This window comes from Cryobacterium tagatosivorans, assembly GCF_004402215.1.
Taxonomy (GTDB): Bacteria; Actinomycetota; Actinomycetes; order Actinomycetales; family Microbacteriaceae; genus Cryobacterium; species Cryobacterium tagatosivorans.
The window spans coordinates 1-57671 of record NZ_SOEZ01000044.1; the positions used below are offsets into that span (position 1 = coordinate 1).

Here is a 57671-nt window from a genome sequence, read left to right on the forward strand (position 1 = left end):
GCCACCCGCTACGACAAACTTGCCCTGACCTACCGCGGAGGAGTCGTCCTCCGCGCCATCACCATCTGGTTACACGAATTAGGAGACACGCCCTAGGCGGAGAGTGACGCGCTAGTCGGCGCGAGGCCGAGGCCGCGGTCACGAACGGACGCGGAAGCCGCAGAAAACAGAAATCGCTCCTGAGAATCCTCAGGAGCGATTTCTTTTTTTGTTTCGGCCGGACCGTTTCGTGAAGAGTTTCGCGAACGGCCCTTTCTGTCGGGCTGACAGGATTTGAACCTGCGACCCCCTGACCCCCAGGTAGCCCCAATCATCGAAATCATTGATTTTCCGGGCCGCACAGGTGCGCAGAACGACTCAAATCATGTCATGCACTGCATGGTTTGCATGATTCTGGTCCCCTTTTGGTCCCCCAAGAATTGGGCTTAGACCGCTTCTGACAACCCGCCGTGTTCAGACCCTCAAAGCCCGTAGGTCGTCTATAAATCATCACTCGAAGTGACGTCAATGGAAGGCGATCGCTCCAACCGTTCTATCAGCATTCGCCGTGCTGCTTCCGCGGCAACGATCGCTTCATCTAGCGATCGGATCGAGGTTTTCAATGACACCGCCCGCGCATCGTTCTGTGTGCCGACCTCATCCATCGCAAGGTCGAGCCCATCCATCGCAAGGTCGAGCCCATCAAAGATAATCCCGAGAGAGTCGTCCCCTTCTATATTCGGGGCTGCTGAAATCCAAGTTCGTTCATGATCACTTGCGACAATTGCGGACTCGCTGAGCAAGGCACGAATTGCCCGCACACTGGATTCGTCTATTGCTATGGCCGCGTTGAGGAGCTGACTTGTCGGTCCCGCGAACTCGTCTCGATTTCTGAAGCTGCGTAGCCTCGTCCAGGTAGGTCGTTCTGGGTCAAGTTTCTCCAAGGCACGGAGGATGGGCTCAAAGCTCGACATCGGCCGGCTGTCACCAGGAAGGCCGGCACGGTGTTTCCACAGTTTGAGGATCTCCGTCGAGCATTGTGAGCGCAGTTCGAGTGCTCGCTCCCCCGTGGCAGCTTCCGCCTCGTTCATGAGGCTGGCGATGAAATGCCCCATCCATCTACCCAGCGTGTCTGTGTCGTTTAGATCGGCGACGAGTAAGTTACCTAGTTTGAAGTGGTCCGCGGGCATCGAACCATCCGAGATGCTGTTTGTAGAGGAAGATCTTGAAGTAGTCATCGAGGTACCCAATCTCATTGCTGGAATAGTCGTCGTTCCGTCCCGAGTAGTCGTAAGTCGCTCTGTCAATACTGACCTCAACGATTAGATCCATTCCAAAAACTTGCAACGCTTCGTTGAGTGCGGAGAGCTCAAGCTCAACACGATCGCCCTTTGATCCGAGCCCACGCCCATTCTTTTCACGACTTTGGTGGTTCCACGAGGTCACCACCAGGAAAGGAAGTTGGTCGCCCTCTTGGCGTATCCAGTTGCGTTGGTCTTGATCGGGAGCCATCTGGATGGCGGTCTGAAACTCGGCGGATGGCCGAGGCGGCGGGTAGCTTATGCCGCCCGAGAACGCGTCCGATCGGTCCAAACTGAGCTCTCGAGAGTCATCGTTCATCCAGCCCCGCAAAACATACCCGTCGTAGTCGAAGTCGAGGTCGTCGTCTGCAGGTGGTGTCCGGAAATCCATGTGACTTGCCGCGGTCTGCATCGCCCCTAAGAGCGCGTTAGCGCGCTCGGGTTGCACCAAGGCGCTGCGAATCCGGAGGCTCTGCGAACGGTCGCGTTCGTTTCGTTCCGACGTTTCCCAGATCCTCACCGCCCCTGTATTGGCGAGCCCTAGGAATTGCGTGAAGTCACTGGCTTGAACCGACCAGCGCCAGGTGTCCTTGTCGAAGGTCTTTGGCGTCAGCATTCTCTGGTCGGCAGGCGCTGGATCACGCCGGTCCGAGAGCCAGCGCCCGTCCGTGCGCGTGAGGTCGTGTTGGTGCCGCCACTGGGTGAAGTCATCGTGGTCACTTTCGGGATCCTTATATGCCGGAACCGAAGTGGCGAGTTCGCCGGCGACGCGCATGAGTGCGTGGAACGTGAGGTGCGAGTCGAGAGTATGAATGCGCGGAAAATCAGAGTAGTGGGAGAGAGTCTCTCCTTGCCGAAAGACTCCTATGGTCCAGCGTGCGTCCTCTTCGTGTATCCCCTTGAAACGTTTACCCCATGTGTTTAGAATCCGCGAGGAGACCCGGCTTTGAACGTCCCACGGGTCGGCTCCGAAGCACCTGGCGAGTGGATCTACCCAGTCACTTCTGAAGTCGTAGTCAAACTCGTAGCCCGTTTCGGGATGTTCGAATTTGGATCGCCCGTAGTGCTCACGGTTTGAGTAGTCAACTTCTTTAGGCATAAGCGGTGAGCATGTCCGGCTCGCGAGGATCTCGGCAGAATCCTGTGCCACAAGGGTGTTTGCGCTTCGAGCGAGCACCGAAAGTACCGATTCAATGTGACGCACCATGAGTTGGTGGTGGTGCTCGGTTGAAGCTAGTTCTGAAAGCAGCGGGAGGAACTTTTCCACAACGTGGAGCCGATCTTTTGCCATTCGATCGAGCGCGATTAAGAGCCAGAGGATTGCGTCGTCGCGGTAGAAAACCAATCGCTCGTCAGTGAACGCTGGTGCGGACCCCGACAACGCTAAATCTTTGAGCTGCAGGAGTTCAGCCAGGCACCCCAATTGGCCGAGTATTCGGACAGAATGCGCTGCCCGCCACCGAATTGCTTCATCGGCGTCGCCCAGCGCCGCCCATACGAGACCGGCTACGCTTCCAGCAGTCTCGGTGGGTGGCTCAAGGATGGTGTTCCACTCGTGGTCGGGAGCATCCTCATTCACCAGGTACTGCGTACCGGCCTCAATCTGATCGAAAAGAGTCTGTGCCTGCGAGTGATTAAGCCGCGCGGTGAGGTTCATTAGAAGGCTGTAACTCGCACGGGAATCGAGGAACTCGCTGCTTGCACCAAATGATTCAAAGGCGCTAAGCGTCAATTCATCGCGAGTGACACCCGATACGTTTTCGATGTCAAGCCATGGCAGACTTCCCAGTCGGGCAACTGCTATTGCTTCACTGAATCGGGATGCCAGGCCTTTCGCCAGGTTTGCAAGAGCATCCTTCATCCCGGCCGGCAGGCCGCTGAGCTGAGCTACATGCTCAAATAGTTTCCGGTAGTCGTAGAGGGATAGCTCGGGGTCCTCAGCAAATGTTCGGACGACCTGTGCCCACTCGCGTTGTGGTCTGTCAAATGCAATCGAGAAAATGGTGTCAATTCCGAGATAGCGACTTCCCTTCACCATCGAATGAGCGGCACGTAATCCATCGGAATGAGCAAGGTTCAGGGTCTTCAGCTTCCTCAGAAGCTTCGCTCGCTCGCTGTTCAATTTTGAGTCCGGCGTCAACCAGTCTGGAGATAGAAATCCTTCGCCCGGGTCCGTCTCTTCAGGTTCCGTGCTTGTGGCCGGCGGAAGTCCACTCATTCGTCGGAGTTCGTCCGCGACTTGATGGAGTAGTTCTGCTGCCCCCGGCTCTTGGGCGACCGCCGCTTCGATCAGGGCGCGCTGGCCAACAGTTCGATCGCTAAGAACGGAAAGCGCCACCGCCGCTTTCAAACTGTGGAGTAACGCGCCGTTGGTTGGGTCGATGAGTGCTGCAATAGATTGACCGAAGTCTCCGAAGCGTCGATCTCGCCAGCGGGAAGCGATCGCGAGTGCTGACCGGGGGCTCAGATTGGCGAGTGCTTCTATTACTGGCGGCATGTAGTACCCGTCTCCCAAGTAGGGGGAAAAGGCCTCTGCCATACGGGCAAGTCGGAATGCGCGCTCATCATCCGGGTCATTGTTTGAGGCCTGGTTGGCCACGACGAGGGTGCATTCCCAGCGCGCGTGTGCCTCGTCACCCATCTTTTCGGCGATGTCGAGGGCTTCACTGAAGTAATGGTGCGCTTCGTTGGCGTCGACTGAGCGAAGTGCTCGCGAGAGGTCCAGTAAGTTGTCGACTCGGAACTCTGCATCCTCTGGACTTTGAGTGCTCTTGCTCGCCACGGCCCGGGCAATGGAGAAGAGTGTCGCGTCCCAGTCCGACTTTGCCGACAGGAGCCGGATCAGTTCGTTACCGGTAGTTGTCCAGATCTCCTCTGCGATGCTCGTCATCCACGTCATCAAAGCTTTGTCACTTGACGTGGTGGGGGCTGCGCTAACAATTGCCGCGCAGATCTTCGCGGCCATGTTGAGATGAAGGTTCGGGCTGAAATCCGCACGCCGGTTGCCTTTGGGCAGGGATTTCGTGAGGTCTCGTAACTCGGCTTCGGGTTGCGCTGCGGGATCGCACACTACTCGCGCCCATGCTCTAAGCCACGGCAAGAGAGGAACGATGTTCTCGCGGAATTCGCGACCATCTTGAGTAGACATATGTGTTTTGCCGCTGAGCTCCTCCAGTACTTCGGGAGAAGCGATCTGCTCGACCGACAGCTCTTTTCCTGTGACGAATCCGCGAAGCGCCCATGCACGAAGGACCGGGTCGGCGCCCGCGATAGGTTGCTGGGCGAGTGAGCGTGATGGCCGTTCCGGGAGATATTGGTCGAGAATTGCCGTTGCTCGCTCTTTCGTCATCGCTCCAGAACGAAGGGCGGCGATTACTGCGCCGCTGATCGCAGTTATTTCGTTCTCGTCGTGATCCCAGCTGTTGACAAAGTCGATTTTCTTCTTGTGCCGATTGAGCATGGAGGCAATCCCTTGTGATGCCTTCGTATCGAGTTGCACGTAGTGCCGCATGGACTGGCTCGCGATTGCGAGCTGAAGATACTTGTTTGATTTAGATGCAGCGAGGAGGGCATTTACCCTTGGGATGTCGCCGCGCTGGATCATTCGACGGGCAACGAGTTGCCCTACTTTGAACGTCGTGTGTGGGGAACGCAGACGTCCAATGAATCTCGCACAGGCTTCCGCACCCTCGGTGACCAACCGCCCTGTGGCGATTTCGGCAAAGTCTTCAAACTTGATCGGCTCTTTTTCGGACTCGACATTGGTTCTGTTCGCCCACCCGACCAGCCATTCCTCTGCGCTTCGTAGGCGATTACGTGAATCATCTTGGGTGGATGGGTTGAACGCCAGTAGAGTCCCTTCGTATACCAAGTTGGATCCCGGCCAACCCTGTCGAAGTGACCGGCTCGCGATGATTTCCTCGCTCGTCGTAGGGTCAAGAAACTCCCCTGCGAGATCTGTGTTTGCTCGGATCATCTCGATATGGCGGGATCGGCCGGCGGCCAATCCTCCTGCTTTGAACGCGAGAGTGGCCGCATCAAAATGATTCCCTGCCCGTAGGGAAGCTTTCAATGCGAATTGAACTCGATGCTCTTCTATCTCGCGGCGTTCGATGTTATTCGTCGAAGGCAACGCCTCGGTCGAGAGCGCCAGCGCTACAAGCTCCTGAAGTTCGCCCGATTCCCACAAGAGCTGCGGCAGCGAACCGGCCGCATAGGCATCTCGCTCGGCGAGAGTACGTAGCTTCTGCGCCAGAGCCCCTATCGCAGTTCCACTGGCGCGAAAATTGGATCGAAACCAGGACTCTGTCGGCTCGTCTCGAAATTGAACTGCGTCGCCTTGCACAAGCAGTGGTCTACCCAGGTCGCTTACGAAGCTCTCCACGAACTGCTTAGAAGTGTCCGTAATCTCACCGATAATATTTAGCGGGATTCGAGGACGGAGTGTAGCTAACACCTGAGAAATAGATTTGATTCTCGGTGCGTCTATCCCGTGATCGTTGAGTGTCTTGGCGAATTTCTTCCTAAGAAGATCATCGAACGCCGTGTCGGGCGACTGGTAGCCCTCGCCCAGCAGAGACAAGCACGTCGCCACATCGTTTGCCTGATCGAGAACCTCGTCTTGGACACGAGGGTTTCCTGATGTCCGTCGATGGAATTCACGCGCCTCAAGTTCGGACACAAGGCCGTATCGGAGCTCGATCCGCTCACGAGATTCCTTCGCGTCCAGAGGGGGCATCGGAATCTCTGTAGTACCTGCTGGCGCTTCTAGGTAGTGGATTCTCTCAGTTCGACAAAACGCGACTAATCGAACGTTTTCCGGGTAGTCCTCCCGAAGCAGGTCCGCAATGAACGCTCTGCTTCCGTCAATCTCTTCGGCTGCCATCGCAGCGTTATCGGCAGCATCTATGGCGATGATTAGAAGGCCTGACCCGACCGCTAGCGCCGCGTGGCGAACGCGCGACATGAAGGCGCGGGCGTATGCCGCAGCATCGCTATGCACCCCGACCAGTAGGGGGCTGCACAGGCTTCGCGTTGCAAGTTCGTTTGCAATCTGCACGAGTCCCTGACGATGCGCATGACGGTATCCAGTGGCGCGCCTATACGACCCCAATCCGTAACAGTCGTATGCGACAACGGTCGACCCACTCGGCAGATATTGCACCATTGATTGCGTGAAAACGGACTTGCCTACTCCCCCAGGAGCGTGGACGATCACGGGGCGCGTCGCAATAGCAATTTCCTGGGCGATATCCGCATAGCAGTCACGATCGATCAAATGATTCGGCGCAACGAACTGCGGCGGTGCGGGGTAATACTGGTCTTCAGGCGAGCCCAGCTCAGCCAGCACCACAGCCCGCGTGATGGGCGAAAGATCGAGACTCGTTGCTCGACGGGCAACGGCTTCCTTTAGCCTTGTCGCTGCGTCGGGGTCTGGTTCCGGCAGCAATTCGCCGACGGCCGTCCCAAATTGACGCATTAGGGGTAAAAGCGACGGTGCGCGAAGGTCAATGCTAAAACGCTGACAGAACTCAGCCTCATCGCCTGCGTTATTCAATTTCAGGTAGCGCCGCAGTTGGGCAACTGATCTCGTGTCACGTGGTGTCGCAGCTGTAGCTATGTCGATCAGCGCATTCGTGACCTTCGTGTCCACCACACGATTGGACACAAAGACGAACGTAGCCGATTCATGCAACGGGGAATCGCGTGTCTTCAGGTCGGTGTACTTCGCCGCAAACTTCTCCAGTGTCGTCGCCAGCCCTGACATCGTCCACGGCAATTCGGTCTGCGTCGTGGAGTGTTTCAACTGCCGGTATACAACGCGACCTCCCGCTTCGAGGCTTTCCGCACTGTAATATTCAGCGACGTCGATAATTTCGTCGCCTGTCCCTGGGCCGTCGCCTAGCTCCGTTTGCGAAGCTCCCTCGATCGTCAGCGCAACCATCTCGGTTCCAGGTATCAGGAGCTCCAAGGAGCGGCGCGCCGCCCAGTAGTAATGGAACAGATCACCGTCGCGGCTGTAGCGGACGAGGTCAGTAGCGGCCAATACAGTTCCTTCCCCGCGATGTAAGCGCGATGTTGATTGACTTGCGATTCTTTCAGGCAAGGGCGCGTGAGCCAAGAGCGGTCGCGTACCGGAGCAGTGTCGGGTCGGTTTCCCGTGCACACCGGTGCACGATCACCACTCCACGCTGCGCAACGACACCACCTACGAAGTGCCTCCAACGTCCATCTCGAGTTCCTTGATAGCAAAGCTGATGAACTGTCGGAAGAGACGTTCGATGCCAGCCGGGTCCGATGGAATAGAACGATAATCACTTGCCGCTTCAAGGAGGTTCTTCATGTCCACGGGATCAGTAATCAAGTCGAAGTTTGGTATGTATTGGACGCGATCGCGAGTCGGATCGCGCGTAAATGTATAGGCAGTCAGGAAAGATTTTGGGTTGATCTTCGTTTCTGATGGCAATCGAGAGATCAGTTTGGCCACAACGTCATCTAGATGATGCAAAAGGCTGGTGTTATCGATCTGCGAATAGTAAGGAAGCCATCCACGTCGTGTCTCCTCCGATATGCAGCCCGTGATTCGAAAATTTAGCCACCACTCGGCGCGAATCCGAATGCGTTCGATGTCGGCACGGCTCTCCTGCGCTGCTCGCCTAAGCATCGTGATTGGCCGTGCGAGGTTGTTAATGAGTCTGGAGTGTCGTGATTTGTGAACGGTGACCTTTCCCCGCTCGAAGGTGTAGCCCAAGTACTCAAATGGTTGCTTCCGAAGGATGCCGGTTGATGACTTATCTTTACTTTCCTTCGGGTGGGCTTTGAGCCCAACCATTCGAAGTTCAGAATGGACAAGTTCGGTGATGGAGCCGCGCTTACCGTAAGGGCTCAGGATTAAGATGTCGTCCACATATCTGAAGTACGCGATACCGGGCAGTGCACTTACCGCCTCATCAAAGGAGTGAAGCACGATCTCACCAAGTACATTAGCGATGACTGTTCCTGCCGGCACGCCCTTCGTGGGGCGAGCCGGCACAGCAGTCACATGGCCGTCGGGAAGTGTCGGAGTTTGGGCAGCATCTAGCGTTAGCTGAACTACGTCGGCCGAAATGCCGTATCTTTCTAGAGCCTTCGAGATCGCTTGGTGAGAAATACTGGGGTAAAACGACATGATGTCAAGCCGAATGAAGTCGCGGTACAGGCCTGACTTCACGGCCCCTCGAATGTTAGAGACAAGCTGCTGCGGGCGCGGAAACTCGATGCTAGGAATCGACTCTCGAAGGTGCTCGGCAAGCGTTGCCAGGATCAGACGGTCGCGGAGCGTGGGGATGGATATCACCCTGGGGAACTTGGCTGCACCTTTGAGCCTTAGGACCTCCTTGTAGGGAGAGAACACGTACGTGCCGTCGAGGATTCTCGATTCAGCTATTGCCACCAACCGGTCAAGTTGCTCGGGTTTGAGGTGCAATGCCGAGATTCCATCTCGACCACGAGTACGAGTCCCTTCTATTCGCTGTTCGTAGTTCCGTTGGAGAGCTCCAGCGCGCAGCGCGAGCTCGAAACTTGAAGCTTCTGGAAGTACTTCGGGGTTGTTTTCGCTCAAGCGATGGCCCAAATGGACACCGCAACCGTAACAAGGGATACGACTATTAGGAGTATCGGTAAGAGGACTGGCTTGGCTGTTGCCGCAACGAGGTTGACGGGAAATGGGTGAACACCCCTAAGAGCCTGTGCAACTTTGTGATCCATGGGCGAATGATTCTCTGACGTATCCATGATCGAGTTGTACTCCGTTTGTAGGGCTCGGAGCTGGCGCCCGGTGATCCGTGCTCGTGACTGGACAAGAGTTTCGGTTTTCACAGAGAAGGTTTGGAGTGATCTGTAGTTGCCGAACATGGCTTTCGCCCTCGCGGAGTAGTCAAGAAATGTCACGACGAGCGAAACGACAAGTGCTAGCACGGCAAGTATGACCAGCAGCACTGCGATGACTGGTGCTTGTTTCTCTGGGAATGCCAAGAAAACTATCGATACAGAAACGAGCGCAGTGGACAAACAGAATTGAGCGGCGTTCCACCATTGACCGACTTTCCTGAGTCGTTTCTCTGCGTTGAGTCGCGCCAGATAGCTGGCGAAAGAGCGCTTTGCTAGCGCCTCGATCGGTTCTTTGTACCGCACGCATCTCCTCGGCGCTATAGGTGGACCCGGGCGTCAGACCGAGATTCACTCGATCGAGGGTAATGATGACCGCCCGGAGGCATACGCCGAAGGATTGGTTACTTCCGCCACGAGGGCTTCGCCCGGATCCATTCGCATGCTACCAGTTGAGTTCAACGAGCTAGGGCTTGCGATCGAAGGGCTTGCGATCGACCGGCCATACTTCCCATCGGTTGGCGCGCCCGCGTCGAACCTCGCCGTCCGTCGATTGAACCTGAATGTCAGTGAGCAGTTCGACAACCATCAGCGAGGGAAAGCCCTGATCGGACAACCGCCAGGGAATTAGGTTGCGCCGGCGGCGAATCGTTCTGGCGGCGATCTCGTGTCAAGATCGCAAAGCAATTGTCAGTGCTGGACTCAGTGTGCATGACCAGAAAACAACATGTCCCACCCCTCGGGGTGCTTCACGGTGATCTCTCACCGCGAAGGAGCCTCCCGATGTCTGCACTCTCTGAATTCGGCCGTGATGAACGCATCGCCCGCATAGCCCTCTCGATCATTGCGACGCCGAACGACCCCTTGACCGGTCAGCTCCTGCGACATGTTGGTGTCACCGAGGCGCTGCGCCTTGCTTACTCGGAAGACGATGTCTCCGGTATGGACCGTATTGAGTCGCGTTTGAAAACCACAAAGCCCCGATGCAATTTACCGTTTCATCAGGGCTTTTCTGTCGGGCTGACAGGATTTGAACCTGCGACCCACCTGGAGAATCCTCACCTTTTCCGGGCTTCACCGGTTGTCTCGGAAAACTCGCTGATTCCCTTGTGTTTACAGGGAACCAAGCGGTTCGCTGCCTCCGAGTGTACCCGAGTGGGTCCGGTCCGCAAGGATTGATTTAGGTGGGAAAAAGTTGGCCTTCAACGACTCAATTTTCTGACAATCAGGCGGTCGAGCGCGTAGACGACGAATACGCAAATGTGTTACGTTTCTTTCGAATAGGGAGTGATTATGAGCACCACGTTGAACCAGCAGACGTACGTCGGCGACGACGCCGCCGGAGTAGCCAAAGTCCACGATTTCCTCGCGGCGCATGAAGCTGCCGGGCGAGAAACTCCAACTCCGCAGTACTTTCTGGCCGGAGCCACACCCGGCGATCAGGTTCAGATCCCCGAAGAGATCCACCAGATCCTTCTCCAAGTAATCGAGTCGATGAAGCGCGGACTGGCCGTGAGCATCGCACCCCAGTCAAAGACGTTGACGACCCAGCAGGCCGCTGACCTCCTGGGCATCAGCCGCCCGACCCTCGTCAAGCTCCTGGACGATGGCAGGATTCCTTTCGAACGCGTCGGAACGCATCGTCGAGTACTTCTGGTTGACGTTATGGATTACCGAGAGCGCCGTCGCGACGAGCAGTACGACGCGCTTGAGGAGATGCGCTCGTCGCTGGACGACGAAACTCCAGTGGACGAAGTGCTTCAGGAAGTGCGCGAGACCCGGCGTGCCCGTGCCGCCAAGCGGCGCGAGGAAGCTGCGGCACTGCCAGACTGAGCCGGTGTTCATCGCCCTCCTCGATAGCTGCGTCCTATGGCCCAGTACACTTCGGGACTTCTTGCTCTCCCTGGCGATAGAACAGTTGTACCGGCCAGCGTGGAGCGGCGAGATCCTGGCCGAGGTCGAAGACAACGAAGCGGCAAAGCTCACAAGTAGGCCTCCCCACCTCGCTCCGGGCGACGCACGGGATCGCGCCACGCACCTCGTCTCGGCGATGCGCACCGCATTCCCCGATGCAGAAAACGTCGGCTGGGAACCTTTGGAGGGCACCTTTGGGCTCCCCGACCCTGACGACGAGCATGTACTCGCGGCGGCGGTCCTCGCCAACGCCGGCGCAATTATTACGGAGAACTGGAAAGACTTCCCGCTTCATCTGGTGCCACCCCCAATCCAGATTCTCAGTGCGCGCGAGTTTGCACGTGACACGGTGGCGCTGAGCCCTTCCTCGGCACTTGGCGCTGTGCGCACGCTAGCCGTGAGATCGGGCCGCTATGGACCGAAGCGGACCGAGGATGAGATCCTCGACATTCTTGAGCACCGGTATCACCTGACAGAAGCCGTCGAGATGATGAAACAGGCCCGAACACTCACCTGAACATCAAGATCGGAGTCCCGCGAGGACGAGATTGCGGATCCGTTCGACGGCCTCATCTGCGTCCGGGCCGCCCGCGCGCCTGACATCCCAGGCTGCGATTACTGGATCCACGGCCGCCATGTTCGTGCGTTGCGCCCAGAAGGCTGCGGTCGCCCAGATGGTGTGATCGGCGGGAACAGCGAACTGGAGCGTGGCGCGCTCGCCACTCGTTTGCGCGAAGCCGAGCTTGTCGAGGGCGATACCTGACTTGGCATAGACGACCGCTCGCGCAGGGACCCGCCACGGCGCCAATTCATCAGCAGCGGAATCCCCCGAGCTCACGACGTGTACGCCAGCGGATGTGCCGGCGGCCACAACCGCTTTCGACTGCTCCGGGACGGAGTCAAGTCCGTACCAGTAAGTGGTGACGCCGCCCGGGCCCGGGTACTCAGCCATGAACATGTCCCAGGGCGCTGAGCGATCTGTCGCTCTCCAGCCAGCGGCTGATCTCACAATCAGGCCATCGAGCGCGCTGTTTGATTTGGACACCGCGGACTGCGTCACGCCGGTCTCCCTCGCCAGCTCGATCTGGGACCGGGGCTCCCCGTCGAGGATGCACGCACGCATGATCGCCCAGCGGCCCCACGGGTTCCGGCGACGGCCGGGCACCGCCACTGACGCATGGCTTTTCCGGGCCGCGTCGCGCGAGTGAATCTCCTCGCCGTTCCAGATGAGGCGTCGATCCGCGACGGATGCGACACCCAACCTCGGGTTCCCCTTCGCAGCGTCAATCAGGCCGCGGCTCGCGATCGGCACAACGACAAGCAAACGTTCGCGGGCGCTCCCGAGAAGTTGCAGAGCGTCCCTCTCGTAGATCGTCTTCTGCCGCACCTTCACTCGCACAACCGATCATGCTGACGAAGCTCGAGTGGCGGGCCGCGTCATAGCCCGCGAGAACGGCGAGGGCGATCGCCGCGCACACCCCGACGACGAGCATGACGGCAGTGGTGAGTGCGATCCCGGCGACCGGCCCGCCCGCGGCGGCGCCCACCGCATAGCCGATGCCCGCGGCGACCTTCACGAGGATCGGGCCTGGCAGCGCGTTCGCGACAGGTACGATTTGGCCGTAGAAGTCGAGAGGATCGACAAGCCCGGGCGCGACGAAGAACCCGTCTGCGACCGCGACATACGCCTCGCCGCCGCCGAACGACGAGACGGTGGAGAGGGCCGCGAGGAGCACAAAGCCGTCGGTCGCGGGCAGCAGAAGCATCGCGGCTCCACCCGAGACGACGGCGAGAAGCGCGAGCAGTCCAGCACCACCGAGTGCGCGGCGGGGCGAGGCGGTGTTCGTCTCGTCGTGATCATCCGCTTCCGACCGAAGCACCATAACTCGCTGGATGATCGTCATGGCCGCCACAGCCGCGATCGCGAGCAGGATGACCGCTACCGCGGAGAGTCGCGGCAGCTCGACGGCTTCGACCCCGAGCAGGTCGGCGACAAGGCGGGCCGTGACATCGAGACCCGTCGTGAGGAATACGGCGGCTGCAATGACAACCCCGCCGACATGCCACACGCCGCCGGAACGCAGCACCCGGGGTGCGTAATGGGCGAGCAGGAACAGTATGAAGGCCGTCACGCCGAGCGACAGTCCCTCGACGACGCGGATGCCGTCTGAGCCGAGGGAGGCGAAGAACGCGAGCAGCGCGACCGTGAGCACCGTGCCCGGGAGGGCGACCGCGATCGCGGAGACGAGTGCCGTGAACGGCCCGCGCACGCGCACACCCGACAGCGCCGCAAGCTTCACGGGGGAGCCCCGGGAGTGATGTTCGCGATCACCGTGTCGCTCCATGACGGGGATGAGCGCGCTGCCGCCGCCGAAACCCACCACTCCGACCTTGAGCATCGCGAGCACTTGACGGTGCCGCGACGACGACGGAATCACGAGGCGTCCGACGCGCGGTGCGACGGATGAGGACGCCCGAGCGGAGCCTGCTCCGCGATCAGCGCGGGCACTCATTCGAGACGGAGCTCGTCCTCCACGTTCGGCTCCGGAGCCGGGTCGTGGAAGGTGATCTCGACCTCGCGAAGCCCGTCGAGGCGGAACGGGGCATCGTAGAGCGAGCTCACAGGGGACGGCGAGTTGTGCCCGACCTGGGTGCTCAGCCCGCCGAACCCTCCGAGCAGGGTCTCGATCTCGCGGGCGACCACGGCGTGCCCGTCCACGAGCAGACGGACGCGTGCGCGCCCTCGCTCAAGGCGCTCGAAGTCCGCCTCGACCCGGCAGCGACGCGCCGGCAAGGGATCGGGAGCCGCTAGGATCGTGTGTTCGTAGACGCGGTTGTAGTCGAGATGGAGCCGCCCCTCGCGAACGAAGAAGACGAACCCCGCCGGTCGGCGACCGTAGGCGAGAATCACCCCGTCATGATCCGCCGCTCCGTCCAGCTCCGCGCCGATCGTGAAGCTCCGATCGGAGAAGTTCGGGCCCGTGATCGGTGAGAAGACTCGGGTTCCAGAGCGGAGTCGGAAGCGCGCACGGGAGGCGGCGGGTTCGCGCTCGAGTGCCCGCCTTTGGCGGCGGTCATCGAGGGGGAGGACTCCGAAGCGGCGGCTCTCCTCCCACCAGGCGTCCTCGAGCCGCGCTACGACGTCCGGATTCTGCTCGGCGACGTCGGAGGCCTCGGCGAAGTCTTCGTCGAGGCGGAAGAGCTGCCACTTCTCCCCGCGATACGGCGCGTCGGTCTCGTGGCTCGTGAGGGCCTTCCACCCGTCCATCCACATGGCGCGGTTGCCCGCCATCTCAAAGTACTGCCGCGGGCGGCGAGTGGGAGCGTCGACGGCGTCGAGTGTGTACGACATCGACGTCCCGTGGATCGGCTGCTGGTCAACGCCATCATACGACGGCTTCGGTTCCACCCCGCACGCCTCGAGCAGCGTGGGAACCACGTCGATCGCGTGATGGAACTGGTCGCGGATCTGACCCGCCGGGCCGGGGCGTCCGGGCAGCCGCAGGATCATAGGCGTGCGTACACCGCCGGCGTAGGTGTCCTTCTTGTAGAAACGCAGTGGGGTGTTACCTGCCTGCGCCCATCCCGACGGGTACACCCCGTGGGTTAGGGGTCCACCGAGGTCGTCGTACGCCTGAAGGTTGTTCTCGAGGCTGTCCGGGACCCCGAGCATGTAACGGTACTCGTTGATCGTCCCGTCAGGGCCTCCCTGGCCGGTCGCCCCGTTGTCCGACAGCAGCACGACCACGGTGTTGTCCCAGCTCCCAATCTCTTCGAGGAACTCGACTACTCGTCCGAGAGCTCGGTCGGCGTGAGTCATGTATCCGGCGAAGACCTCGTTCATCCGGGCGTAGAGGCGCCGTGCGTCGTCGTCGAGTTCGGCCCACGGTCGGACGTCGGGGTTGTTCTCGGGAAGCACGGTTCCGTCGGGTACGACGCCCATCTCACGCTGACGCTCGAAGACGCGCTGACGCTCGACGTCCCATCCTTCGTCGAAGCGGCCCGCGTACCGGTCGATCTCGTCGCGAGGTGCCTGGTGGGGTGCGTGCCCTGCGCCGAAGGCGAGGTACAGCATGAAGGGCCGCTCAGGAGCCGCGGAAACATGATCACCGAGGTACTGGATGGCTCGATCCGCCAGGTCGTCCGAGAGGTGGTAACTCTCGCGCCTCGGCGGATCGACGACGTGGTTGTCCTCCCACAGCTGGGGCTCGAAGTGGTCCTCTTCCCCCCAGAGGAAGCCGTAATACCGGTCGAAGCCGCGGCCGAGTGGCCAGTGCTCGAACGGGCCTGCGGCGGTCATATCTGCGGAGGGTGTGAGGTGCCACTTGCCTACGGCATAGGTGCCGTATCCGTCGTCCTTCAACATCCGCGCCAGAGTGGCTGCCTCCGCGCGCATGTGCCCGCGGTATGCGTCGTAGCCGGTGTCGAACCCGGCAATGAAGCCCATCCCGACGGAGTGATGGTTGCGGCCGGTCAGGAGGCTCGCCCGGGTGGGCGAGCAGAGCGGGGTCACGTGGAAGTTGCTGTAGCGCACGCCCTCTGCAGCGATCGCGTCGATCGTCGGCGTCTCGATCGAAGACCCGTAGCAGCCGAGCTGTCCGAAACCGACGTCGTCGAGGACGACGACGACGACGTTGGGCGCACCCGGACGTCCGCCGTGCGACCGCCACGCCGGGGTTGATTCTCGGTAGGTCTCACCGGTCTGCTGGGTCATTGTCTTTCCTCCATACGGTCGGAGCGCGGGTGCGCGGGGCCTCTCGTTCGGTCGCGTTCGACCTCTGTGAACCACGTCTCGAGCACTCGGCGCATGGCGGCGGCGCGTTCGGGATACGAGGCGGCCACATCGTGCCGCTCTTCGGGATCGAGGTCGAGGTTGTAAAGCTGGGGGTCCGACGGGGTCGGCCAACGGAGTCGCGGACGCTCGCTGGACACTTCGTGCGGAGCGGAGTCCGGGTCATACACGTGCTCGAGTTCGAGCCGTCTGTGGGCAGCGACGAGTGCGGCGTCGCGATCGGTGGCGGGCTCCCAGTTGAGCGCCGGCAGCACGAGCTTCCAGGGTCCTGCGCGATGGGCCGCGTTGGTCGCTGCGACTGGCTCGTACAGATTCCACTGCCAGAATCGGTCGATTTCGGCCTCGGGTCGGGCGCCGGTGAGCTCGTCGCTCCGGTCGATCCCATCAAGCGGGAGGCCGGAGCTCTGCGGAACGCCGGTGATCGACAGAATCGTCGGCAGGAGATCGACGAAGTGAACGACACCCTCGTGGCGGGACCCGGCCTGGACCGCCGCCGGCCAGCGGATCGCGCCCGGAACTCGGATGCCGCCTTCATAGACCGAACGCTTGCTACCACGGAGACCGAGGTTGGGGCGCGTGAGGTCTGTGCCAACACCGTCCTCACGCGGGATGTTTGGGTTGACTTCGAAGGCGGGGCCGTTGTCGCTGAGGAAGATGATCAGTGTGTCGTCGGCGAGGTCGAGGTCATCGAGGGCATCGAGGACTCGACCGATCCCGCCATCGAGTTCTTCGACCATCGCGTACAGTCGCGCGAGCGTCGGGCTAGCTCCGCGGTCTAGGTGGCGGCGCACGCGCTCGGCCGGGGCCTGAAGTGGGGCGTGGGGCGCGTTGTAGGCGAGCGTGAGGAAGAACGGCTCGTCGGCGTGGCGGCGGATGAAATCGAGGGCGGCGTCGGTGAGCGCATCGGTTAGGTAGCTGCCGTCGGAGGCGCGAACCTCGAGCCCTTCCTCAAGACGCCATTCCCAGTAGTCCATCCATCCGCCGCTGAACCCGACGAACTCCTGGAACCCTCGTGCGGTTGGGTGGTAGCGCTCGTCAAGGGCGCCGTTATGCCATTTGCCAACCAGCCCGGTGCGCCAACCGGCGTCGACGAAGACGTCGGCGATCGTTCGCTCGTCGAGGGCGAGACGATCCAGCCCAAGCATCTCTTGGGGTGTGACCGCACCCGTTCGGTGTGGGTACCTCCCGGTAAGAAGTCCGGCGCGCGCGGGAGCGCATACGGGCGACGCGGAGTAGCACCGAGTGAGCGTGGCACCCTCCGCCATGATCCGCTCGATAGCGGGCGTCGCCGTTGCGCCACCGTTGTTGATGCCGAGATCACCGTGGCCGAGGTCGTCGGCGACGATGAGGATCACCCGACGAGCGGTGACCTCAGCAAGCGCTGCATGACGTCTCATCCCCGGACCTGGTTCTCGATGCCACGCTCGCGATAGTCGGCGACCACGTCTTCCCAGGGCAGGACGCCGTTTGCCTGCGCCCAGGTCGACCACTCCTCGACGAGCTCGGCGACGAAGCGCGGTCGGGTGGCTACCAGATCGATCGACTCTGCGCGATCGCTCTCGATGTCGTAGAGCTCCCAAGGGCCGTTGTCTTCGCGCACGAGCTTCCACGGCCCGCGGCGGATCGCGGCGTTGCCGATGTGCTCCCAGTACATGGTGCGTTCGTGCGTGGGAACTTCGCCTCGGAGGGTCGGCAGGAGGCTCTCGCCGGCAGCGGTGTCGTCGACTGCTCCGATCGCCGCGAGCATCGTCGGCGCGATGTCGATCACGTGCCCTGGCGTTGCGGTGAGCGCACCCTCGACAATGCCACCAGCGGGCCAAGAAGCGATCATCGAGGAGGCAATGCCGCCTTCGTGGACCCACCGCTTGTACTGGCGGAACGGAGTGTTCGAGAGGTTGGCCCACGACCGGCCATAGCTCGCGTATCCTTCCTCGGGTCCCGGAGCGATCGAGGGGTCGTTGCCGACGCGCACGGTCTTTACGCCCCTCGTCAGCGGCGGACACATCTCGGCGGGAAGTCCGGGTCCGGCCATCAGGTCCCCGAGATCCTCCGCGCACGCGCCGTTGTCGGAGCTGAAGATGACGAGCGTGTCGTCGGCGACGCCAGCCGCCTCTAGGGCGTCAAGAACCGCCCCGATCCCGCGGTCCATCGCTTCGACCTGCGCTGCGTAGACGGCCATCCGCTCGGCCTCCCAAGCCTGGTCGTCCGACGCGCCCCAGGCAGGAACGCGCTCGTCACGGGGCGGCAGTTCCGCCATGTTGTGGATACCGAGTTCGACCTGACGCCGGAAGCGCGCGACACGGAGGTCGTCCCATCCGGCAAGGAAGCGTTCGCGGTACTTTGCGATGTCCTCCTCGCGAGCGTGGAGCGGCCAGTGCGGTGCGGTATAGGCGAGGTACAGGAAGAACGGAGACTCTGCTCCGGCGTTCCGGTCGATGAAGTCCACGGCCCGGCTGGAGAGGTCGTCGGTGATGTAGTAGCCGGGATCGGCCATGGCGTCGGCGCTCACTGTGCTGTCACCGTCAGTGAGCACCGGCTGGTAGTAGCTCCCGCAGCCGCCGAGCATCCCATAGAACTCCCCGAAGCCGCGTCGTAGCGGCCAGGTGTCGTTCGGCTCTGTCCGGTCGGACGATAGATGCCACTTGCCGATGAGGCCGGTGGTGTAGCCCTGCTCGCCGAGTCGATCGGCGATCGTGGGAATCCCGGGCTGAAGCGCCCCCCGGTAGCCGTTGGGCCGATCATCGCGGGTCAGGATGCCGATGCCGACCGAGTGCGGGTGGCGCCCGGTCAAGAGTGCGGCTCGGGACGGGCTGCACCGCGGAGTCACGTAGAACGAGGACATTCGCGTTCCGCGCGCTGCGAGACGGTCGAGATTCGGTGTGTCGATCTCGCCTCCGAAAGCGGCAAGGTCGGAGTAGCCGAGGTCATCGGCGAGGATCATCACGATGTTGGGGCGGGGCATGTCAGGTCTCCGGGTCGGTAGTGGAAGAGCCGTCGACGGACGGCTTGAGGTACGGCTCAAGGAGCGCGGCGAACTGGGCGACCGTGTGGTGTCGGTTGAGGCTGCCTGGTGAGAGCAGCCACTGGATTCGCAGCCCGTCCGACATGGCGATGAGCCAGCGCGCGACGGTCTCGGTCGTGACGCCTGCGGGCAGCCGTGACGGGTCGACGACCCCGCTGAGTCCCGCTGTGGCGTTGCCGACGAGCCGCTCGTAGCGGCTCACCCACCAGTCATGCGAAGGGTGCGTGGCTGCGATCCCTTCGGCGGACAGCACCGCGAAGAGCTGCACGAGAGAGGGACTCCGCTCGTTGGTCTGCAGCGTGTGGAGGAAAGCGGAGATGTAGTCGTTTCCGGCTTCGATCCAGCGATTCTCCGCTTCGTCGTTGCGTCGCTCGCGTTCCTCGAGCACCGCGAGCAGGAGGCTCGCCTTGGACGGGAAGTGGTACAACAGACCTGCCTGGGTGAGCCCTACGTTTTCAGCGATCTCTGCGATGCCTACACTGTTGAATCCGCGCTCGGAGAAGAGTTCGCGAGCTGTGTCGAGAATCTCCCGCCGTCGCGCATCGCCCTTGGCTCGGGTTGCGCGAGGAGTCGTCTCGGGCTGGTCGTCGGTCACGGGCGGTCCTCCACGTCGAGCTTCGGAGTCGATGCCAGCAGGCGCTGGGTGTACGGGTCGCGGGCCGCCTCGAAGATCTCCTGAGTCGTGCCCTGTTCCACGATCTTGCCCTTGTACATGACCGCGACGCGGTGACTGATCTCTCGCACCACCGCGAGGTCGTGAGAGATGAAGAGATAGCCGAGCCCGTGCTCCGCCTGCAGCCGCATGAGGAGATCCAGAATCTCTGCCTGGATTGAGACATCGAGCGCGGACACCGGTTCGTCGAGAACCAGCACCTTTGCCTTGCCCGCGAGGGCCCGCGCGATGCCGATGCGCTGGCGCTGCCCGCCAGAGAAGGCGTAGGGGTATCGGTCGAGGTGCTCGGCGGGGAGGCCGACGGTACGCATGAGCTCGATGCTCCGCTCCCGGATTTTCGATGCCGGCGTTCCGGCGACGCGCAGTGCTTCCTCGATCGACTGTCCCGCGGTGCGTCGCGGGTTGAGCGATGAATAGGGGTCCTGGAAGACGTACTGGACGCCCCGTGTCACATGACGCCGATCGGCAGGCGTCATCGCGGTCACGTCGCGACCTCCGACCCTGATCGTGCCGCCGGCGGAACCGTAGATGCCGACGATCGTCCGGGAGAGGGTCGACTTGCCGCATCCGGATTCGCCGACAAGGGCGACCGTCTCTCCGGGGTGCACCGCGATCGACACACCGTCGACGGCGTAGAAGGGCGCCTTACGGCGGAAAACGGAGCGCTGCCCGGCGTTGACGTCCGTGCGAAGATCACTGACCTCAAGAGCCGGCGGTCCGCTCGGCTCGAAGGGGGCCCGCAGAGGGGAGTCCATCCGCGGCACGGCGTTCATGAGCGAGATCGTGTACTCGTGCTCTGGGGCGGCGAGCACTTTCGCCGTCGGCCCGCGCTCGACGACCTTGCCCTTGTACATCACGAGTACGTCATCGCACATCTCTGCGACGACGCCCATGTCGTGCGTGATGAGGAGGATCGCGATGCCCAGATCGGTCCGCAGCTTCCGCAGCAGTTCCAGGATCTGAGCCTGAATGGTCACGTCGAGCGCCGTCGTCGGCTCGTCGGCGATCAGCACGGAGGGGTTGTTGGCAAGCGCGATCGCGATGACGACGCGCTGGCGCATCCCGCCTGAGTACTGGTGCTGATACCGCTCGAAAGCCTCCTCCGGGTTCGGGATGCCAACCTGAGAGAGGAGCTCGAGAGCGCGCGCTTTCGCCTTCTTGGCGCCCATCCCGTGGATCTGCAGCGACTCGATGATCTGGTCGCCGATCTTGATCACCGGGTTGAGGGCTGCCTGAGGGTCCTGAAAGATCATCGCAACGTCGCGCCCGCGAACTGACCGCATCGCTCTCTCGTCCAGGTTCCGCAGGTCTCGGTCGCCGAGCATGATGCAGCCGCTCTCGACCCTTCCGGGCGCGTGAACCATCCGCATGATCGAGCGGGCGGTGACCGACTTGCCAGACCCGGACTCGCCGACGATCCCGAGGATCCGGCCGGGGTACAGCACGAACGATACGTCGTCCACAGCGCGAACCACTTCGTCTGGCGTCGTGAACGTCGTAACCAGGGCATCGACTTGGAGCACGGGAGCGTGGGTGGGCGCGGTCATGCGCGGTTCACCGCCTTGTTGAGGGAGTCGGAGATGAGGCTGAAGGAGAGCGCGAGAAGGAAGAGCACGACGGTCGGTCCGAGGACGTAGGTCGGGGCCTGGGTAATGTAGCGCATGCCCTGGTTGAGAAGCGAGCCGAGCGACGGCTCAGGGGGCTGAATGCCAAGCCCGATGATGCTCAGTCCGGCTTCGATGAAGATCGCGTGCACGACGAACACTGCGCCGGCGACAAGGATCGGGTCAATCGCGTTTGGCAGGATGTGCCGGGTGATGATCGTGACGCGGCTCACGCCGAGCGTGCGAGCTGCCATGACGTACTCTCGCTGCGCCTGGCTGAGCATCGCTGCCCGCGATAGGCGGCCGAAGGTCGGCAGCGAGCTGACGGTGATCGCGATGACCAGGGCAGACCAGCCCGGACCCATGATCAAAATGATGCACATGCCGAGCACGATGCCCGGGAAGCCGATGATGACGTCGAGTACGCGCTGCAGGACCGTGCCAGCCACCCGGGAGAGAGCGCCGATGAGACCGAGTGTCGTTCCGACGACCATGCCGAGCGGGACGGCGACGGCGACGATTGTAAGGTCGATCCGAAGCCCGAAGAGCGATCGCGTAAGGAGGTCGCGACCAAGCTGGTCGGTGCCGAACGGATGCGCGAGCGAAGGGCCCCGCAGAGACTCGGCGGACTGCACGTCGTAGCCACCCGGGTAGAGCACAGGTGCCAGAAGTGCGAGTGCGACGAGGACGAGCAGGATCACCGAACCGGCGATCCCCCGCGCCGTGCGGAACGCCGTCAGGTAGCGCCGCAGGACGGGGTTCTTGACGCGCGGTCGCCGGTTGGCGGCGAAGGACGGGGTGTCGGCCATGTCAGGACTCCAGACGGATGCGCGGGTCGAGGGACGCCATGACGACCTCCGAGATGAGCTGCGAGAGGACCGCGATCACGACGGCGCCGATGACAAGCGTCTGGATGAGGAAGTAGTCGCGGTTGTTGACGGCCTGCACAGCCAGCTGGCCGAGACCGTTCCGGGCGAAGATCGCCTCGATGATGATCGCTCCGCTGAGGAGCTCCCCGATTCGGAGGCCGATGGAGACGATCGCGGCGTCGAGGCTCGCAGGCAGCACGTGACGGAAAGTAACCCGCGCGGGCGAAGCCCCCTTGGCGACCGCGAGGTCGATGAACTCCTCGCCTCGCGTCGTGAGCATCGAGGTCTGAAGGAGCCTGCCGACGACCGCAGCCTGCGTGAGCGCGAGCGCGGCCGCAGGAAGCAGAAGGTACTGGAGGCCGAGACCGAAGTTCTCGCTGAGCCCGACCTCGCCGCTCACCGGCAGGATCCTGAGCCAGATGCCGAACACGAGGATGAGAACAAGGGCTACTAGGAACGGCGGCGTCGCGAGCATGGCGGTGTTGAACATGTCAAGCGCAAGTCGACTGCCGCGACGGAGACGCGAGCCACCGAGGATGCCGAGCGCGAAGCCCAGCAGGATCATGAAGACCGCGGCGAGCCCAGCGAGCTGAAGGGTGCTCTCGACACGACTCAGGATCAACTCGCCGATCGGACGATTCAGGATGAAAGACACCCCCAGGTCGCCTCGGAACAGTCCGAGTACCCACGAGAGGTACTGCTCGATGAGCGGGCGGTTGAAGCCAGCGGCTTCCCGCACGGCCTCGACCTGCTCCGGTGTCGGGTCCGGTCCAGCCATGACTACGGCAGGGTCGCCGGGCGCGAGGCGCGGGAGGATGAACGCCACGATGGACGCGAGGAAGATCACCAGCAGGATCGAGGGGATCCTGCCCAGCAGGTATCTGATCACCGAGTCGGCTCCGTTGAATAGTCAGGAAGTGGACACGGGCGGCGCGGCTTGGGGACGCGCCGCCCGTGTGCGGCTAGCGCTGGAGGTACGTCGACGAGAAGTCGAAGTAGGAACGCCGGGTGTAGTCGACGTCGACCGCGTCGTTGTTGACGACTGCGATGGTGGGGTACTGGACGAGCGGGAGTGCGAACGCCTCGTCGATGAGGAACTCTGCCATTGCGCGCGTGGCCTCTTCGACGTCTGTTTGATCGACCGCCGACAAGAGGCTGGCGCGGAGTTCGGTGAACTCGTCGGACGAGAAGTGCGAGTTGTTCTCCACACGGATAGACGGCATGCGCTCGATCAGCGTTGCGGCACCAGATCCGTTCTGGCCGTGGAGCGGCATAAACGACGTGCCCAGGTTCGCGTCGACCTGTAGCGGCCCGAAGGTCGCCTGCTCAAGGACCTTCACGGTCGGCTTGAGGCCGACGGCCTCGAGGTTGTTGCGCACGACCTCGGCCGCAGCGACGTTTGCTTCGAGCCCGAAGACGGTGATCTCGAAGGCTGTGCCGGCCGCGCCCGCTTCCTCGAGCATCTCCTGCGCCTTCTCCGGGTCGTACGCATAAGAGTCCTCGAGCGACTCGTCGTAGCCGGGCGTGTCAGGGCTCCAGAACTGAACGCTCGGGAAGGCAAGTCCGCCGAAGACCTGGTCGGCGATCCGCTGACGGTCGATGGCGTACTGGACGGCCTGCCGGACCTGCTGGTTGTCGAAGGGGGCAACGTCGACGGCGACGCCGAGCGGGTAGACGTTGCCAGACGCGGTGGCCAACCCGAAGCCGGGGTCGGACATGATGCCCTGAATGTCGACGCCACTCATCCCGATCGCAACCTGAGCACGTCCACTGCGAACCGAGTTCACCATCGCCGTGCTGTCAGGGATGATCGCGACCTCGATCTCATCGAGGTAGGCGGGGTCGCCCCAGTAGTCATCGAATCGCGCGAGTCGGATCTCCGAACCCGGCGTCCACGATTCGAAGGTGAACGGTCCAGTTCCGACGACCTCCGATCCATCGGGCACGCCGGCCCAAGTCTCCTGGTCGATGATGAATGCCTGCTCGAAGAACTCGAACACGGTCGGAAGCGGCTTGGCGAAAGTGATCGTGAGTTCCGTGTCGCTGATGACGTCGATCGCGGTGAACTGCTTTCCGATGAAGGCAAGCTGCGACGCGGCCTCGGGGGTCACAGCAGTCTCGAAGGAGAACTTCACGTCGTTGGCGGTCATCGGGCGACCGGTGTGGAACGTGACGTCGTCACGCAGGTTGATGTCGATCGACAGCCCGTCCTCCGCGACCTCCCAGTCGGTCGCGAGGAGCGGCTGCGGGACGGCATCCTTGTCGAAGCGGGTGAGCGTCTCGAAGACGTTGACGGCCCAGGGGAAGTTGCCCTGCTGGCCGGCCAGGACGACGTCCATCCGGGCGTCGAGATTCGACGCGACCGTGAGTGTGCCTCCCTCGACGGGCTCGGTAGAACCTCCGCCGGTCACGCCAGCGGCGCATCCGGTCAGTAGGGCGAAGGCGGTAGCCACCGCAACGGTGATGCCGGCGGTGCTGCGACGCCGGGTCGAAGGTGCAGATCTCATCGTGATTCCTCGTCTTTGAGTACTCAGGTGCGGCGCGTCCGGGAGTGGCAGCGCCTGGGGCTCCACCACTGTAGCTAGAAAACCGACCGCTCGCTAGGTTACGACAAGACTCACGTAAAGTGCTCGCGAAGTGGGGCGTATGCCTCATTTGCTAAATCAGATCCAGCACCAGCCAGAACCCAGCAGCCACGATCTGGGAAGGAATAGCTGACCATGCCAAAGGACTACGACGATCAACGAGCCGGGGACCTCATTCCGGTGAAATTCTCCCGACTGACACGAAGGGGCATCCTGCTCGGACTATCCCTCTCACAGCTGGTCGCGCTCGGAATTGGTGTGACCACGCTTGTGTGGGCCTTCTATGCCGGAGGCGGCATGCTCATCGCGTTCTCGGCACCCGGTTGGCTCTGTGCCGCGGCCGTGGTGTGGATCCGGATCGCTGGACGTCCGATCGTCGAATGGATTCCCGTTGCCTTCTGGTGGATGTGGAAATCCACCGGTGGACAGTTGCTCTACCGGCGGCGTGTTGTGAAGCCGCGACCTGCGGGCTCGCTCGCGCTACCCGGCGACATGGCACGACTGCGCGAGTACGACGACCCGATCACCGGCGCCGGAATGGTTCATGACCCGACCGCCAGTACCCTCACGGCCATCGTTGCGGTCTCGCACCCAGCATTCGCGCTCCTCGATCCCGGTGAGCAGGAACGGCGTGTCTCCTCTTGGGGGCGTGTGCTCGCGACCGTGTGCAGATCCGGGCGCCTCTCAATGCTGCAAGTGCTTGAGCGCACCCTCCCGGACTCCGGGACAGGACTCGCTGAATGGTGGGCATCGCACGGCAACGCAGATGGCTCCTGGGCCTCGACGACGTACGCCGAACTCATCGACCGCGCAGGACCCGCTGGAGAACGCCACGCCACCACGCTCTCCCTCTCGCTCGACATGCAGACAGCGGCACGACAGATCCGCACTGCCGGTGGCGGCATCCGTGGCGCTGCGGCTGTTCTTCGCCAGGAGATGTCTACATTGATCGCCGCGCTGCGCTCAGCAGACCTCGTCCCCTCCTCGTGGTTGACGTGCGGCGAGATCTCCGTCATCCTGCGTTCGGCATACGACCCGGCAGTCGCCGCGACGCTTGAACGGCACGGCGAACTCGGCCAGTCGCTCGCGACCGCAGGTCCAGTCGCAGTGAACGAATCCTGGTCTCGGCTACGCACAGACTCGGCCTTCCACGCGGTGTTGTGGATCTCAGAGTGGCCGCGGTCGATGGTCTACCCGGGCTTCTTGGCACCCGTGCTCCTGTCGACCGGGATACAGCGGTCCTTCTCGCTGCTCTGCACACCGATGCGGTCCGACCAGGCAGCACGTGACATCCGGAAAAAGAAGACGGAGTACATCTCAGACGCAGCTCAGCGTCAGCGCATCGGCCAGATAGAGGATGCCTCGCAGACGGCTGAGTTTCAGGATGTTCTCCAGCAGGAAGCTGACCTCACGGCTGGGCACGGCGTCCTGCGCTACACCGGACTCATCTCAGTGTCCGCACGAACCGCTGATGACCTCGACGCCGCCGTCGCCGCGATCGAGCAAGCCGCCATTCAAGCGTCCTGCGAGACGCGACTCCTCGTCGGACAGCAGGCCCACGCATTCACCGCCGCGGCCCTGCCGCTATGCCGCGTGGTGTGACCGTCAAACAGGACACGCATGACCCGATTGGATTCACGTGGCATGCGCGCGTCAGTCGCCGCCCTTCGCCACATTCTTCGCCGTCGCAACGCTCACAACCGCAGCAACTGCGGTGCCGCCGATGATCGCTGCTCCGGTGAGGGTCTTACGACCCGCTTCAACGCCCGCATTCCTTAGCTGCTGCCGGTCACGGAGCGCGTCCCTCCAACGAGTTGCTTCCATTGGGTCACGCATCGGATCGATGCCAAGTGGAGCGTGGAACTCATCGATGCTGGACGCTGTGGCATTTACAGAGTCAACAACGGAACGAGCACCGCGGACGTGCAGAAGCTTGTTTGAATCTGCGATCGCACCCGCAGCGTCCATTCGCTCGATCAGCTTTCGCGTCTTCTCGATGATTAGCGCCCTGCGCTCCTGTTGGGCTGCACCAAGCCCAACGCGGTGTCCATCAATGTCAGCGGGTGCCACATCAAGAACGTGATCGATCTCCAACACAGCGAATTCGTCTTGCAGCTGAAAGCACCGGGCGAGCACCGCGAGCCACACACTCACTTCGAACTCGATCTCCTCGGTCGCGTTGGCTATCTGACCGACCTTCTTCTTTCCCTCGACCTTGTCCGCGAGGGCGTCGAGCGCACGCAAAGCAGATCCTTGCACTTCAGCGATCGTTCCTGACTCGGATTCGACCTTTCCCCAGGCCGTCTCCCTATTGCCACCGTGCTCATTAATCGTCAACGCTTCTTTGATTGCGAGCGCAGCTCGATCCATCTTCGCGAGCACTGAATCTCGCTGTGTGCGGCGCACTTCATCGAGCTTCTCGTCAATCTTCACCAGCAGAGCCTTGAGTTCATTGGCTTCAGCTTGCTTCGCGAATTGCGTCATCAACCCACCAATGCCAGACAGCAACGCTGGATTAGTCAGAAGCGAACCTGGACCACTCTCGACTTGAAGCCACTTATTGATCGCTCCCGGTTCACCCAACATGGCGTGGCTGATGCCCTTGGTCTTGGTCGGCATCAGACCGAGCTCCTTCGCCCGCGCGGCTGACTCCTTGGTGAGCTTTAGATACCGCCCTGAGTTCCCTGCAACGTCGGAAGCAGTACGAATGACTGCCCCGCCAGCGTCGAGAATGCGACCTAGGTTGTCTAACCGGAATGCTTTCGACGTCGAAAACAGACCGACCGACTCAAGGAAGCGCTCGACAGCGTGTTGTTCGCCGAAGACCGCGAGGCCGTCTCCATCGCTCACAAGCTCGATCTCGTCTGTCATCTTTCGCTCCTCGCTACCTGGCAGTTCCTAGGTTATTGCCTTCCTCAGACATCGGCCGGAATACCGACTGCGCACCTAACTGCTATCAAAGCCCGCGCTCGATATCCAAGGAGACACAGCGATGCCCACGTTCTACGATCCCGGCGCTGACGCCCGGGAAGCATCCGAGGCGCTGCGCGGGCTCGCGCACGCAACGCGCACGTTTGAAAGTCCGCAGGATCTGTACGGCGTTCTCGGCGACCTACTGTCCGGCGTGCGGTCACTCAAGCAGGTTCTCGATCAGCTCGCCACCGCCCACATTAAGAATCGCCCTCACGCGTTTGACGACCATGGTGACCACACCATCGGATCCAAGGATGCGCTGGCGGCCGCCGACGAACTTCACCAGGCGGCGACCCTGATCGACCAGGCAGAGGAACGGCTCGACGCCGCGGCGGGTGCGGCGAGTCGCGTTGCTTGGCACGAAGTTCCAGCCAGCGAAGCACCGACAATCGCTCGTTGGATCAATGTCGTCTTCATGCAAGGTCAAGAAGCAGACGAGGTGCTGGAGATGATCGACGCCGACGGTGCTCTCGCTGGGCTCAACCATCTGAAGTACTGGGATTACGGTGACGAGACCACCAGCGCAGCGATGGAGAACGGATACGTCTACGACGCACCGCCGAGCGGCCCGAGTGAGCATGAACTGCACGACGGTGGTTACCACCTCGCCTATAGTCACGCGTTCGCGCACGTCGCGCTCTACCGAATCCACGCGGTGGACACGGTAGATCAACTGCCAGATGACGCTCGAAGTCTCGCTGTTCCGTCGGCACCGAGCCGGGCTCGCGAGTCGAAGCGAGTGTCTTGGTTTGAGCCCGCCAGCATTACCGCGGTCAAGCGGCAGCGGGGTCTGGGACTATGAGCCGCGATGATGCCGAGCGCCTGCACACTTCGGTTCTCGTCGCTCCAGCATCCGAGAAGCGGCGTATACGTAAGCAGCGCAGGCAAGCTGCCGCGAAGTTACAAGCGGAGCAGCAGAGAGCGGAGCAGCAGGCGTCCCGCGCAAAGTACACCGCGGATCTGGCTGAGCGTCGGGCAACCACATACATTTCGCCAGCTGGCGAACCAGGACCAATGCAGATGCGTTCGTCCGGAAGGTTTCGCCTGCCACGGCATCAAGACACGTCCGCAACTCTTGCTGGTGCATACCCATTCCTAGCTGAAGGCGGGCTCGGCTCCGACGGCGTCTTCGTTGGTCAGGATCTCTACTCCGGCGGCTCTTTCGTCTACGACCCATGGGTGCTCTACGCGCGCGGCATCATCACCGCACCGAATCTCGTGCTCGCGGGCATTGTCGGTTCCGGAAAATCCAGCTTGGCCAAGAGCCTTTACACACGATCGATCCCGTTCGGGCGCCGTGTCTACGTCCCCGGTGATCCGAAGGGCGAGCACACAGCGGTCGCAGAAGCTGTGGGCGGTCGGGCGATCGTGCTCGGTCATGGGCTTGCCGCTCGGCTGAATCCACTCGACGAAGGCTATCGACCAGCAGGATTGAGCGATGAAAGCTGGGCGTCCAGGGTCGGCGCACGACGACGCGACCTGATCGGCGCGCTCGCCGAGACGGTCCTCACTCGACCGCTCACGCCTTTGGAGCACACGGCGATTGACACTGCCCTGACCGAGGTCGTGCGCAGCAACGACGTGCCGATCCTTCCCATGGTCGTTGAACACATCCTTGCCCCGACTGGCCAGGCGGATCCGGATGGGCGCCTCGCCGAAGACGGACGTCTCGTTGGGCACGCACTGCGGCGCCTTGTCGCTGGTGACCTCGCCGGACTCTTCGATGGTCCGTCGACAGTGAGTTTCGATCCGACGCTACCGATGATCTCTCTTGACCTATCGAGAGTGACGGAGAATTCGACACTGACCTCGGTCCTCATGACTTGTTCGTCCGCTTGGATGGAATCCGCCCTACTCGACCCGAACGGTGGCCAGCGCTGGTGCATCTACGACGAGGCGTGGCGCCTGATGTCTCATCCGGCGTTGTTGCGCCGGATGGATGCGCACTGGCGGCTCGCTCGCCACTACGGGATTGCGAACATGCTGATCGTTCACAAGCTGTCCGACTTGGAGAACGTCGGTGACCAGGGTTCCGCAATGCGAGCCCTGGCAAGCAGCCTTCTCGCCAACGCAGAGACGCGAATCGTTTACCGGCAGGAATCCGATCAGCTCGGGGCCACTGCTAGAGCGCTCGGTCTGACGGGGACCGAACAGAAGTTGCTGCCGGGGCTTGGCGTGGGCCAAGGACTGTGGCGCATCAAGGATCGCTCTTTCGTCTGCCAGCACCAACTGCACCCTGGGGAGCTGGAACTGTTCGACACCACGAGCCGCATGATGAGCTAAATCACTTCAATTGCCACGTCGGCGGCACATGCGATGCTGGTCCAGTGACCGAGAGAGTAGTCAACTTCGAGCGACTTCGCCGCATGCGCTGTGGCTCGTGTCGCCACGAATGGCGGGTCACTGCGGAATGGCTCGACCGCTTCAACCAGGCCTTTGAAGCTTGCCCGAACTGTGGCACCGATTGCCAAGGGGAGGACCGCCCCAACTTCTGTGCAGAACCGAACGATCCGTCGCACGATGACTCCACCGTACGCAGACTGCATTGGTATCACTCGTCGACCCACGAAACCTGGCCGGACAAGGACTTCGATCCGGCGAAACAGCTGACCGATGTCACCAAGCAGCGTATGGAGGCGATGGGATCACAAAGCGGAGGTGTCGAGCGCTGGGCAAATCGACAGAAAGCCAAGGCGCTCCACGTTGGGACCTACGAGGCGGCGATAGAGAACATGTTCAGGCGCATGGACGATCAGGGAGGCTCTGCTGACCGGTACTTCATGTACCGCGTGCAGCTCAGCCCCAACTGTGTGATCGAGCCGGGTGTGCACCAGGAGCCGACCGACTTTGTCGGCGATGCCCACCTCTCTGAAGTCTGTGCCCCGGGAGTCAATACGCTCCGCTACGTGAACGTGCACGAAGACCCTTCGAGCATTTCGCTCGCTGTCGATCTCAACGCGATCCACGCCGTCCAGAGAATCTCGGTACCCATGCGCGTCGAGGAGAATGATTCATGGACGCTCGACGCCACTGCTCGACTACTGGACGCCGTTTCTCAGCCACCACCGCCACTCCAGCATTGGATGCGCCGGGGCCCGTCAGCGCTCATGTCGGAAGCTCGCAAGCTTGAAGAAGAGATTGCTGCCAGCTTGCCGTTAGTGCTGAGGGAACGATTCAGCGCAGGGTTCGGCGAGGCAGCCTTCGAGTCGAACCCCAACGGGTTCCCCAGGAAGCTGATCGGACTAGCTCGACTCGTCACCGATCCGCGGGCGGTGCTCGACTCCCTTGACACACAGCAATGGCACACGGTCTAGCCTGGGCTCCCCCGGCGAACTGTCAAAGCTAATACGAGAATCCTCGGTCCGGAAGTTGTAGACCCGGCCGTCGACGGTCACCCCCAGCCCGTACCCGGAGTGCGTCGGATATTGAGCAATGGCGCGGGTACCCGCGCACCTCTGTGGCATGAGCAATAGCCCTGCAGAAACGCCGCCCGGATCGCCCATCGCCATCCCGCTCGCAGTCATCACGGTCAGCGAACGCGGCACCATGAACGTCAGCTGCAACAGACACGACTTCCCGCCTCCAAAGCCGGACGCGCCTTGGAGCCGCTCAGGGTTTGGTGATCTTCTTGATGCGATATCCGACCACCGCACTCGGACCGTCCGAGTTGAAGTACACGAGTTCGATGGCTCGGTGTTCACGGACATCGTCCATGCGGCGCGACGAGAACACGCCATCACTGACGTTCAGTCGCCCAGCACGATGCGGCGAGCGCGGCACCGCCCAACGAATCAGCTCATCGAGGTCACCGGGTCCGGATTCATCCCGGGCGAAGACGTCACCCTCGCACTGCCAGTCTCCAGCGCTGAAGGATCCGATGGCGGGAGCGCCCGTGCGGTCATCGATATGAGCCAACTAGTCGATCACCGATCGGAGATCTTGCTCATCGGACGTATCTCCGGCGTCATCGTCACCGAATCTTTGCCGTCATGAGCACCCCACACGGTCAGGGACGTGGTCTCGGCGATGAGTTGACCAACCTCCTGATGATCGCGTTGATCGCAGTCTTCGGGGTCGCCGTCGTCTTGCGAGCTGCGGGTTCCGTTGCGGCATTCCTCTCTGGCTCTGGGCAGCCTCAAGCCGGAATTGCAGGCGGAGCCGCCCTGCTGTTCAATCCGACAAACCCGGCCGAGGCGTTACAGGCACCAGGACTAAACACGATCCTCTACTGGTCAATTGCAATACTGCTGCTCCTCATGCTCGGCAGCGCTATCGGGTGGGCTTGGGTCCGCTGGCGTCGGCACTCGCACCGGGCCGATGCCGACCCGCGGCGGCTCGCGGGAACTGCCAGCAGCCACGAGATCGTAATTAGTGCGTCGGCGAAAGCGCTCCTGCGCCGGGCTGCGACGCTTCGCCCTTCGCTGGATCAACCGAAGCCCGAGCAGGTCGGCTACTTGCTCGGGCGTTCGCACGGCAAACAAGTATGGGCCAGCGTCGAAGACTCGATCCTTCTCATCGGCCCGCCGCGTTCGGGCAAGGGCCTACACATTGTGATCCCAGCGATTCTCGATGCGCCGGGTGCAGTGGTGACGACGTCGACCCGGCCCGACAACCTGACGGCAACGATGCGCGCACGCGAACGGGTCGGTCCGGTCGCTGTCTTTGATCCTCAGCATCTTGCTGAAGGCGTCTCCTCTGGGCTGCGGTGGTCGCCCATTCGGGGGTGTGAGGATCCGCTGACCGCGATGATCCGCGCCACCGGCCTTGCCGCGGCCACCGAGCTATCCGCTGGCGGTGTCGAAGGCGGAGGGTTCTGGGAGGGAAAGACACGCATCGCTCTGCAGTCGCTCCTTCACGCGGCCGCGCTTGATCATCGGAGTCCGGCTGAGCTGTTCCGGTGGACTCTCGACCCATCAGCCGCCGCCGAGGCAGTCGCCATCCTGACAGGCTCATCGCTGGCAGCCACGGGGTGGGCAGATTCGCTGGAGGCAACGCTCGACGCCGACCCGCGCACGCGCGACAGTATCTGGCAGGGTGTTTCGCTCGCACTGTCGGCGCTCGCCGACCCCAGAGTGCTGGATGCTGTCAGCCCGGCAGAAGGCGAGCAGTTCGATCCCGAGAGTTTCATCCGTGACCGTGGCACGCTTTATCTTCTGGCGACCGGCGTTGGGGCCGGGAACAGTGCAGCTCTCGTCGCAGCTCTCGTTGAAGACCTTGTCGAGACCGCCCGCCGAATGGCTGCTCGATCACCCGGCGCACGGCTCGACCCGCCACTGCTGTTTGCGCTCGACGAGATCGGAAACCTTGCGCCGCTACCCTCGCTGCCCACACTCATGGCAGAAGGAGGCGGCACCGGCATCACAACGATGCCCGTGCTCCAATCCCTTGCCCAGGCGCGGGACAAGTGGTCAGAGAACAAGGCCGCAGCGATCTGGGACGCCAGTATCGCGAAGATCATCCTCGGCGGCGCCTCGAACTCACGAGATCTCCAAGACCTCTCCACACTTATCGGCGAACGCGACGAGTTCACCGACTCAGTCACGCTCGGTGACCATGGATCGCGCTCCAACCAGCGTTCCATCCGTCGCGTACCGATCCTGCCGCCCGACCGCATTCGCACGTTGCCGTTTGGCATCGGGGTCATCTTGCTCCGGTCGGCGCCCCCCATCATCACTGACCTCCACCCCTGGCCCAAGCGCTCCGACGGCCAACAGCTCAAAGCAGATCGTGCGGCGGTTGAGTCGCTCTTGGAACGCCCTGCCACGCCATGATCCGCGCTGGGGCGCAGCGCGCACCTGTCTGTTGCAGCAGCCATCACATCCGATGGCCACCCCAACAGATCAAGGAGTCGTCATGTCCATCGACACCCAGCAAGCCATCACAGGATTCATCGCGACCGAGCCCCGTCTGACCTACACCGAGGACGGCACCGCGCGGTTCTACGCTCGGATCGGCATAGAGCATTCGCAGCAGACCCCAGACGGAAGTTTCACACAGCTCGACCCGTCCTTCCACGACATGAGTGCCTTCCGGCGCGCAGCCGAAGAAGGAGTCGCTCGATTCCACAAGGGCGACAAGTTCATCGCCACTGGGCGCGTGCGCGAGTACAGCTACGAGAAGGACGGCCAGACAGTCGCAGCCGAGGAGTTCATCGTCTCCCGCTTCGGTCACGACGTAGCGCGCACCCAATACGAGGTCGATCGCGGACCCCATCGCGACAGCAACATGCGCGAGTCGACCGGTCGTGATGCTTCCCCTTTTGAAGCCCCCGCCCGAGCACGAGCGCAGTCAGATGTCGCTCCTGCGGTCAGCATCTGAGCAGGAGCGGTCATCATGAGTGAGTTCGTTCCCACAGCTGAAGCACACGAAGGGCGCGACGAGGATGACTACGACGAATCGTTCGTCGCTGAACCACCGCATCCGATCAACTGGAATCTCCTCACCGCGAACGATGCGGAGGTTGAGTGGCTGGAGCTGAATCGCTGGGTCGACTGGCTCCGCCGCACTTACGGACTCCCGGCCGCAGTGATCCCGCCGTACTGGCATTGTCACACCGAACTCGTCTGGGAGCTGTCCGCGCTGCATCTGCACTGGCTGTGCGCCTACGACCCCAACCAAAACGGATCCGCACCGCTGGGGTGGCATCGCGACTTTGCGGATGCTCGCCTCCGCCTCCGGGACTGGGTAGCTACTTCCGGGACCCGACTCGATCGTGATCGTCCGACACGGCAAGCCACCTGGCCCGGCGAGGAGCCGCCTACTCCCTCCGAAGAGTCAATGATCACCGACCGGGAAGCCGACTTCGTCGAGTTCGTCGTTGATGACGTTCAGCGACGTCAGGCAGCCGAAGACGAGTTCTATCGTTCGCTCGGAAACCCGCCTCTGGACGAATCATGAGCGACACGGCCGAAGCGACCGCACCAGTCTCGCCATTGCTGGATAGCCGAGAGGTCGCCTCGTACCTGAAGGTCTCCGAGTCGACTTTGTCTCGATGGCGCTCCGCGGAGACCGGACCACCGTTCATCAAGCTCGGCGGTATCGCCCGATACAGACTCGAAGCGATCAACGAGTGGCTGCAGAACTTGGAGCCGCACCATGGCTCGCCCAGCTGAGCCGATGCCTGAGTCCTCACCCCGACCGGTACCGCCGATCGGGGTGAGGATCTCCACCGACATGGAACGACGCTCCTACGGGATTCGAGCGCGGGCACGCTGGACCGATCCGCTCACGAAGCAGCGCGTGATCCGTACCGAGATCGTGAAGGACGAGGCAACCGCACGGGCATTCTTCGAAACGCTCCGGAACTCTTCGGTCAAGGGAATGGACGTCTCCATGACGCTCCTGGAGTTCTTCACCTCGATCGACGATCGATGGGCACGCGGCCTCGATATGACTTCTACCGGCGACAACTACCGGTACGGTCTTCGGCTACGAGTGCTCCCGGCGCTTGGTCACCTGCCCGTCACGCAAATCACCGCTGGAATGATCGATCGCACGATTGATGACTGGGAGAAGCAGTACGGCGCATCGACGATCAAGAACACCATCGCCCCACTCGTGCGGGTGCTCGACGAAGCCGTTCGCGATGGCCTGATCACAATCAATCCCGCCAAACACCGTGCGAAGCGGAGCCTCCACCGAAACGCCTTCCGAATCCAACCCGCCGAGGATGCTGCCCCGCGCGCACACGCGATCCCTGACCTGCAGAAGCTGAACCAGCTCGCCTCCGCCTGCGGCGCCGTCCATCAGTCCTACTCAGACTTCGTGATGCTCGCCGCTCTACTGGCAGCACGCTCTTCAGAAGTCTCCGGACTTCAAGTTGGAGACGTGGACTTCAACAAAAGCCTCGTCATCATCCGAAGGCAGGTCTTCCCCGGAAGAGGCGGCCTCATCACCAAGCCGACCAAGAGCCGCAAGGAACGTCGCGTGCCGATTCTCGACCCTCTCCGACCCATCCTGAAGCGGCTCTCCGCGTTCAAGCAGCCGGAAGCGCCACTACTCGTCGGTCCGCGCGGTGGTTTCCTCACGACGGCCACGGTTCGCGATGCCACCAACTGGGACCAGGTCGTCGCCGACCTCAGCCTTCCCAATCTCACCCGACACGGCCTCCGACACACCGGCGCCACCTGGCTCGCCGACGCTGGGGTCCCCCTCCATGTCCTTCAAGAAATCCTCGGACATGCCTCGATCGAGACCACTCGCGGCTACCTCCACCCCGATGACCGCCACCTCGCATCCGCCGCGGAGCAGGCCAACGCATTCCTCAGCAGAGACGCCCGCCCGAACACTTCAGGACGGCCACGGCAAGGCACCGGACGCGGACTGTGAGCGGATCAGTCGTGGGTTTCCACCGTTCTGGTCCCCTTTTGGTCCCCTTATCCACAGACAGGGCATCGCGACGGATTCTGTCATCCACAGGTCGACCACGCCTACCTGTCCGGGGGGACCAGAGGGGGACCAGAGAAAACGACGTTCAGAAACAACAAATCCCTGATGAAAATTGCTTCTCATCAGGGATTTTCTGTCGGGCTGACAGGATTTGAACCTGCGACCCCCTGACCCCCAGTCAGGTGCGCTACCAAGCTGCGCTACAGCCCGCGACATTGATTTTCAGTTATTTGGGCCGACCGGAGAGGGGTGAACCCCTTAACCCCCAGTCAGGTGCGCTACCAAGCTGCGCTACAGCCCGCCGAATCCGTGTGGGTTTCGGCGAACGAAACCTACAGGAGACAACTCGAATAGCTTACCGCCTTCGGGAGGGTGCCGCGGACGTGATGGGAATCCGCGAGGGGTGTCGACAGGCTCGACCACCGGCGGAGTAGCGTGATCGCATGCAGAGCGACACGGGAGTCAGGGTTGTCTCGGTTGCCGACGTGAGCTGGGACGACGTGCGTACGGTGTTCGGCACGCGGGGCGACCCGGCCGGGTGCTGGTGCCAGTACTTCAAACTGCCAAACGCGGAGTTCGAGTCGGCGACGAAAGAGGACTGCAGCGGGATGCTGCGGCAGCAGGTGAGCGCGAATGACCCGGCACCCGGGGTGATCGCGTACCTGGGCGATGAGCCAGTCGGGTGGTGCGCGGTGGAGCCGCGACCGAATTATCCGCGGCTGCGACGCGCGAAGGTCGTGACGGAAGGCAGTCGGCAGGACCCGGATGACGCATCCGTCTGGGCGGTGACGTGCTTTGTGGTGCGGGTGGGGTTCCGCAAGCGCGGGGTTGGCGGGGCGCTGCTGCGCGGGGCGGTTGACCAGGCGCGGGCGCTGGGGGCACGGGTGGTCGAGGGGTATCCGGTGGATACGGCGGAGCGGGTTGGCGCGCCATCGGCGGAGTTGTATCACGGGACGGTGTCGCTGTTTGTGAAGGCGGGGTTTGCGGTTGTGAGCCGGCCGACGCGGGATCGGGCGGTGGTGGAACTGGTGTTGCGGGGGTAGCGGGGGTAGCGGGGGTAGCGGGAATACACGGGTGGCGACGGACGCAATGCGCCCGCCGCCACTCTGAGCGAACGACCTAGGCGGTCGGAACGGCGGCCATGCTCGTCGCGATGGTGCGCATCGCCGAGGTGTCGGCCAGGGTTGCGACATCGCCAATGTCGCGGCCCTCGGCCACATCCCGGAGCAGCCGGCGCATGATCTTGCCCGACCGGGTCTTCGGCAGCTCCGGCACGACGAGGATCCGCTTCGGCCGGGCGATCGGCCCGATCTCCGCCACGACGTGGGCGCTCAGGCTCGCGATGATGGCATCGCGGTCGACGAGGTCGCCGTCGTTCCGGTCGCGGAGGATCACGAACGCCACGATCGACTGGCCGGTCGTCGGGTCCGAAGCCCCCACGACGGCGGACTCCGCCACGGCGGGGTGGGAGACGAGAGCCGACTCCACCTCCACCGTCGAGATCCGGTGGCCCGAGATGTTCATCACGTCGTCGACCCGGCCCAGCAGCCAGATGTCACCGTGCTCGTCGTACTTCGCCCCGTCCCCGGCGAAGTAGTAGCCCTGCGCCTTGAACCGGTCCCAGTAGACCTCCTGGGCGCGTTCCGGTTCGCCCCAAATGCCGCGCGACATCGCCGGCCACGGCTTGTCGATCACGAGGTAGCCGCCCTCGCCCGCCTCGACCTGCTGGCCGTGGTCGTCGACGATCTGCACCGAGATCCCGGGCAGGGCCACCTGCGCCGAGCCGGGCTTCGTCGCGGTGACCCCGGGCAGCGGCGTGATCATGATCGCGCCGGTTTCGGTCTGCCACCACGTGTCGACGATCGGTGTCGTGCACCGGCCGATGTGGGTGTGATACCACATCCACGCCTCCGGGTTGATCGGCTCCCCCACGCTGCCGAGCAGGCGCACCGACTCGAGGTTGTAGCCCTGGGGAATGTGCTCGCCCCACTTCATGAACGTGCGGATCAGCGTCGGCGCGATGTAGTAGATAGTCACGCCGTACTTCTCAATGATCTCGAAGTGCCGCCCCTCGTGCGGCGTGTTCGGCGTTCCCTCGTACATCACCTGGGTGGCGCGGTTGGCCAGCGGCCCGTAGACGATGTAGCTATGCCCGGTGATCCAGCCGACGTCGGCGCCGCACCAGTAGACATCCGTGTCGGGCTTGAGGTCGAAGACCACCCGGTGCGTGTACGCGACCTGGGTGAGGTACCCGCCCGAGGTGTGCAGGATCCCCTTGGGCTTACCGGTCGTGCCCGAGGTGTACAGGATGAACAGCGGATGCTCCGAGTCGAACGACTCCGGCTCGTGCTCGGGCGACTGGGAGGCGACGAACTCGTCCCACCAGAGGTCGCGCCCCTCCTGCATCGCGACCGGCTCCCCCACCCGCCGCACGACGAGAACCTTCTCCACGGTTTCGGCGCCCTCCAACGCCTCGTCGACATTCGCCTTCATCGGTGCGCCGGCCCCTCGCCGGTATTGCCCGTCTGACGTGATGACGACTCTCGCCTCGGCGTCGTCGACCCTGGCGCGCAGCGCTGCCGGCGAGAAACCGCCGAAGACGACGCTGTGCACGAGGCCCAGACGGGCACAGGCGAGCATGGAGACGACCGCTTCCGGGATCATCGGCAGCTGGATGACGACCCGGTCCCCCGCGACCAGGCCGAGCGAGCTGAGCGCGTTGGCCGCCCGGCTGACCTCGTCCTTGAGCTGGGCGTAGGTGATGTCGCGGGTGTCCCCCGGTTCCCCGACCCAGTGCAGCGCCACCTGCTCGCCGTGCCCCGACTCGACGTGACGGTCGACGCAGTTGTAGGCGACGTTGAGCTTGCCGCCGTGGAACCAGCGCGCGTTCGGCGGGTTCGACCAGTCGAGAACCTCGTCCCAGGGCTGCGTCCAGACGAGGTTCTCGGCCTGGGTGGCCCAGAAGTGCTCGCTGTCGCGGTCGGCGTGCTCGTAGTGCGAGGCGTCGGCGTTGGCCTGGGCCTGGAAGTGCTCGGTCGGCGCGAAGGTGCGCGCCACATCCGGCCCGTCCCGGGTGATCGATTCCCGCGTGATCGATTCGCTGGTCATCAGTGGTTCACCGCCTCCTTCTCGGCGCCGACACCGGTCAGTGACCGGACTTCCATTTCAGCCTGCTTGGCGATGTCGCGCGGGACCTTGTCCAGCACGGTGCCGAGCCAGCCCAGAATGAAGGCGAGCGGGATGGAGACAAGACCGGGGTTGCTCAGCGGGAAGATCGCGAAGTCCGCGCCGGGGATCATCGACGTTTCCGTGCCGGAGACGACGGGCGAGAGCGCGATCAGGATGATGGCCGAGGCCAGTCCGCCGTACATGCTCCACACGGCGCCCTGGGTGCTGAACTTCTTCCAGAACAGCGAGTACAGGATCGTCGGCAGGTTGGCCGAGGCCGCGACGGCGAACGCCAGGGCGACGAGGAAGGCCACATTCTGGCCGTTCGCGCCGATGCCGCCGATGATCGCGACGATGCCGATGATAATCACCGTGCGCCGGGCCACCTTGACCTCGTCCTCCGGACGGGCCTTGCCCTTCTTGAACACGCTCGCGTAGATGTCGTGGGCGAAGGATGCCGCGGCGGTGATGGTGAGGCCGGCCACAACGGCCAGGATCGTGGCGAAGGCAACGGCGGAGATCAGGCCGAGCAGCAGCGGACCGCCGAGCTCGAAGGCCAGCAGCGGAGCGGCCGAGTTGACCCCACCCGGGGAGGCCAGGATCCGGTCGGCACCGATGAGGGCCGCCGCGCCGTAGCCGAGCACGAGGGTGAAGATGTAGAACCCGCCGATGAGCCAGATCGCCCAGACCACCGAGCGGCGGGCTTCTTTGGCCGTCGGAACGGTGTAGAAGCGCATCAGCACGTGCGGCAGTGCCGCGGTGCCGAGCACCAGGGCCAGGGCCAGGGAGATGAAGTCGAGCTTGGTGACGTCGTTCAGGCCGTACTTCAGGCCCGGGTTCAGGATCTCGGGGTTGTTGGCCGTGGACACGGCGGCGTCGAGCAGGCTCGAGAAGTTGAAGCCGTGCAGGGCCAGGACCCAGACGGTCATCACGGCGGCACCGGCGATGAGCAGGACGGCCTTGATGATCTGCACCCAGGTCGTGCCCTTCATTCCGCCGATGAGCACGTAGACGATCATCAGGGCGCCGACCACGACGATCACCACGGACTGGCCGAGCTTGTCGTTGATGCCGAGCAGCAGCGCGACGAGCCCGCCTGCACCGGCCATCTGGGCGAGCAGGTAGAAGAAGCAGACCACCAGGGTGGTGATCGCGGCCGCGATGCGGACCGGACGCTGCTTCAGGCGGAAGGAGAGGACATCCGCCATCGTGTACTTGCCCGTGTTGCGCAGGAGCTCGGCAACCAGCAGCAGCGCGACGAGCCAGGCGACGAGGAAGCCGATCGAGTACATGAAGCCGTCGTAGCCGGTGATGGCGATCGCCCCGACGATGCCGAGGAATGAGGCGGCGGAGAGGTAGTCGCCGGCGATGGCGGTGCCGTTCTGGCCGCCGGTGAAGGAGCGGCCGGCCGCGTAGTAGTCGGCCGCGGTCTTGTTGTTGCGGCTGGCGCGGAGAACGATGATCAGCGTGATGGCGACGAACGCGCCGAAGATGCTGATGTTCAGGATCGGGTTACCGGGGGCTGAGGCCACCTCGGCGGCGAGGTGGATGTTCACTTGGACTCCTTCGTGGCAGCCGCGAGCGGGCCCTCGATCTCGTGGCGGATTTTCGAGGCGATCGGGTCAAGCCGGCGACCGGCGTAGCTGACGTACCAGGTCGTGATCGCGAACGTGCTGACGATCTGAGCCAGGCCGAGCAGCAGGCCGACGTTGACGCTGCCGAAGACCTTGATCGACATGAAGTCGTGGGCGTAGCCCGCGAGCAGCACGTAGGCGAAGTACCAGAGCAGGAAGGCGATGGCCAGGGGAAAGACGAAACTGCGATGACGTTTGCGCAGTTCCTGGAACTCTTCTGATTCCTGCACTTGGTGGAAGGTTTCCGCCGAAACGACGACTTCTTCCTCTTTCAGGGCGACATTGCCCATGATTTTCTCCTCAACATTGATAGAGCGTGCACGCAGACCGCTGGTTCTTGTGCGGTGCCGATTACTCTCCCCTACGGCGGCGCCCGTGCGGCCGTTCCGGACGCGTCCGAGCGACGAGCGGCGGTCAGCCTGCGCCGAACGGTGGGTTCCGCGCCCGTGTGCCCCGGCGCGGCGGTTAGGGTTGGCAGCATGCCCGAGTCGCAGCTGCTCGCCGTGGCCGTCATCGGCGTCCTCGTCATCACCCTGGCGATCGCGCTCGTCGGCGCCGTCGGGTTCCGGCTGCTGCGCTCCTGGCGGGAGCTCGGCACCGACGCCGAACGGGCCACCTACACGACGCTCCACTCCGCATCCCTGGCCGGCAAGCACCTGCGCAGCGGGCTGGAGCCCGTCGGCGCGGCGAAGGCCAGCAAGCATCTGCGCGGCCTGCTCGGCTGCGAGGCGGTGGCGATCACGGATGTCGCCGGCGTGCTCGCCTGGGACGGCGCCGGGGAAGCGCACAGGGACGGCGCCCTCGGGCTGGCCGCGAAGGTGCTCGCCACCGGCCGCACCCAGGTTTTCCGGGATGCCGGCACGCACCAGGCCGAACTGAAGGAGGCCGTGGTGGCCCCGATCCGGGCCGGATCGCGCATCGTGGGCGCGCTCGTCGCCTACGCGCCGCGGGCCAAGCCGGGCCTGGTTCGCGCCACGAGCGAGGTGGCGGACTGGGTCGCGGCGCAGGTCGAACTGGCCGAGCTGGAGTCCTCCCGCACGCTCCTGATGGAGGCCGAGGTGCGCGCCTTGCGGGCGCAGATCAGCCCGCACTTCATCTACAACTCGCTCAACGCCATCGCATCCTTCATCACCACCGACCCGGCCAAGGCGCGCGACCTGGTGCTCGAGTTCGCCGACTTCACCCGGTACTCGTTCCGCCGGCACGGCGATTTCACCACCGTCGCCGAGGAACTGCGCTGCATCGAGCACTACCTCAAGCTCGAACGCGCCCGCTTCGGCGACCGGCTGCAGGTCACCCTGACCATCGCGCCGGAGGTGCTGAGCACCGTGATTCCCTTCCTCAGCCTGCAGCCGCTGGTGGAGAACGCCGTGCGCCACGGGCTCGAGGACAAGGAGGGCATCGGCCGGATCGCGATCACCGCCCAGGACGCCGGGGCCTTCGTGGAGGTCACGATCGAGGACGACGGCGTCGGGATCGAACCGGAGCACCTGCGCGCGGTGCTCGCCGGGCACAGCGACAGTGACCACGTGGGGCTGCGGAACGTCGACTCGCGGCTGCGCCAGGTGTACGGCGACGACCACGGGCTGGTCGTCGACACGGCCCCCGGCGCGGGAACGCTGATCACCATGCGGGTGCCCAAGTCCCAGCCCCGGCCCGACCTCGGCTCCTGACCGATGTGCCCGGCGAACGATATGCCCCGTCACTGGCAGACTGACGGCATGATCACTGTGCTCATCGCCGATGACGAGCCGCCCGCGCTCGACGAGCTTGCCTTCCTGCTCGGCAAGGACGGGCGGGTCGGCACGATTCACCGCGCCTCGTCCGGATCGGAGGCCCTGCGCATCCTCGATCACGAACGCGTGGACGCGCTGTTCCTGGACATTCACATGCCCGGGCTGTCGGGCCTGGACATCGCCCGCGCCGTGTCGCGGGCCGGCAACTCCCCCGCCGTGGTCTTCGTCACCGCGGACGAGGAGCACGCCGTGAAGGCGTTCGACCTGGCCGCCGTCGACTACCTGCTCAAGCCGGTGCGCGCCGAACGGCTGGCCACCTCGGTCGGCCGGGTGATCGAGACGATGGCGATCGCCGAGACCGTCCCCGCCTCGGTGATCACCGTCGACGTCGGCGGCGTGAAGAAGATGATCCGCCGCGACGAGGTTCGCTACGTGCACGCCCAGGGCGACTACGCACGGCTGCACACCGAGGACGCGAGCCACCTCATCCGGGTTCCGCTTGCGGAGCTGGAGAAGCAGTGGGCGGATGCCGGGTTCCTGCGCATCCACCGGTCGTACCTGGTGTCGATGTCGCACGTCACGAAGGCGAACCTGGGCGCGGCGCAGCCGACGATCACCACGAACGGCGCCGAACTGCCGGTGAGCCGGCGGCACCTCCCCGCGCTCCGGGAGAAGCTCGAGGCCACGCGCATCCGGCCCTCCACATGAGCGCCAAGGACGAGGATCGGCTGAGCCCCGCGGACAGTCGAAGCCCCCAGGATCGACCGGGCCCCGCGAATCAGGATCGGCTGAACGCCGAGGATGCCCCCGGGAAGACGCCGCCGCGCCGGGTCAGGGTCACCGCGCCCAGGTCACAGGCCAGCCGGGCGCCGTCGGGCTATCCGGTGGCCCGGGAGGTCGCCGAGCAGTCCGAGGTGGGCCAGGTGTTCGTGCGCTCGCTCATCCGCTCTCAGCTCCGGCTCGCGGTGGTCGTCGCGGTCGGCTTCCTGCTCATCCTGCTGGCGTTTCCGCTGCTTCTGGCCTGGGTGCCCGGCATAGACCGGGCGGCGTTGCTCGGGGTGCCCTTCACCTGGCTGCTGCTCGGCGTCGGCGTCTACCCGCTGATCGGGCTGAGCGCCTGGCTGTACGTGCGCACCGCGTCGCGGAACGAGGCCCGGTACCTCGACCTCGTCGAGGACGAATGAACGCGGGGGTGGGCTACGCGGCCCTGATCGGCGTCTTCGCCGTGACCGCGGTGATCGGTTTCTTCGGGCTCCGGATCTCCCGCACCACCGAGGACTTCTACGTCGCCTCGCGCACGGTCCGGCCGTGGTGGAACGCCTCCGCAATCGGCGGCGAGTACCTCTCCGCGGCCAGTTTCCTCGGCGTCGCCGGGCTGATCCTGATCTCCGGGTCGGATGCCCTCTGGTTCCCGATCGGCTACACGGCCGGCTACCTGATGCTGCTGCTGTTCGTCGCGGCGCCGCTCCGCCGCTCGGGCGCGTACACGGTCCCGGACTTCACCGAGGCGCGGCTGGAGTCGGTGACGGCCCGGCGGGTGACCAGCGTGCTGGTGGTCATGGTCGGCTGGTTCTACATCGTCCCGCAGCTGCACGGCGCCGCGCTGACCATGAGCATCGCCACCGGGCTGCCATCCTGGGTCGGCGCCGTCGCGGTCGCCGTCGTCGTCTGCGTCACCGTGGTGACCGGCGGGATGCGGTCGATCACCTTCGTCCAGGCGTTCCAGTTCTGGCTCAAGCTCACCGCGATCGCCCTGCCCATCGTCTTCATCCTGATCGTGATGGGCAACACGGGGCTGTCGGTGCCGGCCGTCGCCGAGCCGTTCGCCGCCGACCCGGTCGCCTCCCCCGCCGGCGCGTACCGGAACATCTCGCTGGTCATCGCCCTGCTCTTCGGCACGCTGGGCCTGCCGCACGTGCTCGTGCGCTTCTACACGAACCCGGACGGCCCGTCGGCCCGGCGCACCACCCTGATCGTGCTCGGGCTGCTGTCCGTGTTCTACCTGTTCCCCACCCTGTACGGGGTCCTCGGGCGGGCCTTCACCCCCGACATCGCGACCGGCGGCACCCCGGATGCCCTGGTCCTGCTCCTGCCCGGCCGGCTGATCCCCGGGCTGGCCGGCGACGTGCTCACCGCCCTCGTCATCGCCGGGGCCTTCGCCGCGTTCCTCTCGACCACCTCGGGTCTCGTGGTCTCCGTCGCCGGGGTGATCAGCCAGGACGTGCTCGGCGGACGGGTGCGCGGCTTCCGCCTGGCCGCGGTCTTCTCCACCCTCGTGCCGCTCGTCGTTGCCCTGCTGACCGAGTCGATGCAACTGGCCGGCAGCGTCGGCCTGGTCTTCGCCTTCACCGCGTCGACGATCTGCCCGCTGCTGCTGCTCGGCATCTGGTGGCGCGGGCTGACCGACGCGGGCGCCATCGCCGGGATGCTGGCCGGCGCCGCGCTCTGCGGCGGCTCGATCCTGCTCGGCCGGGCGCTCGGGCCCGGCGCCGGGCCGATGGCGGACTTCCTGGCGCAGCCCGCTGCCTGGAGCGTGCCGGCCGCCTTCGCCGTGATGATCGGGGTCTCGCTGCTCACCAGGAACCGGCGGCCCGCCGGCATCACGAAAATCATGACCCGCCTGCACGCGCCCGAGCGCCCGCAGGCGGCCCCCACCCGCTGACTCTCGCGCCCCGGTGCTCTTCGGCGAGAATCGCCGTTTCTGCCGACAGTCGCCAGTGGAACGGGGATTCTCGGCAGAAACGGGGATTCTCGGCGGTCTTGGCCTCGACGAGCTCGACCTCCGGCGCGGGGGCGGGGACGCGAAACGCGCGCGACCCGAAGGGCGCGCGCGTTTCGCGTGGAGAAGAACGTCCTAGCGCTTGCGCTTCTCGCGCACGCGCATGCTGAGGTTGATCGGGCTTCCCTCGAAGCCCCAGATCTCGCGCAGGCGACGCTGGATGTAGCGGCGGTAACCCGGGTCGAGGAACCCGGTGGTGAACACCACGAAGGTCGGCGGACGGCTCGAAGCCTGGGTGCCGAACAGGATGCGGGGCTGCTTGCCGCCACGCACGGGGTGCGGATGCGCTGCGGCGAGCTCGGCGAGGAAGGCATTGAACTTGCCGGTGGGCACGCGGGTGTCCCACGACTCGAGCGCGAGCTCGAGGGCCGGGACGAGCTTCTCCATGTGGCGGCCGGTCTTGGCGGAGATGTTCACCCGCGGGGCCCAGGATACGTGCGCGAGGTCCTGCTCGATCTCCCGCTCGAGGTAGCGGCGACGGTCGTCGTCGATCTGGTCCCACTTGTTGAAGGCGAGCACGAGGGCGCGGCCGGACTCGAGCACGAGGTCGATCACGCGCACGTCCTGCTCGCTGATCACCTCGGTCACGTCGATCAGCACGACGGCGACTTCGGCCTTTTCCAGCGCGGCGCTGGTGCGCAGCGAGGCGTAGAAGTCGGCGCCCTGCGAGAGGTGCACGCGGCGACGGATGCCGGCGGTGTCGACGAAGCGCCACACCTTGCCGCCGAGTTCGACCTGCTCGTCGACCGGGTCGCGGGTCGTGCCGGCGAGGGCGTTGACGACGACGCGCTCTTCGCCGACGACCTTGTTCAGCAGGCTCGACTTGCCCACATTCGGGCGGCCGAGGATGGCGACGCGGCGAGGCCCGCCGACCTCCTGCTTGGCGACGTTGGAGATCTCGGGGAGTTCCTTGAGGATCGCGTCGAGCAGGTCGGCGACGCCGCGACCGTGCAGGGCCGACACCGGCCACGGCTGGCCGAGGCCGAGGGCCCACAGGCTGGCCGCTTCGGGCTCCTGGCGGATGTCGTCGACCTTGTTGGCGATGAGGAAGACCGGCTTGCCGGACTTCCGCAGCATCCGCACGACGGCCTCGTCGGTCGAGGTGGGGCCGACGTTGGAGTCGACGACGAACATCACCAGGTCGCACAGGTCGATCGCGACCTCGGCCTGGGCGGCGACGGAGGCGTCGATGCCGCGGGCGTCGGGCTCCCAGCCGCCGGTGTCGACGAGGCTGAACTTGCGTTCGTTCCACTCGCCCTTGTAGGTGACGCGGTCACGCGTCACACCGGGGGTGTCCTCGACGACGGCTTCACGGCGGCCGAGGATACGGTTGACCAGTGCCGACTTGCCCACGTTCGGGCGGCCGACGATGGCGATGACCGGCAGGGCCGGAAGGTACTGAATTGCGTCGGGGTCTTCCGTCGCGTTCTCGAGGACCTCGAAGTCTTCCTCGTCGAGTTCGTAGTCGTTCAGGCCGCTGCGGAGCGCGGAGGCGCGCTGCGACGCAAGGTCTTCATCGAGGTTGGACAGTCGGGATGCGAGTTCGCTGTCAAGCTCGGGGATCGCGTCGTCAATATTGTTAGTCATGCGAGTTCCTCGCGGTACGTGTGTTGATGACCTCGATGACCGCGTCTACGGTCTGCTCGAAGTCGAGATGGGTGGAATCGACGGTCGTCACACCGTCTGCGGCGCTCATAAAATCGACAACCTGCGAGTCAGCGCGATCCCTCGATCGCAACGCCTCCGCCACGGTATCGGCCGATTCGGTCGGTAATTCCGCAGAGCGCCTACCCATTCTAGCCTCCTCGGATGCCGTGAGCAGGATCCGGACCTCGGCCTCGGGCGCGACGATGGTCGTGATGTCCCGTCCCTCGACAACGATCCCGGGCCGGTTCACGTCCCGGGCGATGCCGCGGAACAGCTCGGTGAGGTGCGTGCGCACCTCGGGGATGCGCGCGACGGCGCTCACCGCGGCCGATACGGCGGGCTCGCGGATGGCGTCGGTCACGTCCATCTCGCCGACCGTGACGGCGGAGGCATCCGGGTCGGTGCCGATGGAATAGTCGAAGTCGGCCAGCTCCGCGATGACCGCGTCGGCGTCGCTCGTGTCGACCTTGCGCTCGAGCACCAGCCAGGCCAGGGCCCGGTAGGCGGCGCCGGTGTCGAGGTAGCCGAAGCCGAGGCGGCGGGCGGCGGCCCGGCTCACGCTGGACTTGCCGCTGCCGGCGGGCCCGTCGATGGCGACAAAGGTGGGGAAGGCGTGACGGCCCATGTAGGTTAACCAGCAATCCGCCAGCCGCGGGCGGCCAGCTCTTCGGTGAGGCGGGAGACGGCCTCAGGGAGAACGGAAATTTCGGCGAGGCCCAGCTGCGCGCCGGGCGAGTGCTCGAGCCGGAGGTCTTCGAGGTTGACCCCGACCTCGCCGATCTCGGCCAGCAGGCGGGCGAGCTGGCCGGGGGTGTCGTCGACCATGACGATCATCGACACGAAGCGGCGGTCCTGGCCGTGCTTGCCGGGCAGCCGGGCCACGCCGGCGTTGCCGCCGGCGAGCTCCTCGGCGAGCTTCCGGCGGGCGCCGGGCGCGGCCGGGTCGGCGAGGGCGTCGATGAACCGGTCGAGGTCGTCGCGGTAGGCGATCAGGATGTCCCGCACCGGCTTCGCGTTCGCGCCAAGGATCTGCACCCACAGCTCCGGGTCGCTGGCCGCGACCCGGGTCACGTCGCGCAGGCCCTGCCCGGCGAGGTTGAGCGAGGAGGCCGCGGCATCCGTGAGCCGGCGGGCCATCAGGGTCGATACGACCTGGGGCACGTGGGAGACCAGCGCGACGCCGCGGTCGTGGTCCTCCGCGGTCATCTCGACGATGGTCGCGCCGAGGTCGAGGATGAGGTCGTCGATCGCGGTGGCCTGCTGGTAGGTGATCGCGTCGTGCCCGGCGACCACCCAGGGCCGCCCGATGAAGAGGTCGGCGCGGCCGGCCAGGGGCCCGCCGCGTTCGCGGCCGGCCAGCGGGTGGGTGCCGATGTAGCGGGAGACGTCGGCGCCGCTCGCGCGGAGGTCCTCGAGCACGGCCAGCTTGACGCTGGCGACATCCGTGACGATGGCGCCCGGGAAGGAGGCCAGTTCGCGCGCGACGATCTCGGCCGTCACGTCCGGCGGCACGCAGACGACGACCAGCTGAGGTGCGTCGCCGGCGGCGGCGGCCCGGCCGGCGCCGTAGTCGACGGCGATGCTGAGGTTGGTCGGCGACGCGTCGGCGAGGATGACCTCGATCCCCCGGTTGCGCAGGCCCAGGCCGATGCTGGTTCCGAGCAGTCCGACGCCGACGATGCGCACGGGCCCGACTAGGCGACTCTCGACCACGTGCCGACTCCTGACTTCGTTATTTGGTGCCGGCGGCGTCCCGGCTGCCGGCCCGCGACACGGTGAGCAACTCGCCGAGTTCAACTTTAGTGAGTTCGCGCACGTCGCCGGCGCGGAGCGTGCCGAGGTGCAGCGGGCCGAACTGGCGGCGGACGAGGTCGACGACCGGGTGGCCGACGGCCTCCAGCATGCGCCGCACGATGCGGTTGCGGCCGGAGTGCAGGGTGAGTTCGACGAGGCTGAAGCCGTCGCCGGGAGGGCTCGCGAGGATCCGGGCCTTGTCGGCCTTGATCGGGCCGTCGTCGAGCTCGATGCCGGTCTGCAGCTGTCCGATCGTCTGCGCGGAGACCCGGCCCTCGACCTTGGCGATGTAGGTCTTCGAGACGCCGAACGACGGGTGCGCGAGCACGTGCGCGAGGTCGCCGTCGTTGGTGAGGATCAGCAGGCCGGAGGTCTGCGCGTCGAGGCGGCCGACGTTGAAGAGGCGTTCCTCGAACTGCTCGGTGAACTCGCGCAGGTCGGGGCGGCCGCTTTCGTCCTGCATCGACGAGACGACGCCGACGGGCTTGTTCAGCATGATGTAGCGGCGGCTGGTGTCCAGCTGCACGGCGACGTTGTCGACGGCGACCTGGTCGGTCTCCGGGTGGATGCGCCGGCCGAGCTCGGTGACGACCCTGCCGTTGACGCGCACCCGGCCGGAGGTGATCAGGTCCTCGGAGACGCGACGGGAGGCGACGCCGGCGGAGGCCATGACCTTCTGCAGGCGGACTCCGTCGGCCGCGGCATCAGGGTTGCCCGCGGCATCCGGGTTGCCCGCGAAGTCAGGGGTTCCCTCGTGGTCGGTTGTCATCTCAAGTCCTCGAATCCTTCTGCGCCGTCGGCGAGCAACGGCGAAATGTGTGGCAACTCGTCGAGCGAGTTGATCCCAAGCTGGGTGAGCAGCAGGTCGGTGGTGCCGTAGTTGATGGCTCCGGTCTCACTGTCGGTGAAGGCCTCGGTGATCAGGCCGCGACCCAGGAGGGTGCGTACGACCGAGTCCACGTTAACCGCCCTGATTGAGGCTACCGCGCCGCGGCTGATTGGTTGCTTATAGGCGATCACGGCCAGGGTCTCCAGCGCGGCCTGGGAGAGGCGGCTGGGGTTCTGGATGAGCACGAAGTCGGCGACGATCGGGTCGTATTCGGCGCGCACGTAGATCCGCCAGCCGCCGGCGACCTCGCGCAGCTCGAAGCCGCGCCGAACCGTGCCGCCAGTGCCTGTGCCGTCGAAGTCGGCGACGAGCCGGGCGACGGCCGCGCTCACCTCCTTCAGCGGGCGGTCGACCGCCGTCGCCAGGTGGATCAGGCCCTGCGGCTCGTCGGCGACCATGAGGATCGCCTCGAGCTGGCGGTCGATCACGGCGGTGTCGGCCTGCGCGGTGTCGGCCTGCGCGGTGTTGGCCTGCGCGGTGTCGGCCTGCGCGGTGTCGGCCTGCGCGGTGTCAGTTGCCTGGGTGTCAGTTGTCATAGTCGGCTCCGAGGTTGGCGAGGGTTTCTTCGGACCAGGACTCCGCGCTCCAGCGCAGGTTGAGCTCGCCCAGCGGCTCGAGCTGGTCGAACGAGATGGCGCCGCGCCGGTACAGCTCGAGCACGGCGAGGAAACGGGCGATCACGACGCCCTTCTGCCCGGCGCCCACGATCAGCTGCCGGAACGAGACGGTCTCCCCCGCCCGGAGGACCGCCACGACGTAGGCGGCCTGTTCCCGGATGCTCACCAGCGGCGCGTGCAGGTGGTCGAGTCCCACGGTGGGCAGTTCGCGCGGGGTGAGGGCCAGCGCCGCGAGGGCGGCGAAGTCGTCGGCGGAGAGGGTCCAGACCAGTTCGGGCGTCTGCTTGCGGTACTTCTCCTCGAGGCGCACCGAGCGCAGGTGCCGGGAGGATTCCTCCTCCATCCGGCCGAGGAACCAGGCCGAGGCGGTCTTGAAGGCGCGGTACTGCAGCAGCCGGGCGAAGAGCAGGTCGCGGGCCTCGAGCAGGGCCACGTCCTCGGCGTCGACGAGTTCGCCCTGGGGCAGGAGCCCGGCGACCTTGAGGTCGAGCAGGGTGGCCGCTACGACGAGGAACTCGGTGGCCTGGTCGAGCTCCTCCGTGGCATCCAGCCCGCGCAGGTAGGAGATGAACTCGTCGGTGACCCGGCTGAGCGAGATGTCGGTGATGTCCAGCTCGTGCTTGCTGATCAGCGAGAGCAGGAGGTCGAACGGGCCCTCGAAGTTGCCGAGGGCAACCGAGAATGCGGGCGCTGCAGCCGGGTTAGGCGGGACGGCCGTTGTCGCCGGGACAATTCGCGACTGCCGAGATTCTTCGTCCACGGGGGTCAAACCGGCCCGTTCGGAACGATGCGCGGGTCGTGCGCCGCTTCGCGGGAGATGTGCCACGCGCGGAACGGCGTACCACCCGCGCAGCTCGAATTCTCCAGCTCGCCGGCCTGTGAAAGAGCCGGGTTAGGCGACGGCGCCACGGACGATCAGTTCCCGCGCGACCTGCATGTAGGCCTTGGCGGCGGGGTGCTCCGGCGCGAAGTCGGTGATCGGCACGCCGGCGACGCTGGCATCCGGGAACTTCACCGTGCGGCCGATGACGGTCTCGAGCACGCGGTCGCCGAACGCGTCGACGACGCGCTCGAGCACCTCGCGGGAGTGCAGGGTGCGCGAGTCGAACATGGTGGCGAGGATGCCGTCGAGCTCGATGGCCGGGTTGAGGCGGTCGCGAACCTTGTCGATGGTCTCGATCAGGAGCGCGACGCCGCGCAGGGCGAAGAACTCGCACTCGAGCGGGATGAGCACGCCGTGGCTGGCGGTGAGCGCGTTGACGGTGAGGATGCCGAGCGAGGGCTGGCAGTCGATCAGGATGACGTCGTAGTCCGCGGACACCTTGCGGAGCACCCGGGCGAGGATCTGCTCGCGCGCGACCTCGTTGACGAGGTGCACCTCGGCGGCGGAGAGGTCGATGTTGGCGGGGATGATGTCGAGACCCTCGACCGCGGTCTGCTGGATCGCGATCGACGGGTCTTTGGACCCGCTGAGCAGCAGGTCGTAGATGGTGGGGACGTCGTGGGTGGGCACGCCGAGGCCGGCGGACAGGGCGCCCTGCGGGTCGAAGTCGATGGCGAGCACGCGGCGGCCGTAGCCGGCGAGGGCCGCGCCCAGGTTGATGGTCGTCGTCGTCTTGCCGACGCCGCCCTTCTGGTTGCAGAGGGAGATGATCCGGGCCGGACCGTGGCTCTTCAGGGGTCGGGGTTCGTCGAAGTCCTGCTTCGGCCTCCCGGTGGGGCCGAGCGGTACTTCGTCGAAACCGGCCAGTCGTGTCCGGTCAGTCTGCGTACTCGCCACTGAAATGTCCTCGATCCGTCCTGCGCCACTCACTTGCTCGATTGTAGCGAGGGAAACGCGCGCAATCGGTCAGGATCGCCGCTTCCCCGCGTCTCCACCCCCGCGAAACCGCAGTTGTGCGCGCTAAGAGGCACGAATGGCGCGCACAACTGCGGTTTCGCGGGGTCAGCGGGCGCGGGGGTGGGCGGTGGTGTACATGTCGCGGAGGGTGTCGGCGGTGACGAGCGTGTAGATCTGGGTGGTCGCCACCGAGGAATGGCCGAGGAGTTCCTGCACGACGCGCACGTCGGCGCCGCCGGCGAGCAGGTGGGTGGCGAAGGAGTGCCGGAGGGTGTGCGGCGACACCTCCACCTCGAGGCCCGCGCGCACGGCGGCGGCCCGGATGATCAGCCACGCGTTCTGCCGGCTCACCCGCTGGCCACGGATGCCGAGGAAGAGCGCGGGCGTGGACTTCCCGCGTGCCGAGAGCAACGGCCTGGCCCGCACGAGGTACGCGTCCATGGCCGCGCGGGCGTAACTGCCCACGGGCACGATGCGCTGCTTGTCGCCCTTGCCGGTCAGCCGCACGACCTCCTCGTCCAGCACGTCGTCGACGTTGAGGTTGATGACCTCGGACACCCGGGCGCCGGTGGCGTAGAGCATCTCGAGCAGGGCCTTGTCGCGCAGCTGCTGCACGTCCTCGCCGTCGGTCGCGGCGAGGAGCGCGGCGACCTGGTCGATCGAGATTGCCTTTGGCAGCCTCGAGCCGAGCTTCGGCGGTTTCGTGTCGTGGGCGACATCGATCTCGACGACCGATTCCTCGAGCAGGAACCGGTGCAGGCTCCGCACCGTCGACAGCATCCGCGCGATCGAGGAGGCCGTCAGCGGCGACTCCTCGCGCTGCCCCAGGTACCGCACGAACTCGGACACGTGCCCGCTCGTCACGTCCCGCAACTCGGTCAGCTCCCGCTCGGCCAGCCACGCCGTGTAGACGGCCAGGTCGCGGCGGTAGGCGGCCACCGTGTTGGCGGCGAGCCCGCGCTCGATCGAGACGTGCCGCAGGAACAAGTCCACAGCCGTCCCGGCGCTCACGAGCCGGCGATTCCGTTCGACGGATGCCGCGGCCAGGGCGTGTCCGCCGGGGCCAGGCTGGCCCAGCCGCGCGAACGCGAGGCCTGTGCCGCGAGCACGCCGAGGGCGAGCGAGGGGTTCTGCACCCGGCGGGCGAGCACGGCGTCGACGCACTCGTCGAGCGGCACCCAGCGGAGCTCCATGTCGGCTTCCTCGTCGGTGCGGTCGAAGGCGTCCTCGAGCACGGTCAGCCCGCGGGCCAGGTAGATCCGGATGGCCTCGCTGCTGCCGCCCGGCGAGGTGTAGAACTCGGCGAGCACGCTCCAGTCGGTGGCCGCGATGTCGGTTTCCTCGGCCAGTTCGCGCCCCGCCGCGACGGCCGGGTTCTCGCCCGGTTCGTCGAGCAGCCCGGCCGGCAGCTCCCATTCGCGCATCCGTACCGGGTGCCGGTACTGCTTGATCAGCAGCACCCGGTCGTGGTCGTCGATCGCCAGGACCGCGACGGCCCCGGGGTGGTCGACGTATTCGCGGGTGATCGCCGAACCGTTGTAGCCGAACCGGTCGCGGCGCACACCCCAGACCCGGCCGTCGAAGACGAGTTCGCTGCCGGAGACCGCCGCGTCGACCGGTTCATCCTCCAGCGGAGGGTGACCGGTCGGAAGCCCGGAGGCCTCAGGCATCTTCCTTCACTTCGAACAGGCGGCTGGCCTGCTGGCGGTCCAGGGCCGCGCCGATGAGTCCGCGGAAAAGGGGGTGCGCCTTGCTCGGCCGGGAGCGCAGCTCGGGGTGCGCCTGGGTACCCACGTAGAACGGGTGCTCCTCACGCTTGAGCTCGACGTACTCGACGAGGTGGCGGTCGGGCGACGTTCCGGAGAACCAGAGTCCGGCATCCGAGATCTGCTCGCGGTACGCGTTGTTGACCTCGTAGCGGTGGCGGTGGCGCTCCGAGGCCTCGGCTGCGCCGTACATCTCCTCGACCAGGGAGCCCGCGGCCAGCTTGGCCGGGTAGAGGCCGAGGCGCATGGTGCCGCCCAGGTCGCCGCCGGCGATGATCTCGACCTGCTCTTCCATGGTCGCGATCACCGGGAACTCGGTGTCGATGTCGAACTCAGACGAGGATGCCCCGGCGAGGCCGGCCTTGTTGCGCGCGTACTCGATGACCATGCACTGCAGGCCGAGGCAGAGGCCCAGCGTGGGGATCCCGTTTTCGCGGGCGAAGCGCAGGGCGCCCAGCTTGCCCTCGATGCCGCGCACGCCGAAGCCGCCGGGCACGAGGATGCCGTCGAGCTCGCCGAGCATGCGTGACGCGCCCTCTTCGGTCTCGCACTCGTCGGAGGGGATCCAGTTGATCTTGACCTTGGTCTGGTGGGCGAAGCCGCCGGCACGCAGCGCCTCGGTCACCGATAGGTAGGCGTCGGGCAGGTCGATGTATTTGCCGACCAGGCCGATGGTGACCTCGTGCTTGGGCTCGCGCACCGCGTCGAGCACCTTCTGCCAGGCCGACCAGTCCACGTCTTCCGCGGGGAGGTCGAGCTTGTCGATGATGTACGCGTCCAGGCCCTGGTCGTGCAGCATGGTCGGGATCTCGTAGATGCTCGGCACGTCGATGGCGTTGACCACGGCGTCCTCATCGACGTCGCACATGAGCGCGATCTTCCGCTTGTTCGATTCGGAGACTGGGCGGTCGCTGCGCAGCACGAGGGCATCCGGCTGGATGCCGATCGAGCGGAGGGCGGCGACGGAGTGCTGGGTGGGCTTGGTCTTCTGCTCGCCGGACGCGGCCATGAACGGCACGAGCGACACGTGCACGAAGAAGACGTTCTTCCGGCCGAGTTCGTGGCGCACCTGGCGGGCCGCCTCGATGAACGGCTGGGACTCGATGTCGCCGACCGTGCCGCCGATCTCGGTGATGATCACGTGCGGACGCGGCTCGTCGCCGGCCTGGAGGCGCATCCGGCGCTTGATCTCGTCGGTGATGTGCGGGATGACCTGCACGGTGTCGCCGAGGTATTCGCCGCGGCGTTCCTTGGCGATTACCTGCGAGTAGACCTGGCCGGTCGTGACGTTCGCGGCCTGGTTGAGGTTGATGTCGAGGAATCGCTCGTAGTGGCCGATGTCGAGGTCGGTTTCGGCGCCGTCGTCCGTGACGAAGACCTCACCGTGCTGGAACGGGTTCATCGTGCCGGGGTCGACGTTGAGGTACGGGTCCAGCTTCTGCATGACGACCCGCAGTCCGCGAGCCGTGAGGAGATTGCCGAGGCTTGCCGCCGTCAGGCCCTTGCCCAAAGAAGAAACGACACCTCCGGTCACAAAGATGTGCTTGACAGCTTTGTTAAGGTCGATGTCGTCTGAATTGTCCGCGTTAATTATGTCCACCACGGGCTTTGATCCTATCAGTTGGAAATGGCGTTCAGCGGGCTTGGGCGAGCGAGATGAGTTCCCGGGCGTGTTCGAGCCCGCTGGCGGAGTCCGGCAGGCCGGAGAGCAGCCGGGCCATTTCCGCCGCCCGTTCGTCGCCATGCAGCTGGCGGACGCTGCTCGCGGTGACGGCGCCGTCGCTGCCCTTGACGACGCTGAGGTGGTTGTCGGCGAACGCGGCCACCTGCGCGAGGTGGGTCACGACGATCACCTGTGAGGTTTCCGCGAGCCTGGCGAGTCGCCGCCCGATCTCGATGGCCGCGGCCCCGCCCACGCCCGCGTCGACCTCGTCGAAGACGAACGTCGGCACCGGGTCGGCCTGGTTGATGACCACTTCGATCGCGAGCATCACCCGGGACAGTTCGCCGCCGGATGCCCCGCGGGCCAGGGCCCGAGGCTCGGCGCCGGCGTGCGGCTGCAGCAGGATCTTCACGAGGTCGCGCCCGGTCGCGGTGAACTCGTCGCGGCTGTCGATCTCGACGACCAGGACCGCGTCGGGCATGGCGAGGGCGCCGAGTTCGATGGTGACGGCCGCGCCGAGTGCGGCGGCGGCGGCCCGGCGGATGGCGGTGAGCCGGTCGGCCAGTTCCTGGACGAGGCGACGGTCGGCATCCGCGTCGTTGCTGAGCAGTTCGATCCGGTCGGAGTCGCTGTCGAGTTCGACGAGCCGGGCGCTGCCGGTGTCCAGGAACTCGATCGCCTCGTCGATGCCTCCGGCGTACTTGCGGGCGAGGCCGATCAGCTCGGCCCGGCGTTCCTGAACGATCTCGAGTTCTCGGGCGCCGTCGGCGTCGAGGCCGGCGAGGTAGCTGGAGAGCCGGCCGGCGATGTCGGCGACCAGGAACCCGGCGTCGGCCAGCGCCTCGACCAGGGGCGGCAGTGCGGGGTCGTGCTCGGCGGCCCTGTCGAGCCGGCGGCGGGCGTATTCGAGCAGGGCGACCACGTCGGGCGCCCCGTCGGTGCTCTCCTCGGCGGAGAGGTGTTCCCGGGCCTCGGCCGCGGCCAGGCGCAGGTCTTCGAGGTTGCCGAGGCGTTCGGCACGGGCGCCGAGCTCGGCGTCCTCGCCCGGCTGCGGGGCGATGGCTTCGATTTCGGCGATCGCGGAGCGCAGCTCGTCGGCTTCGAGCGCCCGGAGCGCCTGCTCGGCCACGAGGCGGTCGAGCTCGTCCCGGTTGGCCTGCCAGCGGTGGAAGGCGTGCTGGTAGAGCCCGAGCGTTTCGGTCAGGTCGGCGCCGGCGTAGCGGTCGAGCGCGGCGCGCTGGGCGACGGATGACCGCAGGCGCACCTGGTCGGACTGGCCGTGCACGACGACGAGGTCTCCCCCGAGGTCGCCGAGCACGGCGGCCGGGGCGCTGCGGCCGCCGACGACGGCCCGGCTTCGGCCCTCGGCGGACACGGAGCGGCCGAGGATGAGTTCGGGTCCGTCGAGGTCTCCCCCGGCGTCGCGGACGCGCTCGGCGACGGCGCCGTCGGGCTCGACGAGCCAGCGTCCCTCGACCCAGCTCTGGGCCTGACCCTGGCGCACGGTGCCGGCATCGGCTCGTTCGCCCAGCAGGAGGCCGAGCGCGGTGACGACCATGGTCTTGCCCGCGCCGGTTTCGCCGGTCACGGCGGTGAAACCCGGGCCGAGCGGCAGGGTCGCCTCGGCGATGACGCCGAGGTCCCTGATGAAGAGTTCCTCGATCATGCGACGCGTCTATTCACGGCCGACCGGGCCCCGCCAGCCCGTGACGGGCAGGTTGAACTTGTTGACCAGTCGGTCGGTGAACGGGCCGCTGTGCAGCCGGGCCAGGCGCACCGGCACCGGGGAGCGCCGCACGACGACCCGGGCGCCGGGCGGCAGGTCGTGCGTGCGTCGTCCGTCGGCGTAGAGCACCGCGGATCCCGGCGTGCGGGCCAGGATCTCGACGGCGAGGGAGGAGTCCGGTCCGACCACGAGCGGCCGGGCGAAGAGAGCGTGGGCGCTGAGCGGCACCAGCAGCAGGGCGTCGAGGCTCGGCCAGACGACGGGGCCGCCGGCGGAGAACGAGTAGGCCGTGGACCCGGTGGGCGTCGACATGACCACCCCGTCGCAGCCGAAGGAGGAGAGCGGTCGGCCGTCGACCTCGATGACGACCTCGAGCATCCGTTCGCGGCTGGCCTTCTCGACGGTGGCTTCGTTGAGCGCCCAGGTTTCGTAGACCACGTCGTCGT

General features: G+C 64.9%; 48 protein-coding genes and 1 tRNA gene (1 of these 49 running past the window's edge). 18 read left to right on the forward strand and 31 right to left on the reverse strand.

All coding sequences use genetic code 11. The annotated features are described in order from the left end of the window. Nucleotides 1–479: 479 nt before the first annotated feature. The 4 genes from E3O23_RS08980 to E3O23_RS08995 form a co-directional block, all read right to left on the reverse strand. On the reverse strand, nucleotides 480–1169 hold the full coding sequence (locus E3O23_RS08980; RefSeq protein ID WP_134490245.1) for a hypothetical protein: 690 nt from the start codon (nucleotides 1167–1169) through the stop codon (nucleotides 480–482). Further along, nucleotides 1141–7326 carry a hypothetical protein gene (locus tag E3O23_RS08985; protein WP_134490247.1) on the reverse strand — a complete coding sequence of 2062 codons (6186 nt, stop codon included), beginning with the start codon at nucleotides 7324–7326 and terminating at the stop codon, nucleotides 1141–1143. Before E3O23_RS08985 ends, E3O23_RS08980 begins: the two co-directional genes overlap by 29 nt. Before the next feature lie 162 nt (nucleotides 7327–7488). Beyond that, complete coding sequence (locus E3O23_RS08990) at nucleotides 7489–8880, reverse strand: RNA-directed DNA polymerase (protein WP_166790464.1); 1392 nt, start codon at nucleotides 8878–8880, stop codon at nucleotides 7489–7491. Further along, on the reverse strand, nucleotides 8877–9452 hold the full coding sequence (locus E3O23_RS08995) for an SLATT domain-containing protein (protein WP_166790465.1): 576 nt from the start codon (nucleotides 9450–9452) through the stop codon (nucleotides 8877–8879). Before E3O23_RS08995 ends, E3O23_RS08990 begins: the two co-directional genes overlap by 4 nt. 477 nt (nucleotides 9453–9929) lie before the next feature. Here E3O23_RS08995 and E3O23_RS09000 point away from each other — a divergent pair, with 477 nt between their 5' ends. The 3 genes from E3O23_RS09000 (at nucleotide 9930) to E3O23_RS09010 (ending at nucleotide 11577) form a co-directional block, all read left to right on the forward strand. Next, a complete protein-coding gene (locus E3O23_RS09000; RefSeq protein WP_134490253.1) occupies nucleotides 9930–10325 on the forward strand; it encodes a hypothetical protein in 396 nt (131 codons plus the stop codon). Nucleotides 10326–10439: 114 nt separating this feature from the next. Next, nucleotides 10440–10979 carry a helix-turn-helix domain-containing protein gene (locus E3O23_RS09005; RefSeq protein WP_134490255.1) on the forward strand — a complete coding sequence of 180 codons (540 nt, stop codon included), beginning with the start codon at nucleotides 10440–10442 and terminating at the stop codon, nucleotides 10977–10979. 4 nt (nucleotides 10980–10983) lie between these two features. Continuing rightward, nucleotides 10984–11577 carry a PIN domain-containing protein gene (locus tag E3O23_RS09010; protein WP_134490257.1) on the forward strand — a complete coding sequence of 198 codons (594 nt, stop codon included), beginning with the start codon at nucleotides 10984–10986 and terminating at the stop codon, nucleotides 11575–11577. Between the two features lie 3 nt (nucleotides 11578–11580). Here the strand turns inward: E3O23_RS09010 and E3O23_RS09015 are convergent, their stop codons facing one another. The 10 genes from E3O23_RS09015 to E3O23_RS09060 form a co-directional block, all read right to left on the reverse strand. Then, the gene (locus tag E3O23_RS09015) at nucleotides 11581–12372 is read right to left on the reverse strand and encodes a MarR family transcriptional regulator (RefSeq protein WP_166790466.1); all 792 of its coding nucleotides are present in this window, start codon (nucleotides 12370–12372) and stop codon (nucleotides 11581–11583) included. Further along, nucleotides 12344–13459: a chromate transporter gene (locus E3O23_RS09020; protein ID WP_134490261.1), complete on the reverse strand. Its 1116-nt coding sequence runs from the start codon at nucleotides 13457–13459 to the stop codon at nucleotides 12344–12346. Before E3O23_RS09020 ends, E3O23_RS09015 begins: the two co-directional genes overlap by 29 nt. A 110-nt stretch (nucleotides 13460–13569) precedes the next feature. Next, on the reverse strand, nucleotides 13570–15774 hold the full coding sequence (locus E3O23_RS09025; RefSeq protein ID WP_134490263.1) for an arylsulfatase: 2205 nt from the start codon (nucleotides 15772–15774) through the stop codon (nucleotides 13570–13572). Continuing rightward, on the reverse strand, nucleotides 15771–17249 hold the full coding sequence (locus tag E3O23_RS09030) for a sulfatase-like hydrolase/transferase (protein ID WP_134490265.1): 1479 nt from the start codon (nucleotides 17247–17249) through the stop codon (nucleotides 15771–15773). Before E3O23_RS09030 ends, E3O23_RS09025 begins: the two co-directional genes overlap by 4 nt. Continuing rightward, nucleotides 17246–18814, reverse strand: a complete 1569-nt coding sequence (locus E3O23_RS09035) for an arylsulfatase (RefSeq protein WP_134490267.1) — start codon at nucleotides 18812–18814, stop codon at nucleotides 17246–17248. The genes E3O23_RS09030 and E3O23_RS09035 overlap by 4 nt, the downstream gene beginning before the upstream one ends. Before the next feature lies 1 nt (nucleotide 18815). Next, entirely contained in the window at nucleotides 18816–19469 is a 654-nt protein-coding gene (locus tag E3O23_RS09040; protein ID WP_166790467.1) for a TetR/AcrR family transcriptional regulator, read from the reverse strand. Continuing rightward, nucleotides 19466–21094 (reverse strand): ABC transporter ATP-binding protein, encoded by a 1629-nt coding sequence (locus tag E3O23_RS09045; protein WP_134490269.1) that lies wholly within the window; start codon nucleotides 21092–21094, stop codon nucleotides 19466–19468. Before E3O23_RS09045 ends, E3O23_RS09040 begins: the two co-directional genes overlap by 4 nt. Then, nucleotides 21091–21960, reverse strand: coding sequence for an ABC transporter permease (locus E3O23_RS09050; protein ID WP_134490271.1), 870 nt, complete (start codon nucleotides 21958–21960; stop codon nucleotides 21091–21093). Before E3O23_RS09050 ends, E3O23_RS09045 begins: the two co-directional genes overlap by 4 nt. 1 nt (nucleotide 21961) lies before the next feature. After that, complete coding sequence (locus E3O23_RS09055) at nucleotides 21962–22909, reverse strand: ABC transporter permease (RefSeq protein ID WP_134490273.1); 948 nt, start codon at nucleotides 22907–22909, stop codon at nucleotides 21962–21964. A 73-nt stretch (nucleotides 22910–22982) separates the two neighbouring features. After that, entirely contained in the window at nucleotides 22983–24527 is a 1545-nt protein-coding gene (locus E3O23_RS09060; protein ID WP_134490275.1) for an ABC transporter substrate-binding protein, read from the reverse strand. A gap of 213 nt (nucleotides 24528–24740) precedes the next feature. Here E3O23_RS09060 and E3O23_RS09065 point away from each other — a divergent pair, with 213 nt between their 5' ends. After that, nucleotides 24741–26207, forward strand: a complete 1467-nt coding sequence (locus tag E3O23_RS09065) for an SCO6880 family protein (RefSeq protein ID WP_134490277.1) — start codon at nucleotides 24741–24743, stop codon at nucleotides 26205–26207. Nucleotides 26208–26258: 51 nt separating this feature from the next. Here E3O23_RS09065 and E3O23_RS09070 read toward each other — a convergent pair whose 3' ends face one another. Further along, complete coding sequence (locus tag E3O23_RS09070; RefSeq protein ID WP_134490279.1) at nucleotides 26259–27476, reverse strand: hypothetical protein; 1218 nt, start codon at nucleotides 27474–27476, stop codon at nucleotides 26259–26261. 121 nt (nucleotides 27477–27597) lie between these two features. On the opposite strand from E3O23_RS09070, the gene E3O23_RS09075 reads away from it, so the two are divergent. From E3O23_RS09075 to E3O23_RS09115, 9 genes are all read left to right on the forward strand, one after another. Next, the gene (locus E3O23_RS09075) at nucleotides 27598–28380 is read left to right on the forward strand and encodes a hypothetical protein (RefSeq protein WP_134490281.1); all 783 of its coding nucleotides are present in this window, start codon (nucleotides 27598–27600) and stop codon (nucleotides 28378–28380) included. Continuing rightward, nucleotides 28377–29861: an ATP-binding protein gene (locus E3O23_RS09080; protein ID WP_134490283.1), complete on the forward strand. Its 1485-nt coding sequence runs from the start codon at nucleotides 28377–28379 to the stop codon at nucleotides 29859–29861. The genes E3O23_RS09075 and E3O23_RS09080 overlap by 4 nt, the downstream gene beginning before the upstream one ends. Before the next feature lie 44 nt (nucleotides 29862–29905). After that, nucleotides 29906–30892 carry a hypothetical protein gene (locus E3O23_RS09085; protein ID WP_134490285.1) on the forward strand — a complete coding sequence of 329 codons (987 nt, stop codon included), beginning with the start codon at nucleotides 29906–29908 and terminating at the stop codon, nucleotides 30890–30892. Between the two features lie 148 nt (nucleotides 30893–31040). Then, the gene (locus tag E3O23_RS09090; protein WP_134490287.1) at nucleotides 31041–31571 is read left to right on the forward strand and encodes a hypothetical protein; all 531 of its coding nucleotides are present in this window, start codon (nucleotides 31041–31043) and stop codon (nucleotides 31569–31571) included. Beyond that, nucleotides 31568–33349, forward strand: coding sequence for a type IV secretory system conjugative DNA transfer family protein (locus E3O23_RS09095; RefSeq protein WP_134490289.1), 1782 nt, complete (start codon nucleotides 31568–31570; stop codon nucleotides 33347–33349). The genes E3O23_RS09090 and E3O23_RS09095 overlap by 4 nt, the downstream gene beginning before the upstream one ends. Nucleotides 33350–33431: 82 nt before the next feature. Then, entirely contained in the window at nucleotides 33432–33896 is a 465-nt protein-coding gene (locus tag E3O23_RS09100; RefSeq protein ID WP_134404167.1) for a single-stranded DNA-binding protein, read from the forward strand. Between the two features lie 15 nt (nucleotides 33897–33911). Continuing rightward, nucleotides 33912–34475: a hypothetical protein gene (locus E3O23_RS09105; protein WP_134490291.1), complete on the forward strand. Its 564-nt coding sequence runs from the start codon at nucleotides 33912–33914 to the stop codon at nucleotides 34473–34475. Nucleotides 34476–34510: 35 nt separating this feature from the next. Further along, nucleotides 34511–34690: a helix-turn-helix transcriptional regulator gene (locus E3O23_RS09110; protein WP_241983403.1), complete on the forward strand. Its 180-nt coding sequence runs from the start codon at nucleotides 34511–34513 to the stop codon at nucleotides 34688–34690. Between the two features lie 61 nt (nucleotides 34691–34751). Beyond that, nucleotides 34752–35906 (forward strand): tyrosine-type recombinase/integrase, encoded by a 1155-nt coding sequence (locus E3O23_RS09115; protein ID WP_241983404.1) that lies wholly within the window; start codon nucleotides 34752–34754, stop codon nucleotides 35904–35906. A gap of 196 nt (nucleotides 35907–36102) precedes the next feature. On the opposite strand, the gene E3O23_RS09120 is transcribed toward E3O23_RS09115, so the two are convergent. Further along, a tRNA-Pro gene (locus tag E3O23_RS09120) sits at nucleotides 36103–36176 on the reverse strand. Nucleotides 36177–36409: 233 nt separating this feature from the next. Between E3O23_RS09120 and E3O23_RS09130 the strand changes: the two genes are divergently transcribed. Next, nucleotides 36410–37009, forward strand: coding sequence for a GNAT family N-acetyltransferase (locus E3O23_RS09130; RefSeq protein ID WP_134490297.1), 600 nt, complete (start codon nucleotides 36410–36412; stop codon nucleotides 37007–37009). 76 nt (nucleotides 37010–37085) lie between these two features. Here E3O23_RS09130 and acs read toward each other — a convergent pair whose 3' ends face one another. The 3 genes from acs to E3O23_RS09145 are packed head-to-tail and all read right to left on the reverse strand — an operon-like array spanning nucleotide 37086 to nucleotide 41058. After that, nucleotides 37086–39074, reverse strand: a complete 1989-nt coding sequence (acs, locus tag E3O23_RS09135; protein WP_134490299.1) for an acetate--CoA ligase — start codon at nucleotides 39072–39074, stop codon at nucleotides 37086–37088. Then, complete coding sequence (locus E3O23_RS09140; protein ID WP_134490301.1) at nucleotides 39074–40690, reverse strand: solute symporter family protein; 1617 nt, start codon at nucleotides 40688–40690, stop codon at nucleotides 39074–39076. Before E3O23_RS09140 ends, acs begins: the two co-directional genes overlap by 1 nt. Next, nucleotides 40687–41058: a DUF485 domain-containing protein gene (locus E3O23_RS09145; protein WP_134490303.1), complete on the reverse strand. Its 372-nt coding sequence runs from the start codon at nucleotides 41056–41058 to the stop codon at nucleotides 40687–40689. Before E3O23_RS09145 ends, E3O23_RS09140 begins: the two co-directional genes overlap by 4 nt. Nucleotides 41059–41247: 189 nt before the next feature. On the opposite strand from E3O23_RS09145, the gene E3O23_RS09150 reads away from it, so the two are divergent. The 4 genes from E3O23_RS09150 to E3O23_RS09165 all read left to right on the forward strand — a co-directional run bounded on the left by E3O23_RS09150 (nucleotide 41248) and on the right by E3O23_RS09165 (nucleotide 45166). Further along, nucleotides 41248–42441, forward strand: coding sequence for a sensor histidine kinase (locus E3O23_RS09150; RefSeq protein WP_134490305.1), 1194 nt, complete (start codon nucleotides 41248–41250; stop codon nucleotides 42439–42441). 48 nt (nucleotides 42442–42489) lie between these two features. Then, complete coding sequence (locus E3O23_RS09155) at nucleotides 42490–43212, forward strand: LytR/AlgR family response regulator transcription factor (protein WP_134490307.1); 723 nt, start codon at nucleotides 42490–42492, stop codon at nucleotides 43210–43212. Nucleotides 43213–43292: 80 nt separating this feature from the next. Further along, complete coding sequence (locus tag E3O23_RS09160; RefSeq protein WP_134490335.1) at nucleotides 43293–43688, forward strand: DUF485 domain-containing protein; 396 nt, start codon at nucleotides 43293–43295, stop codon at nucleotides 43686–43688. Next, a complete protein-coding gene (locus tag E3O23_RS09165; RefSeq protein ID WP_134490309.1) occupies nucleotides 43685–45166 on the forward strand; it encodes a sodium/solute symporter in 1482 nt (493 codons plus the stop codon). Before E3O23_RS09160 ends, E3O23_RS09165 begins: the two co-directional genes overlap by 4 nt. Nucleotides 45167–45358: 192 nt before the next feature. Here E3O23_RS09165 and der read toward each other — a convergent pair whose 3' ends face one another. The 12 genes from der to E3O23_RS09225 all read right to left on the reverse strand — a co-directional run. Further along, nucleotides 45359–46870 carry a ribosome biogenesis GTPase Der gene (der, locus tag E3O23_RS09170; RefSeq protein ID WP_134490311.1) on the reverse strand — a complete coding sequence of 504 codons (1512 nt, stop codon included), beginning with the start codon at nucleotides 46868–46870 and terminating at the stop codon, nucleotides 45359–45361. Then, nucleotides 46863–47555, reverse strand: coding sequence for a (d)CMP kinase (gene cmk / locus E3O23_RS09175; RefSeq protein ID WP_134490313.1), 693 nt, complete (start codon nucleotides 47553–47555; stop codon nucleotides 46863–46865). Before cmk ends, der begins: the two co-directional genes overlap by 8 nt. A gap of 5 nt (nucleotides 47556–47560) precedes the next feature. After that, the gene (locus tag E3O23_RS09180; protein WP_134490315.1) at nucleotides 47561–48643 is read right to left on the reverse strand and encodes a prephenate dehydrogenase; all 1083 of its coding nucleotides are present in this window, start codon (nucleotides 48641–48643) and stop codon (nucleotides 47561–47563) included. Nucleotides 48644–48662: 19 nt separating this feature from the next. Then, nucleotides 48663–49394, reverse strand: a complete 732-nt coding sequence (locus E3O23_RS09185; RefSeq protein ID WP_241983407.1) for a pseudouridine synthase — start codon at nucleotides 49392–49394, stop codon at nucleotides 48663–48665. A gap of 95 nt (nucleotides 49395–49489) precedes the next feature. Then, entirely contained in the window at nucleotides 49490–50149 is a 660-nt protein-coding gene (scpB, locus tag E3O23_RS09190; protein ID WP_134490319.1) for an SMC-Scp complex subunit ScpB, read from the reverse strand. Then, nucleotides 50139–50963: a segregation and condensation protein A gene (locus E3O23_RS09195; protein WP_134490337.1), complete on the reverse strand. Its 825-nt coding sequence runs from the start codon at nucleotides 50961–50963 to the stop codon at nucleotides 50139–50141. The genes scpB and E3O23_RS09195 overlap by 11 nt, the downstream gene beginning before the upstream one ends. A 159-nt stretch (nucleotides 50964–51122) precedes the next feature. Beyond that, on the reverse strand, nucleotides 51123–52010 hold the full coding sequence (locus tag E3O23_RS09200) for a ParA family protein (RefSeq protein ID WP_134490321.1): 888 nt from the start codon (nucleotides 52008–52010) through the stop codon (nucleotides 51123–51125). Between the two features lie 165 nt (nucleotides 52011–52175). Then, nucleotides 52176–53081 (reverse strand): site-specific tyrosine recombinase XerD, encoded by a 906-nt coding sequence (gene xerD / locus E3O23_RS09205; RefSeq protein ID WP_134490323.1) that lies wholly within the window; start codon nucleotides 53079–53081, stop codon nucleotides 52176–52178. Further along, nucleotides 53078–53740, reverse strand: a complete 663-nt coding sequence (locus E3O23_RS18305) for an NUDIX domain-containing protein (protein ID WP_134490325.1) — start codon at nucleotides 53738–53740, stop codon at nucleotides 53078–53080. Before E3O23_RS18305 ends, xerD begins: the two co-directional genes overlap by 4 nt. Next, nucleotides 53733–55439 carry a CTP synthase gene (locus E3O23_RS09215; RefSeq protein ID WP_420897657.1) on the reverse strand — a complete coding sequence of 569 codons (1707 nt, stop codon included), beginning with the start codon at nucleotides 55437–55439 and terminating at the stop codon, nucleotides 53733–53735. Before E3O23_RS09215 ends, E3O23_RS18305 begins: the two co-directional genes overlap by 8 nt. Before the next feature lie 31 nt (nucleotides 55440–55470). Beyond that, nucleotides 55471–57165 carry a DNA repair protein RecN gene (gene recN, locus E3O23_RS09220; RefSeq protein ID WP_134490327.1) on the reverse strand — a complete coding sequence of 565 codons (1695 nt, stop codon included), beginning with the start codon at nucleotides 57163–57165 and terminating at the stop codon, nucleotides 55471–55473. A gap of 9 nt (nucleotides 57166–57174) precedes the next feature. Further along, nucleotides 57175–57671: the 3' portion of an NAD kinase gene (locus E3O23_RS09225; protein WP_174776618.1), read on the reverse strand. It continues 466 nt past the right edge of the window; the window shows 497 of its 963 coding nt (coding positions 467–963); the start codon falls outside the window, past its right edge; it ends in the stop codon at nucleotides 57175–57177.

What these genes read in the sequence shown, in the direction of transcription:
- E3O23_RS09150 (WP_134490305.1), top strand. Translation starts at nt 41,248, where the DNA reads ATGCCCGAGTCGCAGCTGCTCGCCGTGGCCGTCATCGGCGTCCTCGTC.
- E3O23_RS09025 (WP_134490263.1), bottom strand. Translation starts at nt 15,774, where the DNA reads ATGACCCAGCAGACCGGTGAGACCTACCGAGAATCAACCCCGGCGTGG.
- E3O23_RS09005 (WP_134490255.1), top strand. Translation starts at nt 10,440, where the DNA reads ATGAGCACCACGTTGAACCAGCAGACGTACGTCGGCGACGACGCCGCC.
- E3O23_RS09045 (WP_134490269.1), bottom strand. Translation starts at nt 21,094, where the DNA reads ATGACCGCGCCCACCCACGCTCCCGTGCTCCAAGTCGATGCCCTGGTT.
- E3O23_RS09080 (WP_134490283.1), top strand. Translation starts at nt 28,377, where the DNA reads ATGAGCCGCGATGATGCCGAGCGCCTGCACACTTCGGTTCTCGTCGCT.
- E3O23_RS09020 (WP_134490261.1), bottom strand. Translation starts at nt 13,459, where the DNA reads ATGCTCAAGGTCGGAGTGGTGGGTTTCGGCGGCGGCAGCGCGCTCATC.
- cmk (WP_134490313.1), bottom strand. Translation starts at nt 47,555, where the DNA reads ATGGGCCGTCACGCCTTCCCCACCTTTGTCGCCATCGACGGGCCCGCC.
- E3O23_RS09155 (WP_134490307.1), top strand. Translation starts at nt 42,490, where the DNA reads ATGATCACTGTGCTCATCGCCGATGACGAGCCGCCCGCGCTCGACGAG.
- E3O23_RS09115 (WP_241983404.1), top strand. Translation starts at nt 34,752, where the DNA reads ATGGAACGACGCTCCTACGGGATTCGAGCGCGGGCACGCTGGACCGAT.
- der (WP_134490311.1), bottom strand. Translation starts at nt 46,870, where the DNA reads ATGACTAACAATATTGACGACGCGATCCCCGAGCTTGACAGCGAACTC.
- E3O23_RS09105 (WP_134490291.1), top strand. Translation starts at nt 33,912, where the DNA reads ATGAGTGAGTTCGTTCCCACAGCTGAAGCACACGAAGGGCGCGACGAG.
- E3O23_RS09030 (WP_134490265.1), bottom strand. Translation starts at nt 17,249, where the DNA reads ATGAGACGTCATGCAGCGCTTGCTGAGGTCACCGCTCGTCGGGTGATC.
- E3O23_RS09050 (WP_134490271.1), bottom strand. Translation starts at nt 21,960, where the DNA reads ATGGCCGACACCCCGTCCTTCGCCGCCAACCGGCGACCGCGCGTCAAG.
- scpB (WP_134490319.1), bottom strand. Translation starts at nt 50,149, where the DNA reads ATGACAACTGACACCCAGGCAACTGACACCGCGCAGGCCGACACCGCG.
- E3O23_RS09065 (WP_134490277.1), top strand. Translation starts at nt 24,741, where the DNA reads ATGCCAAAGGACTACGACGATCAACGAGCCGGGGACCTCATTCCGGTG.
- E3O23_RS09185 (WP_241983407.1), bottom strand. Translation starts at nt 49,394, where the DNA reads ATGGCCTCCGCCGGCGTCGCCTCCCGTCGCGTCTCCGAGGACCTGATC.
- E3O23_RS09100 (WP_134404167.1), top strand. Translation starts at nt 33,432, where the DNA reads ATGTCCATCGACACCCAGCAAGCCATCACAGGATTCATCGCGACCGAG.
- E3O23_RS09095 (WP_134490289.1), top strand. Translation starts at nt 31,568, where the DNA reads ATGAGCACCCCACACGGTCAGGGACGTGGTCTCGGCGATGAGTTGACC.
- acs (WP_134490299.1), bottom strand. Translation starts at nt 39,074, where the DNA reads ATGACCAGCGAATCGATCACGCGGGAATCGATCACCCGGGACGGGCCG.
- E3O23_RS09035 (WP_134490267.1), bottom strand. Translation starts at nt 18,814, where the DNA reads ATGCCCCGCCCCAACATCGTGATGATCCTCGCCGATGACCTCGGCTAC.
- E3O23_RS09060 (WP_134490275.1), bottom strand. Translation starts at nt 24,527, where the DNA reads ATGAGATCTGCACCTTCGACCCGGCGTCGCAGCACCGCCGGCATCACC.
- E3O23_RS09000 (WP_134490253.1), top strand. Translation starts at nt 9,930, where the DNA reads ATGTCTGCACTCTCTGAATTCGGCCGTGATGAACGCATCGCCCGCATA.
- E3O23_RS18305 (WP_134490325.1), bottom strand. Translation starts at nt 53,740, where the DNA reads ATGCCTGAGGCCTCCGGGCTTCCGACCGGTCACCCTCCGCTGGAGGAT.
- E3O23_RS09130 (WP_134490297.1), top strand. Translation starts at nt 36,410, where the DNA reads ATGCAGAGCGACACGGGAGTCAGGGTTGTCTCGGTTGCCGACGTGAGC.
- E3O23_RS09090 (WP_134490287.1), top strand. Translation starts at nt 31,041, where the DNA reads ATGAGCAATAGCCCTGCAGAAACGCCGCCCGGATCGCCCATCGCCATC.
- E3O23_RS08980 (WP_134490245.1), bottom strand. Translation starts at nt 1,169, where the DNA reads ATGCCCGCGGACCACTTCAAACTAGGTAACTTACTCGTCGCCGATCTA.
- E3O23_RS09070 (WP_134490279.1), bottom strand. Translation starts at nt 27,476, where the DNA reads ATGACAGACGAGATCGAGCTTGTGAGCGATGGAGACGGCCTCGCGGTC.
- E3O23_RS09165 (WP_134490309.1), top strand. Translation starts at nt 43,685, where the DNA reads ATGAACGCGGGGGTGGGCTACGCGGCCCTGATCGGCGTCTTCGCCGTG.
- E3O23_RS09075 (WP_134490281.1), top strand. Translation starts at nt 27,598, where the DNA reads ATGCCCACGTTCTACGATCCCGGCGCTGACGCCCGGGAAGCATCCGAG.
- recN (WP_134490327.1), bottom strand. Translation starts at nt 57,165, where the DNA reads ATGATCGAGGAACTCTTCATCAGGGACCTCGGCGTCATCGCCGAGGCG.
- E3O23_RS09145 (WP_134490303.1), bottom strand. Translation starts at nt 41,058, where the DNA reads ATGGGCAATGTCGCCCTGAAAGAGGAAGAAGTCGTCGTTTCGGCGGAA.